The sequence below is a fragment of the Lentibacillus halophilus genome, from assembly GCF_039522485.1.
GTDB lineage: Bacteria > Bacillota > Bacilli > Bacillales > Amphibacillaceae > Lentibacillus > Lentibacillus halophilus.
Genome location: NZ_BAAADM010000026.1, coordinates 1 through 42,897 on the forward strand (window position 1 = coordinate 1; position 42,897 = coordinate 42,897).

Genomic DNA, 42,897 nt, shown 5'->3' on the forward strand with positions numbered 1-42,897 from the left:
GCCTCCCCATCAACAAACTAACATACATGGTTGCACGATTTTAATGTTGTCTATTTTATGGGGACAATATCAGTAGAGCTGCGCGAGGTTGGAGGGGTGTCGCGCGAGATTGGGGTGGAGCTGCGCGAGGTTGGAGGGGTGTCGCGCGAGTTGAGGCGCTTGTTGCGCGACCTGTCTCGATTACTGCGCGAGTTTCGCCTCGTGCTGCGCGACCTTGCCGATTATCGCGCGAGTTTCGCCGTGAGCTGCGCGACCTCGTCCAATTATTGCGCGAGGCGTGGGCGCGATGGCACACATTGCTGCTTCTGTGCTCAAGTGCGCTATTTTAATTGGTCGATTTTCGGCAGCTGCCGAAAATCATCTTTTAAGATACAAATATACCACGTGAGGAAAGCATACCATTGCGAGAGTTGCGCGAGATCGGCGTGGAGCTGCGCGAGGTTGGAGGGGTGTCGCGCGAGTTGAAGCCCTTGTTGCGCGACCTCCCCCAATTACTGCGCGAGTTTCATCTCGAGCTGCGCGACCTTGCCGATTATCGCGCGAGTTTCGCCGTGAGCTGCGCGACCCCGTCCAATTATTGCGCGAGGCGTGGGCGCGATAGCACACATTGCTGTTTCTGTGCTCAAGTGCGCTATTTTAATTGGTCGATTTTCGGCAGCTGCCGAAAATCATCTTTTAAGCTACGAACATACCACGTGAGGAAGGCATACCATTGTGGGAGTTGCGCGAGGTTGACCAGGAGTTGCGCGAGATCGGGGTGGAGCTGCGCAAGATTGAAGGGGCGTCGCGCGAGTTGAGGCGCTTGTTGCGCGACCTGTCTCGATTACTGCGCGAGTTTCGCCTCGAGCTGCGCGACCTTGCCGATTATCGCGCGAGTTTCATCTCGAGCTGCGCGACCTAGCCAATTATCGCGCGATTTTCCACCTGAGCTGCGCGACCTCCCTCGATGATTGCGTACGTGAGCACTAAAACGATGCGGGCTAGGACAAAAGATGTTTAGTTAAAGAAAAATCCGAACGATGATTCATAAACAATCTGAATCAGTTCGGATTTTTCATTTAGCGCAGGAAAAACACGAAGACTCCTGCGGGATGAAAAGTCTAGATGAGACCCCGCAGTGCGATAAGCACGAGGAGGCTCAGCAGCGCCCGCGGCAAAGAAGACACTGTGAAAGCGACGAAAGGAAGCTTAAACAGATGTCGCGCTTGTGCCTGGCAAGGTGAAAGCGCAGTGTTTTTCCGGAGCGGTGATTACTTCTTAAATATATTGTTCGTATTTAGAAGTGATTTGTTTAGTTATGTCCCAGCCCGCATCGTTTTTCTAGTTATCCTTTTTCTTCCAAGTAATCCTGATGTGCCCACGCTTCATCGCCTTTATAAATGATTTTGTAGTAATCATTCTTTTTGATATAGTCGCCGTTATCGCCAATAGCGCCGCTTACGATATCGCCATTCGTTAAATGGCCGATCGATTCGGTATCTTTATTCGGCTCCGGCCGCACATTCAGAACAGTCCTTATATTGACAACTTCCAATGGGTTTGGTTTTTCAAGGAAATCTCCGGAGACCCAACCGGTTTGTTCATCACTTTTAACTTTGTACCAGTTGCTGTTCCCACTGATAACGACCACGGTGGTTCCTTTAGGAAGCATTGTTTTCACATGGCCCCATGGATACGTGCGGATATTCAGATCAGACGAGGTCGCATAGGTTTCCCCTTCTTCCGATTCATCTATTGCAAATTTATCTTCACCTGTTGGTTTTTGACCGGCATCAGGTGACTGTCGGTATTCCGGTTTCTCAAACTGTAATGCAAAACGGTCCATCAATCCAGCTTTATCGTACATTTTTTCAATTCGTCTGGCTTGAACCGTCGCCCATTCCACATGGGTTGCATATTGATGATTTCCCGGAACTTCCGGATTCCATCGCATTTTATACAGTGTATCCTGCCCTTGACCGATATAGCCATTCGTAATAAAACGGGAACCGCCTATAACGGCTTCTGACGGCGAGAACCACCCTTCTTCATACGCACGTTCGGCACCGCATTCTTTCGGGCAGCTATCATACGCTCCGATACCGAACATATTATAAGTTGTTTTGATGTCTGTTAAATCATCTTTATTGTCAGACGTTACATATTGCGGTTGATGGTTTTTATCGAGACCAACTTTCAGGCCGCCAGCCAATGCGGACGTGCCATCACCTGTTTCATGCAAGGCATGAGCGATCAAATAGATAACATTAATATCATGTTTTTTTCCCGATTCAATAAAAGCTTCAGCCGTTCCTTTTAGGCTGCCTTTATAAGCAAGAATTTGGTCATTGATAGTATCTGCCTTCAAACCTGGTTCATAGGACAGCTTCAGAAATTGAAAAAACTCTGGTGAGCCTTTCTTGAAGTTATTGGGATTGGCGTAGTATGACATTAATTCGTCGCTTGCTATAAATTGACCACCACCGTCCAATTTCGGATACCGTTGCTGACTCATCGCGTAAGAAAAGCTGATATTATACGAGGTGGTCGTATAATTATTTTCAGCTGGGTTATCCGGTTGTGGTGGCTCCTGTCCTGAATCCGACTCTTCATCTGATGAATCGGAGTCTTCATTTGGCTTATCTCCATCCGGGTTATCCGGTTTCGATGAGCCCGACCCTGAGTCCGACTCTTCATCCGATGAATCGGGATCTTCATTTGGCTTGTCTTCTCCCGGGTTGTCCGGATTCGATGCGTCTGACCCTGAATCCGACTCTTCATCTGATGAATCGGAGTCTTCATTTGGCTTGTCTTCTCCCGGGTTGTCCGGTTTCGATGAGCCCGACCCTGAATCCGACTCTTCATCTGATGAATCGGAGCCTTCATTTGGCTTGTCTTCTCCCGGGTTATCCGGTTTCGATGAGCCCGACCCTGAGTCCGACTCTTCATCTGATGAATCGGAGTCTTCATTTGGCTTATCGCCATCCGGATTGTCCGGTTTCGATGAGCCCAACCCTGAGTCCGACTCTTCATCCGATGAATCGGAGTCTTCATTTGGCTTGTCTTCTGGTGTTTCGTCTTCATTCGAGTCATCATTAGCTGATGAGTCCCCGATCATGTCGGTCGAAATCATGGACTGATGTAAAAATGTCGCGAATTGTCCTCGCTTCACCGCTTCTTCTGGCCGAAAATGATCAAGCTGATTGGTTATATCATGCTGTGCCAAAATCTTTACATTTTCGCGGTGCGATTGATTGACATTATCCAGATTGATGTCCGGATTGGTTCCGTCATCCTTTAAGTCAAACGCACTCACAATGGTGGTCGCCATCTGCTCCCGTGTCATATCGGCATTCGGGAGAAATGAACCATTTGATCCCGCGAATATTTCCGGCGTTACCGCTGCAATCTTTGTCGCATACATATCGTTTGCATCGACATCATCATATCGGCTTAAACGTTTCTCCGTGCTCGCTATGTCACTCAGACCTAGCGCCTCATAAAAAAGAATGGCTCCGTGATTTCGCTGCAATTGTTTGTGCACGCCAAACTCACCGTTTTCATAACCGCTTACAACATCTCGTTTTGCCAGTTCCATAATGGCGTCATAATGGGAATTGGACGAATCCACATCATCAAACGATGGGCTTGAAGCCAACGTTAATGCAGGTGTTACCAGTAACATCCCCAACCCAACGACGCCAACCATTATCGTTCGCCATAATTCATGGCTGGTCATGCTTTTTCACCACCTCAAAAAACTCTATTAAACCAATAATAGTCTATTAAAATCTGAAAATAAAGGGGCCTTCTAACTATTTTGCAACCTTTTTAACGGTCATGGTTGCCAACGACCATGGTTCGTGCACTATCCATTCATATAATTATAGAGAAACAGGGAAAAATGCTCTCTACTGATCGGCTGTTCCGGTCGGAATGTGTGATCCGGATACCCTTTGGCCATGTCATTGGCCGCAAGTATATCGATGGAATCATGGGCCCAATGACCGTTCGGGACGTCGGTAAAACGGTCGTTATACGCTCCTGTTAGATCATAGGCTGACACTAACATCGCTGCCATTTGTCCACGGGTAAGTTGACCGCCGGCATCGAAGGATACATCCTCTTTTCCGTTGATAAGATCGAGTTCAGCGGCTTTGGCAATCGCTTCATAGCCATAGGTATCGGCGTGAACGTCTTTAAAGCCGGGGTCGGATACGGTCGCCTGATCACCATCTATGTCCATTTCACTTAATAACATTTGAACAGCTTGCAACCTGGTCACATTTTGGTTTGGTTTGAATGTGCCGTCTGAAAACCCATGAATGATGCCTTGTTGCGTCAGATACTGAATTTCGTTCGCATATCGCTCGACGTCCGGAAATTGTTTGCTGATGCTGATGTCATAAGGGACCGTCGACCAGCGGTGGTGCTTGGTTTGAACATTCAAATAATACGTCCCCGCATCCGCTGTGAATGTATCATGCTCGTCCCCTCCAGCCGCTTGCGCATCCAACGTTGCCATTGGACCATCCGCATCATGTAGTTCTGCCGTCAAATCAAGCGTCTGTGATGGATTAGACAGCTTGATCGTCACTTTACTGCGTTTATCCACCTCCAAACGATACCAGTCGTTATCCATCGAATGATTGATTTTTTCACTGACAGGTTGATCAAACGCCAACGCTTTGGCCGACGCTTGTGTATTCGGTACATCGTCGCTCCAACCGTCCAAATCCATGGTTAAAGCGCGGTGTGCATTCACTTGCCCGTAGCCGAAATAACCAGTCCACTCGGCTTTATCTGGAGACACTGCACTTGCTTCCAATGCTTTTTTTAATTGAACGTTTGACCAACTCGGACGGTGCGCTTTCAGCAAACCACCTATTCCGCTCACAATCGGGGTTGCGTACGATGTCCCTTGATACGTGTCATACCGATCCCCTTTATGTACCGTGTAAATCGATTGTCCTGGTGCTGTCACATCGACTGCATCACCATAATTGGAAAATTCAGCGTGATCGCCTTGTTGGTTTGTTGCAGCAACACCTATAACAGCCGGGTATGCTGCTGGGTAGCTCGGTTCATTTATCGCTTTATTACCGACCGCAGCCACTTGCAAAATACCGGCCTCATAAGCTTTTTGAACAGCATTTTTTTCGAGTTTGCTAGATCGATAGGATACAAAACTCATATTGATAACGTCTGCACCCTGATCGATCGCATACTGAATGCCTTCCAAAATATGATAGACGGATGCCTCACCTGCATTATTAGCAATTTTGACTGGCAGCAATTCAGCGCCTAAGTCAATGCCCGAGACCCCCTCTTCATTGGCGTTGGCAGCAATGACGCCGGCCACAGACGTTCCATGGCCATTATCATCATCCGGATCACGGTCATTATTGACAAAATCATACCCGGATCGGACGCGTCCGTTCAGTTCCGGGTGACCTGCGTCAACACCCGTGTCCAAAACAGCAATCGTGACATCCGATGATCCCGTTTCCACATCCCACGCTTGGGGCATTTGAATGCGGTCCAAATACCACTGTTTGTCATTGCCGATGTCGGATGGGACGGTCGTTTTTTGGCGTATATAGTCCGGTTCGGCCATCGCTACATTGGATGCCTGCTTGATGTCGTCTAACGTCTCTGTGTAATCCATGTGATTCGGAATCCGTACCAGATTATACTGATCGCGCAGAAGTTGTTTGGATGTTATTTCCTGGATCCCCCATTTATCCGCAGCGAAATGGTGATCGTCCTTAACCTGAATAATCACCCGGCGGTTATTCACATCATTTGTCATAGATTGGCTTTCTGCCGCAGCCAATGATCCGGATGGATGAATAAGCATGACGATAAGATTGATCAAAAACATAATAGAAAGTGTTCGTAGGTACATAGGCATCCTCCATGTATAGTAATCTAGTATTTAAGACGACGGCGCTTTGACAGCTCATAACAGTCGTTCCCCTTCCAAACGGCCCGTTAGCTACTGGTTTCAACGTCGACCATGGTGCGATAAATAAAGATGGCAAATTGGGAACGTGTAATCGTTTCGTTTGGCCGGAACGGATCGGCGGTAGTGATATGATTGTGATACATGGTGTTTACTTCCTCCAGATTCCAGATCTTTTTCGCATCGTCAAATGAGTGCATCGATTCAGGTTTCTCGTAGTACGATTCGAACGCTTCACTCATAATTTGAGCCATTTGTGCACGGGTGACATACTCTTTCGGACGCAATTTGCCGCCACCGCCAAGCAAACCATTGTATTCAGCCTTTCGTAACGGCTCACGATAATCGTCAATGGATTCAGCATCCGAGGCTTGTATGTCGTAATCATCCGGGGCGTCCAGGGATAATATGTTAGCCAGAATGACCGCAGCATGCTCTCGTTTCAAACGATCATTGGAACCAAAGTCACCGCTGGGATACCCGTTTGCATAATTTTTCATAGAAACAAAGGCTTGCGCCGCCGCGCGATGATCATCCATCGTGTCGTTAAACACCATATCGTCATGACCGTCATTGATGTAGGCTGATGCGACATACCCTTTAACATCGATCCCTGACACGTGGTAATAAGCAAAGTCGTTGGCGGGGTTTGATGACTCAATGGGATAAGCATTGGTCAACGTTAAAGGGGTATACGGCCATAATGGCGTTGCATCGCCTCTGATGCCGTTATGTCTGATGTTGGCAAAACCTTCCCGTTCATCAATGAAAACCGTGTCGTTCTCGTCATACATTTGCTGGGATGGTGTGGTCGTACCGGTTTCATAATGATCGCTGTCTGGCGGGAAAAAGATCGTGTCGTTATTGTCTTTATAGTTGATATCTATATCCGGGAATTCAAAGTAGGATTCGTTTTCCCCGTAAAGAAGCGATGACTGTTCGATGCGGCGATAGATTTTCTCTTGGTATGTATCGCCTGAATGGATGGTTGGATCATTTGTTTTGGACAGACCATTGTAAGCCATAACGGCAAAATACCAGTCTTCTAAAACGGCTTTATCATGGTCATTCATCTGTGGCAGGAAGTCTAAGTTCCATTTGTTAAGTAACACTTGCGCGCCCACGCGAATGTTATACTCCGAATCCGTTTTCAACTTTTCCTTATCCACATCCATATCAACATTATCCGGTGTCACCTGCATGATGCCAATGCCGCCGTCCGATGATATATGCGGACTCCCGTCGGCATCAAATTGCTTATAATTGGATTCGTTAGCTGCAATCGCTTTTAAAATCTCAGGCGGAATGCCTTGCTCACGAGCCTCATTCGCTATTTTTTGTTTCACGCCACCCACCGGAGGATTCGTATGCCCGTCCGCATAAATCCGGGTAGGCAACAAGACGGTTGTCACAATACATACAGCGGTTACAAATAAAAACGTTTTCTTCACATTTCAAACCTCCTCAAGAAATCAATCACATTTCTATCCATTATAACGTGTTCATAGAATCAGCGCCAGTAGATTTAGAGATTAAGTGCCTGGCACCGAGATTCAGTGCCTGGCACCAAAACGATTGCGAATTGTCTAAATTGTTGAAGTGCCTGGCACCGGAAAGATTCTGAATTGTTAGAGTGCCTGGCACCAAAAAAAACGTTGGAATGAGTGTTGTATCTCATTCCAACGTTTTCTAGATTCAGTGTCTGGCACCTATGGAACATCGACGGATACGGCTGTTGTGTTAATCGTGTTGTCCGTATCGTCTTTAACGGAGAAAATAACGTTGCCTTGGTCGCCGGATTGGACCGTATAGGCTGTGTTATCTGTGATGGTTAAATCTTTATTTCCAGTCCATTCGATTGAACCGACGATCTCATCACCGTCTGTCAGGCCGTCATCACCGTCTTTTTCAATATAGAAGTTATTATCGTCAACGTAAACATTTTCATTCGTGGAAACGTCGACGCCTGTAACGATGCCTGTGTCTTCTTCATAAGAAAGAACCGTTGACGCATTCACGGTTTCGCCGGCTTCTGTCACTGCGTCCGTTGTTTTAAAGGCTATCGCATTCATCTTCGGCGTTGAATTTTTGACAGTCACGGTTTTTTCAGCAACAACCGTACCACCGTAACTGACGTCCAAATCAATCGTTCCGGTTTTGCCTTTAGCCGTCACAACGACGTCATTGTTGCTAACTTGGACATTAGCATTTGTGTCGTTGGAAATTTGAACGGTGTATTCATCAGCGGTTTGTTCTTTTGCAGTGATGGATTCTTGTCCAATTTTAAAGCCGGCTTCATTATATTGATTCAAAGCCAGGCGGACGCTTGAATCCTTATCCCTTTCATCTCCGGTTCCAACGGCATAGGCATCGATGGTAGTATCATCGGACTCGCCTCCGACTACCTCAAATTTACGGTTATCGACATTGAGATCTCCGGACACGTCAACGGATACCGACCCTAATGGATTCCCGTTTTCTTCGTCATATACAGCTACATTGCCTTGACCTTCTACCGAGCCAGTAATAGAAAAGTGTCCCTTGCCATTGTCAATCGCGACGTTGGATGAATGGCCCTCGGCAAATTCAACGATCGGCTTCTGCGTTTCATCCACTTGAACGGTTGGCCGTTTGACGTAAACCTCACCTGTATAAATTTCGCCAAATTGATCCGTCACGGTCAGATCCACTTGCTGCTTACTGCCATTGTCTGCGACGAATTCAACGGAAGACGGATCGACCGTTACATTGGAGGCTTCGCGTGTGTCAGCAGAGACCGTCAATGTAAACGATGTTGTTGTCTCGCCGGTAGAGATGGTTACTTCAGTTGCTCCCGCTTTTATGGTTGTCAGTTCGCCTTCAGAATTAACATACGCAACATCCGGATTCGATGAGTCAATGGAGTAGGCGTCAATAGGATTATTCGCGTCACCTGCTTCTGTTGTTCCTGTAACATCTGTTATGGTCACCGTTTCACCTTCAACAGCTGTTGTGCTGTTTTCAAGAGTGAGATTACCGGCTTGCAACGTGTAGTCATCAATCGATTCGTACGTTGTATCAAAATTTTCCACATTAACGGACACCACGTCGGATTCAGCTACGATGTCTCCATTGTCATCGGAAATAACAACTTGATACTCAAACGTCGTATCTATGTCAAACGAATCTTTTAATTGGCCTGTTGTCGATGTGATGGCCGCACCTTTAACGGCATTGCCATCGTCATCCAGTTTGGTAAAAATCGCACTCGGTGACGTGAATGTAACGTCATATCCGGATTCTTTCAGTTGGTCGACACTGACATTTGTGCCGTCATTGATCGTGAATCCTGCGAGTTGGCCAGGTGTATCATTATCGACGACATCCGTCGTTGCCTCGACACTGTGAACGATGGTCGTGTCAGTAATTTGAAGAGCGCCATGAAGCATGGTTGCAAAGGCACCGCGGGAGATTTCTTCACTTGGATGGAAATCATCGGTTGCAACCGTCAAATCAAGATTAGCCAACACTTGTACGTTGGCTTCATGGGATGGGCCGACGTTGTCCAAATTGATATCGACATCCTCAACCGTGTCGTCATATTGTTTCAGATTAAGACCGCTGACAAGGACGGTAGCCATTTGTGCACGCGTGATGTCGTCGGCCGGATTGAACTTGCCATTACTACCACTGAACGCACCTGCTTCCGTGACCGCAGCAATCTGCTCGGCATACAGGCTGTCAGCGTCAACATCGGAATATGCGCTCAATGCGTCTGACACATCCGATGGCGCTTGAAGATCCAATGCGTTATAAAGCATAACGGCTATCTGCCGGCGGGTTACATTGTCATAAACACCGAATGACCCGTCTTCATAGCCATCAACAATGCCTTGTTCGGCCAAGGCCATAACCCCTTCGTAGTGAGAGTTACTTTCCTGAACGTCCGTAAATTCCGTTGAATCGGCTGATACGGCGGGCGCCACAGCAACAACTGCCGTAGCCGCTGCCATGGATGAGACAGCTACATTACGATATTGCTTCGTATGGGACATATTGGTTTCCCCTCCTGGAATTATGTTCCCCATGATCATAGGGCACGTACTTTATGGTGAGATACAGAACCATCGATTCGTCTATGACTCCATATATCTACCACTATAGCATAATAGAGTTGCAAGCGCCAGTTGCAAGTGCCTGGCACCAAAACAATTGCGAATAGTGCGAATTGATTCAGTGCCTGACACCTTAGTGCATGGCTTGGTACAAAAAGCTGGCTACATGAAGGCGTCTGGTTGGGTCGTGTGGTGAGAATTTTCCGTTTGGCAGTGCTGTGATCCCCTTCTGCGCCATAATACGAATCGTTTCCCTATGTGACGGACTGGCTTGATTTAGATCAGCCACGTCAACGTGTGTGTCTGCTTCGGTCCAGTTAAACGCATTAACCAGCACCGTCGCCATTTGCTCTCGTGTTAGATGTGACGCTGGTTTAAATGCACCACCATCGCCTTGAAATATCCCGTTCTGTTTCAGTGCTGTCACGACTTTTACTAGATACGGATCGTGATAATCAAGCGGTATATCCGTGAAAGGGGCTGATTCGACATTGTCAGGAACGTCCATGCCCAACGCCTGAACAAGCATTTTAGCAGCTTGTGACCGGTCTATATGTTCTCGTGGACCAAAGTGACCATCCGGGTAACCCTTAATAATATGATGACTGTATAACCAAAATGTTTGTCCAAAGTTTGGATGATCGAGCGGTATATCCGTAAAAATGGGTGCCACCGTATTCGTTACTATATTCTTAAATTCTTGGAAACTCGTTGACGGAACGATTCCAAGTCGATTAAGTTGATAAGGGTCATCCCACGATGATACATAACCGTCTTTCACCGTATAGGCTGTTTGAAACCCAGCTTTTTTCAATATCTTTTTAGATTCAGAATTGTACTGACCAAATGGATAAGCAAACAAGGTTACATCGTCATTGTAGTTTGAAAGCGCCTGTCGATTTGCATCAAGATCAGAAATGACAGTATCGGGCGATTTGTATGTAAAAGCTGATTGTCCTTTTATATACCTATGTAACTGATTTGTATGACTTTCCAGTTCAAAAACCTCGTCCGAAATGGCATCAAGCATACGCTCGTCCATATATTGGTGCTTCGCAGGATCCCATTCGTCGCCATAATCTTTATATGTTCGATTGGTAATGATATTTGCGACCCCATGGAGATCATGCTTTTTCATAATGGGCATAGCATAGCGATACACACTTCGAAGACCGTCATCAAATTGAATCATCACACTTTTGCGAGGTAATTGACGATCACCGGCCAAAAAGGCATTCATGTCGTCAACTGAAATTGTGTGATAACCATTTTCCGCCAAATACGTCATCTGCTTTTCAAAACTATCAACCGTGATATAACTTGAATTGTTAGGATGTAACTGTTTTTCCTCTTCCGTCAACAAACCGTGATACATGAGGACTGGAATCTGTGTCGCCGGATCATCTACATCACCCTCAGCTGCATAAGCAATCCTTGGTACCAATACGATAAATGCGAGCAGTACTGCTGATAATCCCGTGATGATATTTCTTTTCATGTTAACCTCCTATTATGACACCATAACGTTTTAAATAGATTATACACCATTTTGGATGGGTATAGGTTCATATATTAATAGAAACAATTTCCACCTAGTGCCTGGCACCAAAACAATTGTGAATAGTTCGAATTGATTCAGTGCCAGGCACCGAGAAAATTTTGAATTGTTAAAGTGCCTGGCACGTATAAACGATTTTCAATAGGGAAACATGTGAGTAAGAATAACGGGGTTTGGACATTTTTTCCTTGAACCTTTTCGGATTTTCAAGCATAATTAATAAGGTATCTAACTTACATGCGAGGTGCTTTGAACTATGTGCAAGTATGAAAGAAATGAGCTTTGTCCATGCGGCAGTGGAAAGAAGTATAAAAAATGCTGCGGAGCCTTTAACATAACCGATTTCAGTTCCCAAGTCATCAACAGAGAACTGGATCGTTTACACCAACAGTTCGTTTCTTTTGCAACGAATAAGCACGACGATACCATTCATAGACAGATAACCCGATATGCGACACGCGACCTCGACAACGATGATATGAATCAAATTTATGAGAGCGGCTTAATGATCTGGATACTGCTGAATGTCGCATGCCTTCAAAGGGGACAAACCCTGTTTGATGCCTTTTATCACACATATCAGTCCCAAATAGAACATCAGGCGAAACATACGTTTAGTCTATGGGGCCATAGCGTTCCTTCTGTGTATGAAGTCATAGACATTGATGAGGCATCCAGCCAATTATTCGTCCGGGAGCTATTGAGTGATACCGCCTACCCGCTTCCAATGGCAGAAGGCGAGACATTCAAACACGGTAGCCTCCTTATCGGAACACTGGTCCCATATTTTGACCGATTCAACTTTTTTTACAGCATCGTCAAGCTGTATGCCTATAATAAAGAAAACGTCATAACGTTATTACAGCACTATTCCAGTAAAGATGATGGTTTGAAGACGCATTTTCCTGACTTTTTAGCCGAGGCCCTTTCACTTGAAACAGACGCGGATGATGCCAATCCGCAACGAGGGCAGGTTGTCCAATTGTTTGCCAATCATATGGTTGACAAAGACATATCCGATGACATCATTCTTCAGGGCATTGACCTGTGGAATGACTATTGCAAACAGGCAAAGCCGTCCTTCGTCAAAAGCGAATCCTATGCGGCGGCCCTGGAATACTTTGTACAAAAAACCATTTTAAATAATACGTCTATGACACAAGGACAAGTGGCCAGTGAATATGATGCTTCCCCAGGAACGGTTTCAGCGCATTACCGGAAACTTTCCCAAACGCTGGCGAGCAATACAACGCCATAACGAAAGACTCTGTGTCACCGACGACAATCAAAAATCCGAACTGATTCAAACGTCTTCCATTTAGATATTGAATCAGTTCGGATTTTTTTATAATCGATACGGTTAAACGTTAACGATCGCTGCGGAAAAATACGCTGTCGCATGGTTCAGCCAGTCCCAGCCTTTAGTCACTAGCATTAGTTTTGCTGGGACTGATAGAGAAACGTAGCGAATTGGCCGCGTGTAACGGGTTCATTCGGGCGAAAGTCGTCCAGCTGGTTCGTAATGCCGAGATTGGCAAGTGTCTGAACGTTTTCCTTATGCGACGGAGCTACGTTCGATAGATTAATATCCACGTCGTCCCCTTTTTTCTCCAAATCAAATGCAGATACCAATGTAGAGGCCATTTGTTGCCGGGTCAGCTGTTTCTCCGGCATATAGTTGCCATCACTGCCGTTGAAGATTCCTGCTTGTCCTACAGCGGCTATATAGGATGCATATAGGTCATCAGCCTCAATGTCTTTAAAATAGTCCGTAACGGCTGATGCATCCGGCCTTTCAAGGTTCTGAACGTTTGTAAACATAATCGCTGCATGCGGGCGGTTCAAAATTTTACCGACGCCGTATGAGCCATCTTCATACCCTTGTATGCCTTGTTTGGTGAGCCACTCAATGCCGTCGGCGTGCGTGTCATCCCGGTTCACATCCGTATACAGATAATAAGGCTTGTCTGATGTCGATACTGCCATCAGCGCCGAAATCACGCCTCGCTGTCGCCCGTCAGATGGCCGGTTTGCCACTTGCACAGTGTCATAGCCCGGGTACCGTATATCCATCGTCGTCGAGCCGCCTCCATCAAGATTCAGCGCCCGATCGGCACCTAATCGGACGGCATACTTGGCAAATTGCGAAAGTGTCATGCCTGCTGCATAGCCTGATTGTCGCCCATCAGCCGTTATGAAAAAGACCGTGTCGCCGGATTCATCAATAGCGACCGCCGTTCTGGGGGCCTTCAATCTAGCGCGCCAGCTGTTCGGATTCATCGACAAGTTGACGTGACCATCCTTCACAAGCATCGGTCCACTTGTGAGCATAAACGATGACCCTTTCCATTTATTGTCAATATCCACATTGAAAGACACGTTGTCACCCTTTTCCATATTGTCAAGTGGGCCCATGGCTTTACGGTGCGCGGATAATACAAACCCATTCTCCGGGATGTCAGCACTGTCGGTGTCGCCGTATTGACGCACGGCTGTTACCGTGCCTTGATACGATGATCCAAACGTAAGAGCCGGTTTTTCATCCGTTTTTACGACGACTTCCATACCGTATTGATTCGTTTGCGTCGTATTCCCATGAAACGCTGAGGTATACAGCGTCACACCGTCTTCGGTCCGGGGTTTATTGGCACTTATCATCTTGTGTTTTTTCCCTTGGTATGTATAATTAAGCGTCAAATGATAATCGTCAATCATTCCTTTGCCGTGTCTATTCATCCCAAAAGCAATCGGCTCATTAACATAACTGTTTTGATTGCTGGATACTTGTTGCCCCGCAAATGTCAATTTATTATCTTTGGATATAAGATACATGGGGATCCGCGGGACCGTGTGGTAAAAGGATGCGTTCACGGCACTGACAACACGATGGTCATTGCGATGGTAGTTCATCACTAGTGACGTGGTCGTTAACAGCTTGTTCAACCCGTCCGGAAATCCTACCTCCACCGATGTATCTGTACGACTTGTGTCGATCGCCGTCACTCGTACCGCTTGTTCGCCTGAACCGTTGGATAAACGGATATCCTTGTATTGAACCCCTTTTGACACGGGGAATTGTTCCTGAACCGATTGCGATGCCGACGCGTCTCCGGGCATACCAAGAACCATCGACCATAGCAACAAAACGGCTGACTGCAATAATAATACGCTCGTCACTCTCTGTCGTTTCATTCGATGTTATCCCTTCTTTATTTCATAGATTTATAGTCTATTATACTACGAAGTAATAAAAAAGAAAAACCCGAACCGGTTCAAATGAGTTATGAATCGCCGTTCGGGTTTTTTCTTAATTAAACGTTTTTTGTTTTAGCTTCGAACTGTTTTGATCAGTCCGGTTACGATACGTCCTGTTCCATTGGTTTTGTTGGCATCATGCCTTCCAATTCTTCCACTGGAACAGTTTCATCCGCATCCGGTGTATCAATGGAAATGTCGCCATTGATATTGCGTTTGGTTTGATCAGCGGAAAGACTCACGCCAAATGTCTCCCCTTCGGCACTCACATCCACGTCCAGATCAACGGTATCATGAACGATATAGTTTTGATCGTTTATCGCCACATATTCTTCAAACGTATTAATCTGCAACGTATCGTCGATTTCGGATGTAATGGTGTCGATGTTTTCTTTCATAGTTTCAAATTCTTTCTGCGCCTGCTTGATGTCTTCTTCCGTCAGACCAAGCGCCTCGGAGTATTCCGGTTTTTCCAGAATGTCAAAGAATCCCGGCACAAAGCCTGTCAGCAATGTTTCCATAAATGGCTGCAATTCGTCATCCGTCAATTCGAAGTGAAGCACGTGCTCAGCATTGACGTCTTCCGGAAGATCGTAGGATCCGGCTTCTGCTTTATCATAGTAGTCATTGCCAAACGTATCGATAAATAGGTCTTGGACAGCCATTGCCAATTCGGTTTGCACATCGGTATCAATGGATGGCTGGCCTTGCATCTCCTGAAGCTCCTGCATGTCAAATTCGATAAATTTGCCATCCAGCTCTTCTGGCATTGGCGCAGCAGGTGTTTGCGGGAACTTCATCCACATTTTTTCTTCCGTCATGATCATCGGAATGGTGATCGTCGTCTCCATATCACCTTTCATAGTAACGTCAACCGACGCGTCGAGCATCATCGGATCTTTTTGATAGGAACCGCTGATGTCCACTTGTATATCCTCAAGCATCATGCCCATTGCTTTTTCTTCCTGCGTCGTCTTCATTGATTCAGGAAGTGACAGCTCGATGTTGGCATTGCCCTCGAACTCATACGAATCCAGTTCCTGTTCGTTCCCGTATGCTTTCTTCAACAGCTCAGTCACTTCGGTATTGTTATCGTTACCGTTGTCATCGCCGTTTCCGTTACCGTCGTCGTTACCATTATCGTTGTCCGTCTCATCGTCCTTACTATCGAGGGACTGCGCAAGCATTACGCTGAACTGAGCCCGGGAGATATTTTCATTCGGGCTGAAATCCTTCAGCTGATTCGTAATCTTTAAATCAGCCAGCACTTGCACATTGTCCTCGTGACTCGAGCTGACATTACTGAGATTGATATCTACGCTCTCTTCACCGCTTTCCAGGTTGAATGCACTGACAAGAACCGAAGCCATTTGCTGGCGTGTCAAATTCTTATCCGGCATAAACGCACCATCACTGCCGCTCATGATTCCCGATTTCCCGGCAGCCGCTATGTAGTCGGCATATGGATGATCGGGTTGAATATCGTCAAAATAGTTGGTCACAGCATCGCTATCCGGCTTTTCCAGATCCTTTGCATTGACCAGTATAATAGCCGCTTGAGCTCTGGTCAGGTTATCATTCACACCGAATGAACCGTCCTCATAGCCGTCTATGACACCTGTATTAGCAAAACGGTTAATCGCATCCGCGGCCCAAAAATCCTCGGGCACATCGGAAAATGACGTTTCGGCGTCCGCCTTCGCACCCGGAGCGAGCAGGCTTACCACAACAGCAAATACAGCAACCCAAATTCCTCTTTTGAACATCTTTCTGTCTCTCCTCTCCTTTATGCTGTGAAATGTGCCAGACACTACGAAACTTTCAAACTATTCGAGTGCCCAGTGTTTTCCAATATAACATAAACTGATAGCGCGTTCCAGAAAATCGATCGTGTGCCTGGCACCGCGTGTGCCTCGTGCCTGGCACCGGGACAATTCTGAATTGTGTGCGTGCCTGGCACCGAAAGAATTGCGAATTGTGTGCGTGCCTGGCACTGTGGAAAATCGGTGGCACCCTGCATCCCTGTGTGATATACTTTGTTCGTGTGTGTGCAGTTCTCCAATAGAAAGAGCGGGGATGATCATTGACCGACAAACGTAACTATGTACCTATAGCATTGTTTACAGGCATTTTTTTATTTTATTTTTTCATTGCTTTCCAGACGCCTTATACCGGTGATGACTGGACGTGGGGCACTGAACGGGGCATGACGCGCCTGGACAATCTTTTCGCCGATTATAATGGCCGGTATCTCAGTAATATCATTGAAATTTTAGCCACTCGCTTCGCATTCCTGCGGTACGTGGTGCTGAGCCTATTTGCAACGGCATTGGTTTATGTCATTGGGCGCGTAACCAGTCAGGACAACAACCTGCTTTATTGGCTATTGGCGTTTCTATTTATGCTGCTTTTGCCGACAGACATTTACGCACAAACCTTTGGATGGACAGCCGGGTTCGTTAATTATGTTCCATCGATGGTGTTACTCATTCTCTATATCATGATGGTAAAAAATATTTTCTCCGACGAGCCGCCCACTTATCGGACGTGGCAAGTGTATGCGGCCATTCCTCTCGGTCTATCCACGCAATTGATCGTTGAGCATGTGACGATATTTTCGATTGTCATCGCGTGCATGGTCGTTGTGTATACCGTCGTTGTGCATCGAACGGTTTGTCGTGTTCATCTCGTCTATTTGCTGTCATCAGTCATTGGTGCGGTTATCATGTTTTCAAACAGTGCGTACTGGAATATACTGAACGGACAGGACAAACATGCGTACAGGGAGATTAAGAACGGAGCGGACGCCGGAATTTTAGGCAAATCCTATGACGTGTTCTCCGGCGATATGTATCGCTATTTATTCATCGATAACCCCGCTATTCATTTATTTATTGGCGTCATGATTATGATTCTCGTTGTGCATGGAGCTTCTCGATCACGCGTGAGTCAAGTCGTAAAGCCAATCGTGCTTCTGGGCGTCGGGGGCTTCGTATTATATGTCGTCATTTTTCAGCACATGTTAGGAAATGCTTATTTGGGACCCTTGACCAATGATGCGGAGGCGTTATTAAGCGCGTTCTATTTCATAGCGGTCAGCCTGTCTGTTATGGTTTTCGTGAAAGATTCTCCGGCTCGCAATCGGCTGTTGCTATATGTGCTTGGTATTGTGTTATTATCCGCGCCATTTGCCTATGTGACGCCTTATGGTCCGAGAGCTGCATTGGCGTCCTATATATTTATGGTCCTACTCGGGTTGGAGTTGTTTGCGTATAACAAAAAATGGCATGCGTGGGGCAGCAAACCGCTTCGTTCCGCATTGATCAGTCTGGTAGTAGCGGCTGTTGTGGCCTATGTCGGTATCTTTTCCACGATTGGGCATGCTAACGAGAAAAGGCTCACCCATTTGCAGACCCAAGCCGTGACGACGGACCAGCCCATCTATCTTCCGGAGCTGCCATTTTCGTCCTTTATGTGGTTTTCTACCCCACCAGACGCGCATTTTAATCGGATGTTCAAACGATTTTACGGCGTACCGGAAAAGCAGGATGTCCGGTTCATTCCTTATGCCGAATGGAACAGAAAACATTAAGTGTCTCACGACTACAAGCAAGGAAGGATTCTGATGAAAACCGTCTCTCTCATCATACCATGTTTCAATGAAAGAGATTCGTTAAAACAAACATATCAAGCGATCAGTGATGTTTTACAGCGGTCAACGGACGTTTCCCATGAAATGATTTTCGTCGATGATGGAAGTCAGGACAACACCTTTTCCATCATTTATGATATCGCCGCTGCTGATTCACGTGTCAAATATGTAACGTTCACAAGAAACTTCGGGAAAGAAGCGGCGATGTTAGCCGGATTAAAAAATGCTTCCGGCGATGCGGTCATTATTATGGATGCCGATTTACAGCATCCGCCGCACTTGATTCTGGATATGCTGGCGGCGTATGAGGATGGGTATCACCAAGTCGTCGCCAAACGAACACGGACCAATGAAAAACCGTTCCGCAAGTGGATGACGATGGTTTACTATAAAATGATCAATAAACTGATTGATGTCGAGTTGGTCGACGGCATTGGGGACTTTCGTCTGCTGAGCCGCCAAGCTGTTGATACGCTCTTACAAATGCCGGAATACAACCGCTTTTCCAAAGGCTTGTTTTCCTGGATTGGGTATGAGAAAAATGTGATTGAGTATGACAACCAGGAAAGGGTGGCCGGCAGCAGCAAATGGGGATTCAGCAAATTGTTGAATTACGCGATCGATGGAATCATTTCCTTTAACAGCAAACCGTTGCGCTTATTAATTTACATGGGCTTGATCATCACGTTGTTAAACATGGTGTATATCGGTGTTTCGTTTGTGCAAATTTTGCTGTTCGGCATCGATGTTCCCGGCTACTTTACACTCATTTCCTCCGTCTTATTCCTGGGAGGCGTTCAGCTCATTTCGATTGGGATTTTAGGGGAGTATGTCGGACGTATCTTTTATGAAGTGAAACGCAGGCCCGAGTATGTCATCTATCATACCAATATCCATTCGAAAGAACACAGAACCGACCGTCAATATACAGTAAAACTTCCGATTGGTGACAAAAAATGATATCCAGGCTCATCCATTTAATCCAAACCAGAGCCTTTATTCGATTTGTCATCGTTGGCTGTATCAACACGTTAACCTATTACACGCTGTATGTGCTGTTTATGTCGCTGGGTGGTTTATATATCATCAATCACTCAGCTGCTTTTGTTATCAGTATGGTCGGGTCTTTCTATTGGAATTGTTATTTCACGTACCGAACGAAACCGACATTGGCGAAGTTTTTTCAATTTCCGCTAACGTATGTCGTCAATTATAGTGTCTCAACTTTGTCCCTTTATGTATTAATCGACCTGCTGCAGTTCAGTGAATTTCTGTCCCCGCTCATCGCGGCCATCATCCCCATCCCATTCACATTCATCATCTCACGGTTCATATTGGTGAAGTAAAAGGTGCCTGGCACTCGTTTAATTCAGAATTGTTTCGGTGCCTGGCACTGACTCAATTCTGAATTGTTTTGGTGCCTGGCACTGATTCGGTGCCTGACATTATGGATCGTAGGACGTCGAGTTGGATGAAGGGGTAGGGACTTGTTCGCTGGTGGTAATAAAGCGGGAACGATGAGTAGGGATACATGTGCAATTGCGACACCATCGGCACCTCCGTCTCGATCGGGTTACGGTGTATATAGTCAGACACCTCAACCATCCCGCCCGGAAGAGGCACTTCTTTGGAATAATAACGATTTTGATAAATTTGACCGGTAAAATGGTATCGATGGCGATAATAGTCGCTGTAGCGTTTGTTTATGAGTGACATGAGTGTGCCAAGTGACACATGAGGGGACCGGAGCAAAAAATGAACGTGGTTGGTCATAATGCAATAGGCATGGACTTCAAAGGGATATTTATAATACACACCATTTAAAATACGATAATACTCGTTAATATCGACATGATCTATGAAAATGTTTTGCCGATTATTGCCGCGCATGGTGATATGATAATAACCATTTGAATGCCAGGCCCGTCTAGGTCTGCCCATGAAAACCAGCCCCAATCGGTCGAGTCACATGAACCACATACTCGGTTGCTCTCAATTTGCACGTCTCGCCTTTATAAATAAAACCACCTACATTCCGCCTCGGCCATTTTTTCATCACGTGTTCATGCATTTCAATCATCCTTTCCTTACGATTCTATTTTCCTATCCTAGCCCTGAATCCAGCCCATGTAAAACAGGCATTATGCCATTTTACAGCGCCCAAAACACCACAAAATTCAAAAACACACAAGACAAACACCCATTTTTAGCGTACCTGGCACCGAAACAAATCAAAATTATCCGAATTGTTTGCGTGCCTGGCACCGGAACTATTCTGAATTGTGTGCGTGCCTGGCACCAAAACAAACAAAAAAATCTGCGGAGGGGTTTTGCCCCGCCGCAGAATTGTCAGAATTGTTAAAGTGCCTGGCACCATTAATCCAATTGGTATTGATCGAGTTTGGTTCCGTCTTGTGCAATGATGATATCGACTGGTTTATCCGGATATTTGTTCCTGATGATGTCTTGGTATTTCGTCTTCAGGTCATCATTCCATTCTTTTTCAGCTTTAAGCTGTATATCAATATTAACCGATTCTTTGTCTTCGCCTTCAACCAATTGAACCATTGCTTTTTTTACTTCGTCTTCCTGCTTAAGTGTTTTTTGCAGGTCATCGTCACTGGATAATTCTTGTGAAGGCTCATTATTTTCTTGATCTTTACTTTGGTCTTTTTCTTCCTGTTTTGGCTCATCATTCTTATCGGATTCATCTCCGGACGAGCACCCAGCTATGGAAATGGCTGCTACTGCCAGTACCATCGTTATCATCCATTTACGTAACGTCATTCTATCGCCACTCCTTCTTTAATAAGTACAGCGTTATTTTACCGTACACCAAACGGAATCGTACAGGGTAGTATGTCCTATTCTGTAAAAAAGATGACTACGGAGAGAGACCCTCCCCGTAGAATTGTCAGAATTATTGAAGTGCCTGGCACCGCTACTTTTCAGAATAGTCAGAAGAGTTAACGTGCCTGGCACCGCTGCACCGCTACTTCAATCCTTTTAAAAGGATGTCGATTTCTCCGCGCATGAGTTCTTCGATGTTATCCTGCTTTCGGAAAACTTGAAAGTAAATGCCGAGTCGGAGAACGTCCTGGATGAGCCATGCTGCGACTTCCGGCTGTACATCCCGGATGTCATTTTGATCCATAAAATGCTGCAGCATCGTGGACAGTCGTTGCATATCCTTCTCTTGATTCTCGGCCATCCATTCCTGTAATTGATTGGAAATCCTTGATAGATCCTCATATATCACAAACGATATTTTTTCGCCGTGCTTATTCAGCATAAATAGTGTCTTGTGCAGCAGACGATCGAAAAATGCTTCAATCGAATGGGACTCTTCAATGGCTTCCATCAACACATCGGACACGTAGGAGACGTTCGTCTTAATCATTTGGACAAATAACTCTTCTTTACTGTCAACATATTGATAGATGGTTCCTTTTCCGACACCGGCACCAACGGCAATGTCATCCATTTTTGTCTTTTCATATCCGCAGTTCAGAAAGACGTCATTAGCCGATGACAGAATGGATTGCCATTTATTAGGCTTTGTCATACGACACCATCCTCTACTCCAATTCCTGGGTCTTCTTCTTCCGTGTTACTAACCGTTTCATCGTATTGGCGGTGTTGTCGATAATCACATACATAACCGGTACAAGAACGAGCGTGAAGACGGTTGATGATAACAAGCCAAAGATAACGACGATGGCCATCGGTTGCTGCGTTTCAGCGCCCTCTCCGATAGCTAACGCAAGCGGCACCATCGCAAGTGCTGTCGTTAAGGTCGTCATGAGAATCGGACGCATACGGCTTTTTCCTGCCTCAATAATAGCTTCCATACGATCGATTCCCTTGCGACGCAGAATGTTAATATAGTCAACAAGGATAATGCCGTTATTGACGACAATACCTGCGAGCATGATCAAACCAATCAATGCCGGCATACTCAATGGTATATTCGTAACAAATAATCCTAAAATGATACCAATGACCATGGTCGGCAAGGAGAACATGATAATAAATGGATAGGTAAATGACTCAAATTGAAAGGCCATGACCATGTAGACTAACACAATGGACAAAATTAATGCCAAGCCGAGTTGTGTAAATGACTCGGTAATCTGTTCCGTTTGTCCGCCCATATCGGTGTCATAGCCGTCAGGTAAATTCATTTGGTCCAGCTTCGATTGAATTTCCTGAGATACACTGCCCAAATCCCGACCTGTGACATCGCTGGTGATGTTCATTTGCCGTTGTTGATCTTGACGATTAATTTCACTCGGTCCTTGCGTCTGTTTCAGATCGGCAACGGCCGTCAGGGGCACATCAACACCTTGAGCATTTTTAATCACCATGGTTTCCAGATCACGAATGGTCTCCCTCTGTTCATCAGGGAGGGCAACCGTGACATCATATTCATTGCCACCTTCTTTGTATTTGGTTGCTGTTTGGCCGCTGAACGCCAAGTTGACTTCACTCATGACTTGCTGGTACGACAGACCATATCGGCTGGCGACATCCCGGTTCACGTCCACTTGAATTTCCGGATTTCCCTCGGATGCTGAGCTGTCAACGTTCATCGTTCCTTCTGTATCTTCAATCATCCAGACAATTTGCTGCGATATGTCTCTTAGCACGTCGAGGTCATCACCGGAAACGTTAACCTGTATCGGGGAGCCTGTGCTCATGCCCGTACTGCCTGCCGAAACGGTAATTTCTGCACCTGGAACATCATTGAGCTTCTCGTCGACATCCGCAATAAATCCATCTGTTGTCGTGTCCCGTTTTTCTGAACTGATTAATTCGATCATAAAACTGGCTGTATTGCTGCTGGAGCCGCCTCCAACACCCGGCGTTCCACCACCGCCTATCGTGACAAAACTGGTTTTAATAATATCGTCATAACCCTTCAGATGGTCTTTAATATTCTTGACTGTGGCTTCTGTTTCTTCAAGTTGTGACCCGTCATCCAAGGTTACCTCAATTTGAGCTTGGCCGTTATCCGAACTTGGTTGCAATTCAACACCTATCGCCGGAATTAAAGCGAGTGACCCGACAAGAAGCAAGCCAACAATTAATACGACCGTTTTCCGTATTCTGAGTGCTCGAGCCAATACTTTTTCGTAAACAGCAATTAACTTATTCAAAAGCCAATTGACCATTCCCTTGCTATTCTCACCGCCAAATGACACATTCGCGTTTGTCAGTAATTTCGACGACAGCATCGGGATTAACGTCAATGCTGCTATAAGAGAAGCAGACAGGGCGAATACAACCGTTAAGGCCAGCGGTTTAAACAATTGTGCCGCTATACCATCGATAAACACAACCGGTAAAAACACGACGACTGAGGTAATCGTCGACGCAATAACCGCTGATGATAATTCGGATCCGCCTTCAATCGCAGAATCCTCGGTCGACAACCCTTCCTGACGCTTTTTAAAGATATTTTCCAAAATCACGATGGAACTGTCCACCATCATACCAATACCTAACGCTAAACCACCCATGGATAAAATGTTAAGCGTTTTGCCGGTAAAGTACATGAGAGTGAAAGTGGAAATAACAGCAATCGGCATCGAAATTCCGACAACCAGGGTTGCTCGAATGCTCCGTAAAAACAGAAGCAGAACGACGGCTGCCATGATCGCACCGACAATCATGTTTTGAACAACGGATTTCATGGAATCCGTAATAAACGTTGATGTATCGATCACGGTCGTCAGTTCCATACCACGTTCGTCAAGATCCGGATTCAACTCGGCAATTTTATCCTGGACCCCTTGAGCCGCATCCACTGTATTGCCGTCGGATTGTTTCGTAATCGAAAAGATGAGTGCGTCTTTGCCATTAACGCGTGTTATGCTGCTTTGGTCCTTGAACGTGTCTTTTACATTGGCCACATCGGCCACTCGAACCGAATTACCATCATTCAAGTCAACCAATGTGTTCCGGATAGCGTCCACCGAGGTGTATTCACCGTCAATCCGTAACTGAACATCTTTATCACCTTGCAGGACGGTACCTGCTGATATGGATCGATTGCCTGAGCTGATCGCCTGACTGACCTGGGATGGTGTTATGCCATAATTAGACAGCTTCCCTTGATCTAGGGCGACACGGATTTCCCGTTCGACACCACCTTGAATGTCAGCCGATGCAACGCCACTGACGCGTTCAAGTTCCGGCTGAATTTCATCTTCTGCAATATCCTGCATTTTGCTTAGATCATCACCGGTCAGACTGGCCCACGTAATCGGCGTACTATTCGGATCCAGCCGCATGACGGTGGGCGAATTGGCGTTATCCGGAAGCGTCCCTGACACTTGGTCGATTTTTTCCCGAACATCGTTTAATGCATTATCGATATCTCTGCCGAAATCAAATTGCATAATGACCAGGGAGGAAGACGGTTTAGAAACGGATTGAACGGTATCAATCCCTTCAATGCCACCAACGGACGATTCAATGGGCTTACTGACCAATTCCTCCATTTCCTGCGGTGCAGCACCGTCATAACTGGTCGCTACGACAGCAACAGGTAGATCCATTTTCGGAAACAGTTCAACAGCCAATCCCCGCAACGAAATCGTTCCCAGTAGCAGGGCCGCTATGATGACCATGACAACGCCGACCGGACGTTTTATTGACCCTCTCACAAGTTTCAACGCTTAGTCCTCCTCCATAATTTTTACTTTATTCCCATCTTCGAGGAGGCTTTGTCCGCTTGTGACGACTTGATCGCCTTTTTTGATATCACCTTTGACAGCCGTGACGTTTGTTCCTTGCCGGATAATGTCGACGTCTTTTTGAACGGCTTTACCATCTTTTGCGATAAACACAACAGATTGTCCTTCCACTTGAACCACGGCGTTGGATGGTACTAAGAGGCTCTTGTCTACCAGCACTTCATCGGTGATTAATGTGGCAACCATGCCGGGACGGATGGTACGGTCGCTGTTTTGGATGTCGGCTTCAACAGTGAACAACCCCGCATCAGAGCTTGTTGAGGCAACATAGGAAATGGTTCCGGTCACGTTGTCGTCCACGCCTGAAACAGCGATTTCGACGCTATCGCCCTTCGACAACCTTTTCAACCGTTCCGGTGATACTTGAACCTCCAGCTTGACCGTGTCCATTGAGACAATGGTCGCGAAAGGTTCCTGAGTTGAGGCCATTTCCCCCTGCTCACTGTTCAACGTGGTGATCTCACCGCTTATAGGGGCTTTAATGATTTTATCCTGTAAATTCTCCCGAGCCGTATCAACCCCTAGTTGGGCTTGCTGAACGGATGACCGTGCTTTGTCAATACCGATTTCCGCCTCGCGAATGGATGACTGGGCAAGGTCAACGCCAACTTCCGCCTGATCAACGGACGCTTTTAATGACGCCAGCGAAATATCACTCGTTGCCTGTTCTTTATTCATTTTCACTTTTTCATACGCATTCTGGGCGTCTTTTAATGCTTTTTCGGCATCCTCATATTCCTTTTTGGAAATTAACCCATCATCAAACAGCGATTTCATCCGTTTTTTATTTTTCTTTGCCTGATCGAGAGCCGTTTTTGCATTTTCTATATCCAGTTCGATACTGTCTTCATTATTTTGCTGTTTTTCTTTCGCTTCTTCCAGAGAAGCCTCCGCTTGACGCAACGACGCTTTCGACTGTTTGCGGTTTGTTTGGGCTTTTTTCTTGCCCGCAATCGCATTGTCCAACGCGATTTTTGCCTGCTCCAACTTGGATTGCTTCTGGTCGAGCGCATTGCGTTCATCCGTCGCATCAATTTGTGCGATGGTTTCTCCATTTTTCACGGTGTCACCCTTTTCCACCGAGACGCTTGTTAATTCACCCGGTGCTTTCGGGGTCGCGTTTACTTCCTGTTCAGGAATAATGGTCCCTGTTATTTTATTCTCATCATTTAACGAACCGAGCGATACGTCCGCAACTTCCACGGGTGTTTCTGTTTCCTTCTGATCGTCTGTTGCGCCTTCTGACTCACTGCATCCCGTGGCGATACCGGTGAAGAGAATAATAGACAAAAGACCTGCTAAACCGGTCTTGGTATTCATAAAATCATACCTCCCCCTTATCAGTTGTGTTTTTACAAAGGCATGGCCAGAACTGACTGGTCAGTTCTGGCTGTATATACATAGCTCACAGACGCTACATCCCACTAGCTCTGAGATACGAGCGACGATGCGATGACGCATTTGTTCTGTCTTGTCATGTCTGCTTATTGTTTGCCGCCGCCTGCGCTCTGTTGTTGACTTTGTTGACTGCCGCCGCCTGTTTGAATCACGCCGTTTCTCAATAACTCAACTTGACGTTTCAGGAGAAAATATTCCTGTTTCGCTGATTTTAAATCCAGTTGCGCCTGATCCACTTTCGTGCGGGCTGAATCATACTTTTGCTGGGATATCAGACCGACATCCAACCGGCGTTTCAGATTTTGATGATCTTCTTTGGCGTAGTCCAGTTCATGTCGTTTTTCCATAAACGATTGGTATTGATTTTTAGCGTCTGTAAATAGACTATCAATGGCCTGGTTTAAATCCTCTTTTAATTGCTTAATATTTTCCTTTTCCTGTTCTACAGCAATTTCAGCCTGATTGACATCTTCGGCTTCAACATCTTTATCGGTATCGGTAACGTCTTTTTTGGCCTGGTCCAATTTGTACTCAGCAAGCTCCAATTTTTCTTTGGCTGTCTTCATGCTATATGAGTTGTTGATTAATTCTTCGGTTGTCTTCTCCTGTTCGATGGGCTCCACTGATTCCAAACCAGGGGCTTCCAAGGATAAATCATCGTGATAAGCAACACCGATATCGGCAGCAAAATCACGCATATTATTTTGCAGTGTTGTTTCTGTCTGGTCGATCTGGGAATCGAGACGTGTCAGTTCCCGTTGGGCGGTGCGGAACTTATCGCGCGATGCAAGCCCGAGATCATAACGTTTCTTGGTTGCTTCCACTTGCTCTCTTTGCGTCTCTAGGGATTCTTTTGTGAACGCCAACTGATTTTTGGTCATCACCAGTTGCATAAAGGTGGAGACGGTCTTGAATTTAATGTTTTCTTCAGCTTCCTGTTGATTAAATTCAAGTTGTATTTTGTTGGACGTCAATTCTTCATATGCGTCTTCAAGTTGATCCAGACTATCTTCCATTTTTTCTATTTGGTTTTGAATCTGATAACGCTGTTGAAAGGTGTGGCCCGGTTTTTCCTTCAGATCATCAAACTTATCTTCCAGATCCTCTATATCATCTTCCAAATCGCTGTAATCATTTTCAGTGCCAGCTAATTGACTTTTCAAATTATCCAACCGATACCGGACGAGCATAAGCGATGTATTGTCTGTTAACGCATGGTCAATCGCAGCATCGAGCGTAAGGGTATCAATCGTCTCAACCGATTCGTCACCTGTTTCTTGCGATTCGTCCCCCGTACTGTCCGGTGCTTGCTGATCGTCATTAACAGTTGACTCATTACCATCAGCCAGAGCGACAGGTGTCATCGTTGTCGAAGCAATCAAAGCGGCTAATCCGGTTGTGACTCCTTTTTTCATGTGATGTATCCTCCCATGTATGAATATTTCCGAACGATCACTAGCATTGTAGAACTGGCACTGTTCTGCCCACGATATGAAACACTTTTGTATGTCTATGCGGTTCTTCATACAGTTATGATGCATGGTAACATATGCAACATGCGACAGAAATCACCTATCCTCTACAAAACTAGTACCATTCCATAGCATATATTCTAACACACATATCAGCGAACGAGAACAATTCTGAATTGGAATTGTGTCGGTGCCTGGCACTTGAAGAATTCTGAATTGTGTTGGTGCCTGGCACGAAAAAAACCCTACGGAGCGTTTCTTCTCCGTAGGGTTCGTCTATTAATCTACCGGACGATTTTCAAACGAATAATTGATAAAATCATCGGCAATATCAAAGTTTGGTACCTTTGGTGTTTCCGGCCGGATAATTTGATAGGCGGCCGCTCCAACAGTTTCCGTCACTTGCTGGAGTTTCTTCTTGCTAATTTTATCCAATGTGTCTGTTGGCTGGTGGTACGATGGCTCAAGAGGCGCATGGGTAAATAACGCCGTCGGTATACCAGCATCATGGAATGGCTGATGATCGCTGCGCCCCATTTGTCCGTATGGCAAGGTGACATCCATCGTTTTGGAGGCCCACGTTGCGCCCATATCCGTTACTAGATTTTTGTTGCCGTCAATCGTGAACATAATCAGTCCACCGGCCGGGTTATCGGCTCCGGCTTCACGGGCACCAATCATATCCATTTGAAAATGTGATACGATCCGGTTCCGTTCATTCTGCAACATGGACTCAACGTAATGTCTTGATCCAATGAGCCCTCGTTCCTCCGCGCCAAACGTTACAAAGCGTACTTCCGTATCGATCGGCTTATTCGCATAAATGCGGGCAAGCTCGAGCACCGCTGATACCCCTGATGCATCATCATTGGCGCCCGGGCCACCAGGAACAGAATCATGATGCGCTCCAATGGTAACGAGCTGTCCTGTCGCTTTATTCGGTTCTGGCTTTAAAGAAGCAACCACATTATGGGACGTCTTTTCGATACGTTTGACTTTGATATCCAACGTCGCCGTTACATCGCCATCGTCCAACTGCTTCACCAAGTCTTGTCCGGTTGAACTGGATACGCCAACTGCCGGAATGATTTGTGCGCCCGGTACCATTCGATAACTGGCGTCGTCGTCACTGGAGTAGACGATAGCGCCAATCGCGCCCTTTTCCTTGACTGTGAACACTTGTTTTAAAGGCGGCATCTCCGTATTGCCCCGTTCAATGAGCGCGATTTTTCCGTCCACATCCGGCATGTCATCGGGATTCGCTTTGCCTACGTCAACAAGGGACGCTGTTTGTTTTCCGTTTGGACCACCACTGATGACATCGACTGCCTTGTCCTCCAGTGCGTTGCCATTGATCGCAACATTGGCTTCAGAGTGGACTTCCCGAATAGGAAATGATTGAATCTCGGTATCGTAACCAAGCTCATCGAATCTATTTTTAATATAATCGACGGCTCGTTTTTCCCCGTCCGTACCAGCTTCACGCGGAACATCGCTCAAATAGTCGATGTCATTATACATATTCGCCGCATCAACATTTTGTATAACTTTTTGGTCGAACAGTTCAAATGTGCTGCCCAGCTCTTGCACTTTTTGATCGAGTGTGACATACATCGTGGCAAATGCGCCGCGGCTAATCGATTCGGCAGGCCTGAAATCATCGGTCTGATTCGTGACACCCAAGTCCGCTAAAATTTGAACACGTTGCTTATGGGACGGGGCCACATTATCCAATTCTATGTTTCTACTCTCGTTTGCCTCATATTCATCTAAATCTCTTGCTGTCAAAAGGACCGATGCCAGCTGTTGCCGTGTGATCGGTTGATTAGGATGAAATGAACCGCCACTTCCCTGAAAAATCCCCGCTTTGGTAACAGCGGCAATCTGTTTGGCGTAGGAATGATTGCTATTCACGTCGTCGTACCGGTTTAACAGGCGATTCATCGTTTGTTCTTCCGGTGCTTTTAAATCAAATGCTTGATACATCATAACAGCTACTTGAGATCGCGTTACATCATCCCACTGACCAAATTGTCCATTGTCGTACCCTTGAACAATGCCCTGTTCGGTCAATGTCATGATCGCTTCATAATGACTCTGCCCCTCGTTTACATCCGGATAGGACGATGATGCTGCCAAAACAGGCGCAGCAGCCATACTTACAGCAGCAGCTGCAGCAAAAACAGACCCTGTGACTTTTTTCCATAAATGGTTATCTGCCATGAATCTTACCCCTCCCCTATGTAAAATCTATACAACAAGCCATTGTAATATTAACACAAAGGACAACGCCTGTCACCTCCAAAAGTTCAGAATTGTTTCGGTGCCTGGCACTCGTTCAATTCTGAATTGTGTGGGTGCCTGGCACTGACTGAATTCTGAATTGTGTGGGTGCCTGGCACTGACTGAATTCTGAATTGTGTGGGTGCCTGGCACTGTGTTGGATGCCTGGCACTTTTTTGAATAACTAAAGCACATTGTGCAAAAGATATGCTTAAAGATGAAAGGGGTTTTGATAATGAGTGAGTTTATCACCGCAGAACCAAGGTCAAATGCCGCTGCAATTGTCTCAATTTCGCTTGCCATTCTTGGTTTCGTTTTTAGCCTAATTCCATTTATTGGATGGTTTTTACTGCCAGTATGGGTCTCAGCGATAGCAATAGGTACTTTAGGCTTATTAAAACAATACAACAGGGGAATGGCACTATTCGGTATCGGGATAGGGTTGTTTACATTTATATATAAGATTTCTTTTCTTCAAGCATTATTTGGGTAATCAAGAGCCCCAAATAATCACAATACATTAAAAGGAGGTAGTTACAAAATAACTACCTCCTCATTGTGTGGGTGCCTGGCACTCGTTCAATTCTGAATTGTTTCGGTGCCTGGCACTGACTGAATTCTGAATTGTGTTGGTGCCTGGCACTTAAATACGAATATCGGGTTTCATTTCGTCAATCGTTGCTGGGCCAATGTAATGGACATTGTCTAATTCTTGTATTGCATCGAATGAGCCATGTTCCTGCCGGTAATCAATGATGTTTCCGGCAATCTCCGGGCCAACGCCGGTGATTAATTGAAGTTTTTCTTTGTCGGCATGATTAACGTCAATCGGATAAGGGTCTGGATTCGGCTCCGGATTTGGTTCTGGATTCGGTTCGGGATCCGGCTTAGGATTCGGTGTGACGGTTTGTTCGTCTGCGTTCACTTTATACGCAAACCGATTGGAATCCACTGTTATATCACCCGATTCCATAGTCGAATATAAATTGGTGCCAGCGTTGTTCAAGCGACTTACGACGTTGTCATCAGGGTGACCATAATTATTTTCTCCATACGACAATATCCCCACTTCTGGCTGAACGTCATTGATAAACGATTGAGATGTTGACGTTTGTGATCCATGATGGCCTACCTTCAGTATGTCAGATGACACATCGTAATTCGACATCATTTTCTGTTCATTAGTGGTCGTTGCATCTCCCGTAAATAAATAATCAACTTCACCTTGTGTCATTTTTAACACGATGGACGATTCATTATTATCGTTGCTTGAACGTTTGCTGTTTAATACTTTAATATCTAAATTTTTATCCAGATTGATTGTCTCGCCAGTCTGTGCGGTATCCATCGGAATGTTCTTATTATTAATTACGTCGATATAATCCGAATACGTTTGTGTCGTATGCGATTTTCCGCTATCCAGCACACGGTTAACGTCAACGTGTTTAAGAACGTCGATAAGACCGCCAATATGATCAGCATCGGGATGTGTTGCCACGAGAAGATCGATGGACTCAATTCCGGATTGATTCAAGTAATCAACCACATCGTCACCTGACGAGTTAGGACCGCCATCAATTAAAATATGTTTCTCATTTGGCGTCTCGACCAGAATACCATCACCTTGCCCCACATCAATAAAATGAGCTGACATTTCATTATATTTATCGGATGTGACTTGCGAGGTCCTATACAAGAACGTCGCAAACTGACCGCGTGTCACATCTTCAGACGGGCGAAAGTTATCCGTCTGGTTGGAAATGCCGTGTTGCAATAACAGCCGAACATTCTTTTTGTGGGACGGGCTGACATTGGAGACATTTGCATCAATGGCGTCCCCGTTGTCCTTAATGTTATAGGCTTGAACCAATACTGTTGCCATTTGCTCCCGTGTCAATGGTTTATCATCATGAAAATAGCCATTGCTTCCTTGAAAGATATCCGCATCATATGTAGCCGCAATTGATTTGGCATAATAATGCGATGGTGATATGTCCTTGAAATGGTTTAATAGATTTGAAAGATCTTTCGATAACGTTAGGTCTTTCGACTCGGAAAACAATGCTGCCGTTTGTTGTCTGTTAATGTTTTCAAAGGGATGAAACTCATTTGACGGATAGCCGCTAATGACACCTTCCTCCGTTAATGTTGTGATCCCCATGTAATGCGAATTATCCTGAGACACATCTTCAAAATTAGATGCGGCGTCGACTGGAGATGCCAGAAAAGCAAACGTCATAGCAACCAGTACGACAATAAAACTATGTCTCAATCGTATTCCTCCCTATCAATATAGTACCAATGTCATGGTACTATTTGCATAGGAATAAAATCAAATGTTTCGGTGCCTGGCACTTAAACAATTCAGAATTGTTCGGGTGCCTGGCACTCGAATTCTCTATGGCATGAGTTTGGCTAGTTGGACGTTCGATACGGCTAGTTCTGCCAGTGTTGTGTTATTTTTTGGTTGGAAATTGTTGTTGTCGTCTCCTTGAACAAGTCCAAGTGCTTGTGAGAGAGCGACATAGCCTTGATAGTCATCATCAATAGCATCGGCGTCCGCAAAATCAAGCTTATACACATCGCCTTGTTTGGCTGCTGAGTCCAGGTTGAGCATACGGATATACCAGGCTGCAAGCTCCTGCCGTGTCAACGTTTCATCAACCGGGAATGTATCCTGATCAGTGTTAATAATCCCCTGGTCTGCTGCCCGTTCCACAACGTGATACAAGTCGTCTTCAGGTGCGATATTGTCAAATGTCTGCTCCTGCTGTCCTTCCGGAGGTACAACCGGTCCAGGCAGCGGCCTATCAGGCATTTGTGTCACTGATCGCATGAGCACGTTTAACGCTCTTCCTTTAGACAACGGGGCATCCGGTTTTAAAGATTCCGGATCATCCACTTGAATGATTCCCGCTTCGATCATAAAGTTCAGTTCATCCTCGGCCCGTGGATGCGAAATGTCAATGTTTGCGTCTTCCTGCTGATTTGGCATCCTTGGATCATTCATCCATTCCCCATTAACAGCGTCATATGTTTGCGCATCATGTCCAAAGTCCGGCCGGTAAATAAGCTTGTAGTCGCCATCACCTGAACCACCATTATAAGGAACCGGCCTTACCGGATTGGCTTGCAATGCTTGCGAATTCATATACACAAGCGAAACCCCCAGGTCTTCAAGAAAGTCGTCCCTGGCCTGTTTCTTATCCACCACATCCGCTTTGGACGGCCAGTCTTTCACCGCTTGGGTATCCGCATGGAACATGACCACCTTTCCGTCTTCTGCTGAAATCCCGACGCGAATGCTGTCACCGGTTACCCGGATGCCGTCATGAATACGCGGGAATTGAAAGTGATACGACCCATTCGGTGAAATGTCGCCCGCTTTAACGACCGGTTTGCTGTACTGATTAAGTTTTGATGGGGCATAATCCTTAATCGCTTCCACCGCTTTATCCAGCGCTTCCTCTTTCGACACATTCTTTTCAACGTCTTCACCATCACTCATGCGCAATCGGTTAATGTCACGGAATTGCACGACTTCCCCGTTGGCTTTAGCAATGGAAATACTCGATCCGTAAGAAGCAGAACCGGTTTGATACTCGTATTGAATGCGATAAATCATTTGGCCGCTGCGATTTTCCCTTTTCCGTACAGATTCAATTCGCAATTTGGTATCCTCATCATCATTTTTCAAAATCGTTTCCGCTCGTTTCTTCGCTTCATCGCTGGAAATCGGCTCAGACTCAACATCTGCCGGTTCGTCCTGAATCGGTTTGAGGTCATCGGCTTCCGGAATTTCCTCAACGAAGTCGCCATTGACGATGAATTTTCCGTCTGTTGCATGAACCCCTGTGATGGCCGGATCAAAATTATACACGAGCCGGGCATTCGTATCGCCACCTCGTGAGTCAACAACATAATGAAGGCCAAGCTGGAGGTTGTCTTTCAGTTGTTTCAAAGCTTTTTTCTGATCGACCGTTTGTTTCAAATCGTCATAAGAGACGTCTCGTGATTGATTCACTCCGCGGTACACGCGCGAAATGTCACCGTTTCCGAGAATGGTAACCATCACGGTATCCCCCACAACCGGGACGTCTTGTTCCAGCCTTTCATACTGGAAACGGTATTCAATCGGTTCTCTTAACGACTGGTTCGTTGGCAACGGGCGAGGGAACGAGTCTGTCTGACGATACGTCGCATCAGCCGTTAACTGATCGACAACGGTATTCGCCTTTGATTGGGCTTCATCTTTGGAAATCTCTGCCGGAAAGAGAGCATCGTTTTCATGAGGTGATCGGTAGCTGAAACGTTTCAGCTCTAAATCATCCCCGGAAAATGTAGCGTTGCCATGCATGCGCTCTCCATCGACTTCTTTGTTAAAGGACACCCGGTATTGAACGATTTTATCATCCTGTCCTTCCGGGTAGCGATAGCTGGTTCTGACGCGGACATCATCGTCGCTCAATCCATCAAGTTGGTCGGGAACTACCGCTTGCAACCGATCAATCACCTTTCCAACATCAACGTCCGTTTCGGCATCCGGTACGTCAACCACGTGCGAACGATCCATTTGGTATGCCCCTGGCGGAAACTGTTCAGATCCCGCCGCTGCACTGGCGCCAAGCGGTATCCCCGCTATTAGCAATGACGCAGCCAAGGGCGTGACACCTAATCTCTTAAACGTCAAATCTCTCTCCCCCTATAATAAAATTTCTCACAACTACCATTCTAGGTATATTCTCACCCATACGCAACGCCTAACAATGTAAAATTATGACTATTTTTGGTGCCTGGCACTTGAACAATTCAGAATTGTTTGCGTGCCAGGCACCGGAATAATTCTGAATTTTGTATGTGCCTGGCACTGGAACTAAGCGGGATTTTTTTCATACACTATGTTTGGGGTGAGAAAATGTCATTCATTAGATACACAAGTAAAGACGTTGACTTAATGGCGAGGATGATGCGAGCCGAAGCGGTCGGTGAAGGAAGACTGGGAATGATGTTTGTCGGAAATGTCATTGTTAACCGTGCAAAAGCGGATTGTTTGGATTTTACCGATATAAGAACAGCTCGAGAAGCCATTTATCAAGTGCAAGGAGGAAATTATGTCTTTGAAGCTGTTCAAAAAGGGAGTATGTTTTACCAGCCAGCACGAGAGTCCACAAAACGATTGGCAAGAAAAAACTTGAAATACTGGAGGCGTCATCCAGCAAAATACTCACTCTGGTACTTCAACCCATTTGAATCATGTCCTGCCACATGGTATGGGGAGCCGTTTGCCGGTCAATATAAAAATCACTGCTTTTATGAACCAGCAGCCGGAACGTGCGAAAGTGTTTATTAACGTGCCAGGCACCGAAACAATTCTGAATTGTGTCGGTGCCTGGCACTAAATTATGGTGTTTTCAACAAGGATGGGTCAAGGATTTTATAGCCTTGATCGCGCAGGCCTTTCACGATGTCTTCCAATGCTTTGTTCGTCCAGTCGCGGTCATGCATTAAAAGGATGGCGCCGTCACGCAGCAAGCCTGGCGGATCCGGTTGCAGCATGATGTCTGTGAGTTTATCCGCATCCTGATAACCGGGTTTAAAATCATAGCCGTATGACCAGTTCATCACCAGCGCATCCCGTTTTTCTGCCATTTGGGTCGACACATCGGTGTTCACCCCATGCGGCGCACGAAAAAATTTCACCGGATCGCCCGTTATGTCTTCAATTTGGTCATAAACCGGTGCCAACTCTTCCCGCTGCTCCTTTTCTGACAGATCGGACAGATTGGGATGGGTATCCGTATGGTTGCCCAGCGGAAAGCCCATGTCATGAAGTTTTTTCACCTTTTCTTTGCCGCCATCTTGATCGACAAACATTTTGTTTATGTAAAAAATAGCGCCCGCATCCATCTCTTTCAGTTTTTTTGCCATTTCCACCGCATGATCTTCCGGTGCGTCATCAATGGTCAAGAGCACCACATTCGGATCTGCATCATCAATGGGCTCAATGTAATAGTTATCCGTCATTTTGTATTCTGGATCCTTCTGTTCGGACTTGGTCTCCTCTTGCTCGTCATCGTTTTCTTTCGGTTCATCCTCCTCTTTCGCCTTCCCCTCGTCTTGATCCTCCTCATCTTCGGCTGTTTGATCCGAATTTGTCTCCGCCTTTTCTGAATCATCCGGTGGAGACTCCTCAGAATTCGATGTCGCCGAACATGCGGATAAAACAAGTAGTATAGCAAACAGCCATATCGTATACGCCCTCATATGCTTCCCCTCCATATATGCATTTACCCTTCCCATTATAAACGAAATCAAGTGTCGGCGCCAGGTGCCTGGCACTTAAACTATTCAGAATTGTTCTGGTGCCTGGCACTCGCTCAATTCAGAATAATTGCGTTGGTGCCTGGCACTCGCTCAATTCAGAATTGTTCTAGTGCCTGGCACCATGTCCCGGTGCCTGGCACTTGAGCATCCGTATTTCTTATGTTTAATTGGAATAGACTAAGAATTGTTTTCAATGAAGGAGTTGTGACCATGATAGACACAAAATCATTATTTGAGACCGCTACATTAGGTTCGACAACCTTAAATAATCGGGTAGCGGTTTCGCCAATGACACGCACGAGTGCCACACCTGAAGGATTGGCCACCGATCAAATGGCATCCTATTATGCATCTTTTGCCCGGGGTGGATTTGGTTTAATTATTACAGAAGGAACGTATATTGATGACAAATATAGCCAGGCCTATGTCAATCAACCGGGGATTGCATACGATGAACAAGCTCAAGCATGGAAAAACGTTGTTGATTCCGTCCATCAGGAAGGGGCGAAAATCGTCATGCAGCTGCAACATTCCGGTGCCCTTTCTCAAGGAAATCGTTTCACCCGGGAAACACTTGCTCCTTCGTCTATCCAACCACAAGGGGAACAATTAAAAATGTATTCAGGGGAAGGTTCATTCAAAACCCCAAACGAAGCAACAAAGGCAGAGGTTCAAGAGGTTATCGATGGATTTGTTCACGCCGCTGAACGTGCCCAATCGGTCGGATTCGACGGGGTTGAATTTCATGGAGCTAATGGCTATTTACTTGATGCGTTTCTTACTGATTATACCAATAAACGTACCGATGAATACGGTGGTTCTTTAGAAAACCGCACTCGGTTATTAGTTGAAGTGTCTCAAGCGGTGCGTGAAGCAGTCGGGAAGGAGTTTATCATTGGTATTCGAATTTCCCAAGCTAAAATAAATAACTTCGCACACAAATGGACTGGAAAAGAACACGATGCTGACGTCATCTTTCGTCAATTGGGGCAAGCCGATTATGACTATATCCACGTTACGGAATATAAGGCGTGGGAGCCTGCATTCGATACAAACGAAGCCCCCCTTGCAGCTCTTGCAAAAAAATACGCGGGACTACCTGTCATAGCCAATGGTCATTTAGAAGATCCTTCCCATGCGGAAGATATGATAGCAAACAAAGAAGCCGACGTCATCGCCTTAGGTAAAGGTGCCTTGGCTAACCATGATTGGGTCAACAAAGTCAAACATAACGAGCCACTAGCAGCGTTTGAAGGAGAAAAAGTACTAAACCCAAATGCGAAAATTAAAGACTTTGAGGTGCCTGGCACTTAAACAATTCAGAATTGTGTCGGTGCCTGGCACTGGCTCAATTCGGTGCCTGGCACTCACTTACCGCTTTGTCATAGTCGGAGGCAACATCGCTGGATGGTTTACCGGCCAAACTGACGACCACAGCAACCATTAAGTTGAGAAGAAACCCTGGTACAACTTCATAAAGCTCAAAAATCCCGCCGGAGAGAAAATCGCCCCACACAATAACGGTGATGGCGCCAACAACCACGCCGGAAAGGGCTCCGGTGCGCGTCGTGCCTCGCCAGAAAAGCGACAGCAGAATCGTTGGTCCAAATGCGGCTCCGAACCCTGCCCAAGCATAGCTTACCAAGTTAAGTACGGAACTTTCCGGATTGATAGCAATCAAGGCGGCAATCAACGCAATAACGAGCGTCGCCAGCCGGCCGATCCACACCAATTCGTTATCGGTTGCCCGCTTCCGGAAAATAGCCTTGTAAAAGTCCTCGGCCACAGCGGATGATGATACAAGCAATTGCGAGTCAATCGTACTCATAATGGCCGCCAAGATAGCCGCCAGCAAAATACCGGAAATGGCTGGATGAAACAACAGCTGTGAAAACGCGATAAAGATTTTTTCTGAGTCCGCCAGCATTTGCACGCCATTTTCGGTCATCGTTGATATCCCATACTCACTTAAAACCGACACATCCTGGGTATTGATGAACGCCAACCCGGCAAGACCGGTAAAAATTGTTCCATAAAGCCCAATAATCATCCAAGTGGTTCCGATAAAACGAGCTTTGGGAACATCTTTCGGTGAGCGTAATGCCATAAAACGTACAATAATATGCGGCTGGCCAAAATAGCCAAGTCCCCACGCAATGGATGAAATAATAGCGATAATTCCAACATCCTCAATCATGTTCAAATGTCCCGGATGGATGTCACCAACCGCCTGAACCGTTGCATCCCATCCGCCCATTTGATTGATGGCAACGATTGGTACAGCGATCAGTGTCATAAACATGAGTATTCCTTGCAGAAAATCCGTCCAAGCGACGGCTAAAAAACCCCCGAGCAATGTGTACGATACTATGACTAGGCTTACAATCCACAGCGACGATTGATAGGGCAAACCAAATGATGCTTCAAACAACTTTGCGCCCGCCACCATTCCCGACGACGTGTAAAACGTAAAAAATAATAGAATAACCAGTGCTGAAATAACACGAAGAAGATGAGAATGGTCCTTGAAGCGATTTTCTAAAAAGTCCGGAATCGTAATGGAATTGTTGGCCAACTCCGTATAAACGCGCAGTCGTTTAGCGACAAATTGCCAATTCAAATACGCCCCCGTAGATAGTCCAATAGCCATCCACGCTTCGGCCAGTCCCGATGCATAAATAGCACCGGGAAGCCCCAGCAGGAGCCAGCCGCTCATATCCGACGCACCGGCGCTGAGCGCAGCCACACCGGGACCCAATTTACGTCCGCCAAGAACATAATCTGATAAATTATCAGTCATTCGATACATGATAATGCCGATCACAAGCATTCCTATAAGATAAACTATAAATGTTATAAACGTCCCCGATTCCATCTACTTTCGCCTTCCTTCTGTCAATAATGTAATGATGGATAACACAATCAGTAAGGGCATCGGTATAAGCAGCCACATCCATGTCGCCGTTGAAATAGCATAATCCAAAACGCATCACCCCCCCTGTTTCGGTGCCTGGCACTAATTGTTTTGGTGCCTGGCACTTGTATGTAACGAAATACGCAAATTTTTACCTGGGTATTTTTCTTTTAGCTTCTCATGATATTTCTCTTTCAATTGATCTTTTGTTTCTGACTTTGTGTCCGGCTTCACTTCGATTTCCATCTTTACGATACTGTCACTATCCTCAACATAACCACTCTTAACGTGTTCCTCTTCTAATAAGTCCGTTGATAAGTCCCGGTCTAGTTCGCCTTGAATATCTTCTTCGATCTTATCTAATTTTTCCGTGACCTCATTATTCTGTGAGCATGCGATCAGTGAAAAAGTGGTTAATATCGCTAAAAAGACTAACTTGGATTTAGTCAAGATGCATTCTCCTTTTTATACCTATTTTATACTTATCTTGACATTATCCGTTAGTATTATACATTAGTGCCAGGCACCCGCACAATTCTGAATAGTTTCGGTGCCTGGCACTAAAGTGGCGGGGGATGACTCCGATATGCCAGCACCCGGAGAAAATCCCTCTCTTCCATGGCTCGTCGTTGCGCCTCATGAACGTTAACCGGGTAAAAGCGAATCTTGCTTCCAGGTGGCAGCTGTGCGACTTTAGGGATATCGACGGAGATGACTGTGGCAATTCGATTATACCCTCCAGTTGTTTGCCGATCGGCCATTAGGATGATTGGCTGTCCATTTGCAGGAACCTGGATCGTTCCAAGTGGTACGGCGTCCGACCATATATCGGCATTATGTTTATGAGGTATCTCGGTCCGCTCTAATCGATACCCCATTCGATCCGATTCAGGGCTAATCGTATGTGTGTCGTTATAAAACGATCGGATGCCCTCGTCTGTAAATCGATCCAATTCAGGGCCTGGCACCACTCGGATAGACGTTTGGTTATGATAATCGGGAATAGCCGCCTGACTCAGTCCCACACCAGGACGAGAATGGACATGAAATCCATTGATAACCATATCCTTTTTTATAACTGTTCCAAAATGTGCCCGTTCATATGTTGATTTGCTGCCCATCATGACCGGAACGTCATACCCGCCTGCAACAGCCAGGTAGGCGCGCACCCCCGATAACGGGCGTCCAAAAGTGATGCGATCACCCTTTTGAACTCGAAACGATTTCCACATCGGTGCTCTTTTGCCGTTGACTGCAGGACTCAAATCGGCACCACCAATGGCTATAACGGCTGGTGATAATACATCCAGTTCCGGTCCCATCAATGCGATCTCCAGCGCAGCTTCATCCTGTTGGTTGCCAACAAGCAGATTCGCTACTTGCAACGCAAATGGATCCATCGCCCCGGAGACGACAACACCATATTGCTGGAGACCTTGTCGTCCCAAATCCTGAATCGTCGTTTGCAAGCCTGTTTTCCTAAATTGAAAAAGTGGTTGAGACAATGGACTACGCTCCGACACGACGAATATCAATCCCTTCTTCATGCAAACGCCCACGCAACTGTTCCACAAATGTCAAAGCATGCGGATGATCACCATGAACGCAAACCGTATCCGCTTCGATAGCAACAGGTGTACCATCCACAGCCATGACACGGTTATCATAAATCATTTGCAGCACCTGTTGTACCGCTTGGTCCGGATCTGTTATCAAAGCCTGTCCTTCTGAACGTGGGCTCAGCGTCCCATCTGGCTGATACGTACGATCGGCAAACACTTCCGATGCAGTCGTCAGCCCATGATTTTTTCCAGCGCGTGTCAACTCACTCCCGGATAGCCCAAACAAAATCAGATCACGATCAACATCCTTCACCGCTGTAGCAATCGCATCAGCAATGTCCGCATCCGTAGCTGCCATATGATACAGCGCGCCATGAGCTTTCACATGATTCATCGCCACCTGATGCACGTGACAAAAGCCTTTTAATGCGCCAATTTGGTATGTGACAAAACGGTACACATCCTCCGGGTCAACCATGATATGGCGGCGACCAAACCCCTGCAAATCAGGTAATCCAGGATGGGCGCCAATACCAGCGCCATTTGCTTTCGCTTTCTTGACGGTTTCGTACATCGTATTATGATCGCCGGCATGATAACCGCACGCTATATTGGCCGACGTTATTACCTTTAATATGTCTTCATCAAGACCAATGGTATACGGACCGAAACTCTCCCCTATATCGCTGTTTAAGTCAATCTGAACGTTAGCCATCCTGAATCACTTCCTTCTCGATTTGGAACGTGTTGTTTTGAACGTGTGTTTCGATTCTTTCGTATTCCCGTTCTGAAATGGGTACGAACCTTATTCGGTCACCTGCCCTGTATAAAAATGGGTCATCACGACTCGGGTCAAATAATTTGACAGGGGTCCTCCCAATGATATTCCATCCCCCAGGCGACGCCAATGGATAGATGCCGGTTTGACTGCCCGCGATTCCAACAGCCCCTTCAGGAACATGGCTTCTCGGATTATCCAATCGTGGTGTGGCCAAGTCCTCGGGCAACCCCCCTAAATACGGGAAACCAGGCAAAAAGCCAATCATATAAATAAGATAATCCACACCTGCGTGTTTTTCCATCACCCTTTGTTCACTCACTCCGCTACTGTCAGCCACTTGTGCTATATCGGGGCCTGCTTTCCCACCGTACAAAACAGGTATTTTTACACGTGTCACGGTTTCTTTCGGACACTCCGAATCGCTATACGCTATATCCAGCAATCTATCGTGGAGGTTTTCATAGGAAACGACATCGGGTTCGTAATAGACATGCACGGTGTGATAGGCAGGCACCCATTCGGTCACACCTCTAACAGCATGGTCACTTAACCGCTTGCAAAAAGCTCTGATTTTACGGTTCAGTTCAGGCGATACCTCTTCATTAAACTGAATACGAATAGCCGCATCACCTGCCACCTGACATGTGATGGTCGTCATCATGGATCACCTTCTTCTATAGAGTGCCTGGCACCCACACTATTCTGAATTGTTTTGGTGCCTGGCACTAAGATAGCATATACGCTGTCATACGAAAACGATAAAATGCCATCCGCTATTAAAGCGACGGGGGGACTGGCCCCGAAATGTCAGAATTGTCCCGGTGCCTGGCACGCGCACTATTCTGAATTGTTTTGGGTCAAGTAGGAGTGAACCTCTCAGCCTAACGGCTGATTGTGTA

The 42,897-nt window shown here is 46.1% G+C and carries 30 protein-coding genes; 8 read left to right on the forward strand and 22 right to left on the reverse strand.

Annotated features, from left to right (window positions below):
• The first annotated feature begins 712 nt into the window (after positions 1-712).
• On the forward strand, positions 713-901 hold the full coding sequence (locus tag ABDZ72_RS04945) for a hypothetical protein (protein WP_343751526.1): 189 nt from the start codon (positions 713-715) through the stop codon (positions 899-901).
• A gap of 423 nt (positions 902-1,324) precedes the next feature.
• Here ABDZ72_RS04945 and ABDZ72_RS04950 read toward each other — a convergent pair whose 3' ends face one another.
• The 5 genes from ABDZ72_RS04950 to ABDZ72_RS04970 all read right to left on the reverse strand — a co-directional run bounded on the left by ABDZ72_RS04950 (position 1,325) and on the right by ABDZ72_RS04970 (position 11,536).
• Complete coding sequence (locus ABDZ72_RS04950) at positions 1,325-3,718, reverse strand: S-layer homology domain-containing protein (RefSeq protein WP_343751527.1); 2,394 nt, start codon at positions 3,716-3,718, stop codon at positions 1,325-1,327.
• 129 nt (positions 3,719-3,847) lie between these two features.
• Positions 3,848-5,887 carry a S8 family serine peptidase gene (locus ABDZ72_RS04955; protein WP_343751528.1) on the reverse strand — a complete coding sequence of 680 codons (2,040 nt, stop codon included), beginning with the start codon at positions 5,885-5,887 and terminating at the stop codon, positions 3,848-3,850.
• Between the two features lie 86 nt (positions 5,888-5,973).
• Positions 5,974-7,395, reverse strand: coding sequence for an S-layer homology domain-containing protein (locus ABDZ72_RS04960; protein WP_343751529.1), 1,422 nt, complete (start codon positions 7,393-7,395; stop codon positions 5,974-5,976).
• Between the two features lie 258 nt (positions 7,396-7,653).
• Positions 7,654-9,978: an S-layer homology domain-containing protein gene (locus tag ABDZ72_RS04965; protein WP_343751530.1), complete on the reverse strand. Its 2,325-nt coding sequence runs from the start codon at positions 9,976-9,978 to the stop codon at positions 7,654-7,656.
• 193 nt (positions 9,979-10,171) lie between these two features.
• Positions 10,172-11,536: an S-layer homology domain-containing protein gene (locus tag ABDZ72_RS04970; RefSeq protein ID WP_343751531.1), complete on the reverse strand. Its 1,365-nt coding sequence runs from the start codon at positions 11,534-11,536 to the stop codon at positions 10,172-10,174.
• Positions 11,537-11,852: 316 nt separating this feature from the next.
• Between ABDZ72_RS04970 and ABDZ72_RS04975 the strand changes: the two genes are divergently transcribed.
• Positions 11,853-12,854: an SEC-C domain-containing protein gene (locus ABDZ72_RS04975; RefSeq protein ID WP_343751532.1), complete on the forward strand. Its 1,002-nt coding sequence runs from the start codon at positions 11,853-11,855 to the stop codon at positions 12,852-12,854.
• Positions 12,855-13,030: 176 nt separating this feature from the next.
• Here ABDZ72_RS04975 and ABDZ72_RS04980 read toward each other — a convergent pair whose 3' ends face one another.
• On the reverse strand, positions 13,031-14,788 hold the full coding sequence (locus ABDZ72_RS04980) for a phosphodiester glycosidase family protein (RefSeq protein ID WP_343751533.1): 1,758 nt from the start codon (positions 14,786-14,788) through the stop codon (positions 13,031-13,033).
• 164 nt (positions 14,789-14,952) lie between these two features.
• On the reverse strand, positions 14,953-16,617 hold the full coding sequence (locus tag ABDZ72_RS04985; protein ID WP_343751534.1) for an S-layer homology domain-containing protein: 1,665 nt from the start codon (positions 16,615-16,617) through the stop codon (positions 14,953-14,955).
• Between the two features lie 317 nt (positions 16,618-16,934).
• Between ABDZ72_RS04985 and ABDZ72_RS04990 the strand changes: the two genes are divergently transcribed.
• Genes ABDZ72_RS04990 through ABDZ72_RS05000 form a run of 3 tightly spaced genes read left to right on the forward strand, consistent with a single transcriptional unit; the run spans position 16,935 to position 19,849 of the window.
• Complete coding sequence (locus ABDZ72_RS04990; protein ID WP_343751535.1) at positions 16,935-18,443, forward strand: DUF6056 family protein; 1,509 nt, start codon at positions 16,935-16,937, stop codon at positions 18,441-18,443.
• A gap of 33 nt (positions 18,444-18,476) precedes the next feature.
• Positions 18,477-19,463: a glycosyltransferase family 2 protein gene (locus tag ABDZ72_RS04995; RefSeq protein ID WP_343751536.1), complete on the forward strand. Its 987-nt coding sequence runs from the start codon at positions 18,477-18,479 to the stop codon at positions 19,461-19,463.
• Complete coding sequence (locus tag ABDZ72_RS05000) at positions 19,460-19,849, forward strand: GtrA family protein (RefSeq protein ID WP_343751538.1); 390 nt, start codon at positions 19,460-19,462, stop codon at positions 19,847-19,849. Before ABDZ72_RS04995 ends, ABDZ72_RS05000 begins: the two co-directional genes overlap by 4 nt.
• A 52-nt stretch (positions 19,850-19,901) precedes the next feature.
• On the opposite strand, the gene ABDZ72_RS05005 is transcribed toward ABDZ72_RS05000, so the two are convergent.
• The 7 genes from ABDZ72_RS05005 to ABDZ72_RS05035 all read right to left on the reverse strand — a co-directional run bounded on the left by ABDZ72_RS05005 (position 19,902) and on the right by ABDZ72_RS05035 (position 30,357).
• The gene (locus tag ABDZ72_RS05005) at positions 19,902-20,444 is read right to left on the reverse strand and encodes a transposase (protein ID WP_343751539.1); all 543 of its coding nucleotides are present in this window, start codon (positions 20,442-20,444) and stop codon (positions 19,902-19,904) included.
• Between the two features lie 435 nt (positions 20,445-20,879).
• On the reverse strand, positions 20,880-21,290 hold the full coding sequence (locus tag ABDZ72_RS05010) for a hypothetical protein (RefSeq protein ID WP_343751540.1): 411 nt from the start codon (positions 21,288-21,290) through the stop codon (positions 20,880-20,882).
• Between the two features lie 205 nt (positions 21,291-21,495).
• Positions 21,496-22,068: a TetR/AcrR family transcriptional regulator gene (locus ABDZ72_RS05015; RefSeq protein ID WP_343751541.1), complete on the reverse strand. Its 573-nt coding sequence runs from the start codon at positions 22,066-22,068 to the stop codon at positions 21,496-21,498.
• 13 nt (positions 22,069-22,081) lie between these two features.
• Positions 22,082-25,174 carry an efflux RND transporter permease subunit gene (locus tag ABDZ72_RS05020; protein WP_343751563.1) on the reverse strand — a complete coding sequence of 1,031 codons (3,093 nt, stop codon included), beginning with the start codon at positions 25,172-25,174 and terminating at the stop codon, positions 22,082-22,084.
• Between the two features lie 12 nt (positions 25,175-25,186).
• Positions 25,187-26,584, reverse strand: a complete 1,398-nt coding sequence (locus ABDZ72_RS05025) for an efflux RND transporter periplasmic adaptor subunit (protein WP_343751543.1) — start codon at positions 26,582-26,584, stop codon at positions 25,187-25,189.
• Between the two features lie 164 nt (positions 26,585-26,748).
• Entirely contained in the window at positions 26,749-28,077 is a 1,329-nt protein-coding gene (locus ABDZ72_RS05030; RefSeq protein WP_343751546.1) for a TolC family protein, read from the reverse strand.
• A gap of 336 nt (positions 28,078-28,413) precedes the next feature.
• Positions 28,414-30,357, reverse strand: a complete 1,944-nt coding sequence (locus ABDZ72_RS05035) for a M28 family peptidase (RefSeq protein ID WP_343751548.1) — start codon at positions 30,355-30,357, stop codon at positions 28,414-28,416.
• Positions 30,358-30,652: 295 nt separating this feature from the next.
• Between ABDZ72_RS05035 and ABDZ72_RS05040 the strand changes: the two genes are divergently transcribed.
• Positions 30,653-30,910, forward strand: coding sequence for a hypothetical protein (locus tag ABDZ72_RS05040; RefSeq protein ID WP_343751550.1), 258 nt, complete (start codon positions 30,653-30,655; stop codon positions 30,908-30,910).
• Positions 30,911-31,060: 150 nt separating this feature from the next.
• Here ABDZ72_RS05040 and ABDZ72_RS05045 read toward each other — a convergent pair whose 3' ends face one another.
• Complete coding sequence (locus ABDZ72_RS05045; RefSeq protein ID WP_343751552.1) at positions 31,061-32,689, reverse strand: S-layer homology domain-containing protein; 1,629 nt, start codon at positions 32,687-32,689, stop codon at positions 31,061-31,063.
• A gap of 126 nt (positions 32,690-32,815) precedes the next feature.
• Positions 32,816-35,107, reverse strand: a complete 2,292-nt coding sequence (locus ABDZ72_RS05050; protein WP_343751554.1) for an S-layer homology domain-containing protein — start codon at positions 35,105-35,107, stop codon at positions 32,816-32,818.
• A 225-nt stretch (positions 35,108-35,332) separates the two neighbouring features.
• Between ABDZ72_RS05050 and ABDZ72_RS05055 the strand changes: the two genes are divergently transcribed.
• The gene (locus ABDZ72_RS05055; protein ID WP_343751555.1) at positions 35,333-35,767 is read left to right on the forward strand and encodes a cell wall hydrolase; all 435 of its coding nucleotides are present in this window, start codon (positions 35,333-35,335) and stop codon (positions 35,765-35,767) included.
• 50 nt (positions 35,768-35,817) lie between these two features.
• Here ABDZ72_RS05055 and ABDZ72_RS05060 read toward each other — a convergent pair whose 3' ends face one another.
• On the reverse strand, positions 35,818-36,681 hold the full coding sequence (locus ABDZ72_RS05060) for a polysaccharide deacetylase family protein (protein WP_343751556.1): 864 nt from the start codon (positions 36,679-36,681) through the stop codon (positions 35,818-35,820).
• 270 nt (positions 36,682-36,951) lie between these two features.
• On the opposite strand from ABDZ72_RS05060, the gene ABDZ72_RS05065 reads away from it, so the two are divergent.
• Positions 36,952-38,055, forward strand: a complete 1,104-nt coding sequence (locus ABDZ72_RS05065; RefSeq protein ID WP_343751557.1) for an oxidoreductase — start codon at positions 36,952-36,954, stop codon at positions 38,053-38,055.
• Between the two features lie 34 nt (positions 38,056-38,089).
• Here the strand turns inward: ABDZ72_RS05065 and putP are convergent, their stop codons facing one another.
• From putP to pxpB, 5 genes are all read right to left on the reverse strand, one after another.
• Entirely contained in the window at positions 38,090-39,616 is a 1,527-nt protein-coding gene (gene putP, locus ABDZ72_RS05070; protein WP_343751558.1) for a sodium/proline symporter PutP, read from the reverse strand.
• A 141-nt stretch (positions 39,617-39,757) separates the two neighbouring features.
• Complete coding sequence (locus ABDZ72_RS05075) at positions 39,758-40,105, reverse strand: hypothetical protein (protein ID WP_343751559.1); 348 nt, start codon at positions 40,103-40,105, stop codon at positions 39,758-39,760.
• A gap of 110 nt (positions 40,106-40,215) precedes the next feature.
• Entirely contained in the window at positions 40,216-41,124 is a 909-nt protein-coding gene (locus tag ABDZ72_RS05080; RefSeq protein ID WP_343751560.1) for a 5-oxoprolinase subunit C family protein, read from the reverse strand.
• 40 nt (positions 41,125-41,164) lie between these two features.
• Entirely contained in the window at positions 41,165-41,932 is a 768-nt protein-coding gene (locus ABDZ72_RS05085; RefSeq protein WP_343751561.1) for a LamB/YcsF family protein, read from the reverse strand.
• Entirely contained in the window at positions 41,925-42,659 is a 735-nt protein-coding gene (gene pxpB, locus ABDZ72_RS05090) for a 5-oxoprolinase subunit PxpB (protein WP_343751562.1), read from the reverse strand. The genes ABDZ72_RS05085 and pxpB overlap by 8 nt, the downstream gene beginning before the upstream one ends.
• Positions 42,660-42,897: the final 238 nt, after the last annotated feature.

What these genes read in the sequence shown, in the direction of transcription:
- ABDZ72_RS04950 (WP_343751527.1), bottom strand. Translation starts at nt 3,718, where the DNA reads ATGACCAGCCATGAATTATGGCGAACGATAATGGTTGGCGTCGTTGGG.
- ABDZ72_RS04955 (WP_343751528.1), bottom strand. Translation starts at nt 5,887, where the DNA reads ATGTACCTACGAACACTTTCTATTATGTTTTTGATCAATCTTATCGTC.
- ABDZ72_RS04965 (WP_343751530.1), bottom strand. Translation starts at nt 9,978, where the DNA reads ATGTCCCATACGAAGCAATATCGTAATGTAGCTGTCTCATCCATGGCA.
- ABDZ72_RS04970 (WP_343751531.1), bottom strand. Translation starts at nt 11,536, where the DNA reads ATGAAAAGAAATATCATCACGGGATTATCAGCAGTACTGCTCGCATTT.
- ABDZ72_RS04975 (WP_343751532.1), top strand. Translation starts at nt 11,853, where the DNA reads ATGTGCAAGTATGAAAGAAATGAGCTTTGTCCATGCGGCAGTGGAAAG.
- ABDZ72_RS04980 (WP_343751533.1), bottom strand. Translation starts at nt 14,788, where the DNA reads ATGAAACGACAGAGAGTGACGAGCGTATTATTATTGCAGTCAGCCGTT.
- ABDZ72_RS04985 (WP_343751534.1), bottom strand. Translation starts at nt 16,617, where the DNA reads ATGTTCAAAAGAGGAATTTGGGTTGCTGTATTTGCTGTTGTGGTAAGC.
- ABDZ72_RS04995 (WP_343751536.1), top strand. Translation starts at nt 18,477, where the DNA reads ATGAAAACCGTCTCTCTCATCATACCATGTTTCAATGAAAGAGATTCG.
- ABDZ72_RS05000 (WP_343751538.1), top strand. Translation starts at nt 19,460, where the DNA reads ATGATATCCAGGCTCATCCATTTAATCCAAACCAGAGCCTTTATTCGA.
- ABDZ72_RS05005 (WP_343751539.1), bottom strand. Translation starts at nt 20,444, where the DNA reads ATGGGCAGACCTAGACGGGCCTGGCATTCAAATGGTTATTATCATATC.
- ABDZ72_RS05010 (WP_343751540.1), bottom strand. Translation starts at nt 21,290, where the DNA reads ATGACGTTACGTAAATGGATGATAACGATGGTACTGGCAGTAGCAGCC.
- ABDZ72_RS05015 (WP_343751541.1), bottom strand. Translation starts at nt 22,068, where the DNA reads ATGACAAAGCCTAATAAATGGCAATCCATTCTGTCATCGGCTAATGAC.
- ABDZ72_RS05025 (WP_343751543.1), bottom strand. Translation starts at nt 26,584, where the DNA reads ATGAATACCAAGACCGGTTTAGCAGGTCTTTTGTCTATTATTCTCTTC.
- ABDZ72_RS05030 (WP_343751546.1), bottom strand. Translation starts at nt 28,077, where the DNA reads ATGAAAAAAGGAGTCACAACCGGATTAGCCGCTTTGATTGCTTCGACA.
- ABDZ72_RS05035 (WP_343751548.1), bottom strand. Translation starts at nt 30,357, where the DNA reads ATGGCAGATAACCATTTATGGAAAAAAGTCACAGGGTCTGTTTTTGCT.
- ABDZ72_RS05040 (WP_343751550.1), top strand. Translation starts at nt 30,653, where the DNA reads ATGAGTGAGTTTATCACCGCAGAACCAAGGTCAAATGCCGCTGCAATT.
- ABDZ72_RS05055 (WP_343751555.1), top strand. Translation starts at nt 35,333, where the DNA reads ATGTCATTCATTAGATACACAAGTAAAGACGTTGACTTAATGGCGAGG.
- ABDZ72_RS05060 (WP_343751556.1), bottom strand. Translation starts at nt 36,681, where the DNA reads ATGAGGGCGTATACGATATGGCTGTTTGCTATACTACTTGTTTTATCC.
- ABDZ72_RS05065 (WP_343751557.1), top strand. Translation starts at nt 36,952, where the DNA reads ATGATAGACACAAAATCATTATTTGAGACCGCTACATTAGGTTCGACA.
- putP (WP_343751558.1), bottom strand. Translation starts at nt 39,616, where the DNA reads ATGGAATCGGGGACGTTTATAACATTTATAGTTTATCTTATAGGAATG.
- ABDZ72_RS05085 (WP_343751561.1), bottom strand. Translation starts at nt 41,932, where the DNA reads ATGGCTAACGTTCAGATTGACTTAAACAGCGATATAGGGGAGAGTTTC.
- pxpB (WP_343751562.1), bottom strand. Translation starts at nt 42,659, where the DNA reads ATGATGACGACCATCACATGTCAGGTGGCAGGTGATGCGGCTATTCGT.